At 53.8% G+C, this 57,671-nt stretch carries 50 protein-coding genes and 1 tRNA gene (1 of these 51 running past the window's edge); 33 read left to right on the top strand and 18 right to left on the bottom strand.

The annotated features are described in order from the left end of the window. Positions 1-85 precede the first annotated feature (85 nt). Positions 86-574: a flavodoxin domain-containing protein gene (locus L0M99_RS00005; RefSeq protein WP_038108666.1), complete on the bottom strand. Its 489-nt coding sequence runs from the start codon at positions 572-574 to the stop codon at positions 86-88. 76 nt (positions 575-650) lie between these two features. Between L0M99_RS00005 and L0M99_RS00010 the strand changes: the two genes are divergently transcribed. After that, complete coding sequence (locus L0M99_RS00010; protein ID WP_238127339.1) at positions 651-1,655, top strand: hypothetical protein; 1,005 nt, start codon at positions 651-653, stop codon at positions 1,653-1,655. Here the strand turns inward: L0M99_RS00010 and L0M99_RS00015 are convergent. Next, positions 1,648-2,445, bottom strand: a complete 798-nt coding sequence (locus L0M99_RS00015) for a CDP-alcohol phosphatidyltransferase family protein (RefSeq protein ID WP_238127340.1) — start codon at positions 2,443-2,445, stop codon at positions 1,648-1,650. The two genes, L0M99_RS00010 and L0M99_RS00015, sit on opposite strands and share 8 nt — an antisense overlap. A gap of 81 nt (positions 2,446-2,526) precedes the next feature. Beyond that, a complete protein-coding gene (locus tag L0M99_RS00020; RefSeq protein ID WP_238127341.1) occupies positions 2,527-4,005 on the bottom strand; it encodes an alanine/glycine:cation symporter family protein in 1,479 nt (492 codons plus the stop codon). 116 nt (positions 4,006-4,121) lie between these two features. On the opposite strand from L0M99_RS00020, the gene L0M99_RS00025 reads away from it, so the two are divergent. Then, positions 4,122-6,740, top strand: coding sequence for a DEAD/DEAH box helicase (locus tag L0M99_RS00025; RefSeq protein WP_238127342.1), 2,619 nt, complete (start codon positions 4,122-4,124; stop codon positions 6,738-6,740). Between the two features lie 57 nt (positions 6,741-6,797). Next, a complete protein-coding gene (locus tag L0M99_RS00030; RefSeq protein WP_024058167.1) occupies positions 6,798-7,520 on the top strand; it encodes a YggS family pyridoxal phosphate-dependent enzyme in 723 nt (240 codons plus the stop codon). 30 nt (positions 7,521-7,550) lie between these two features. Here L0M99_RS00030 and L0M99_RS00035 read toward each other — a convergent pair whose 3' ends face one another. The 3 genes from L0M99_RS00035 to glp all read right to left on the bottom strand — a co-directional run bounded on the left by L0M99_RS00035 (position 7,551) and on the right by glp (position 11,091). Next, on the bottom strand, positions 7,551-8,843 hold the full coding sequence (locus L0M99_RS00035) for a hypothetical protein (protein ID WP_038108660.1): 1,293 nt from the start codon (positions 8,841-8,843) through the stop codon (positions 7,551-7,553). A gap of 313 nt (positions 8,844-9,156) precedes the next feature. Then, the gene (locus L0M99_RS00040; protein ID WP_238127343.1) at positions 9,157-9,873 is read right to left on the bottom strand and encodes a GNAT family N-acetyltransferase; all 717 of its coding nucleotides are present in this window, start codon (positions 9,871-9,873) and stop codon (positions 9,157-9,159) included. A 6-nt stretch (positions 9,874-9,879) separates the two neighbouring features. Continuing rightward, positions 9,880-11,091: a gephyrin-like molybdotransferase Glp gene (gene glp / locus L0M99_RS00045; protein WP_238127344.1), complete on the bottom strand. Its 1,212-nt coding sequence runs from the start codon at positions 11,089-11,091 to the stop codon at positions 9,880-9,882. A gap of 101 nt (positions 11,092-11,192) precedes the next feature. On the opposite strand from glp, the gene L0M99_RS00050 reads away from it, so the two are divergent. From L0M99_RS00050 to mscL, 3 genes are all read left to right on the top strand, one after another. Then, positions 11,193-11,813, top strand: a complete 621-nt coding sequence (locus tag L0M99_RS00050) for a 5-formyltetrahydrofolate cyclo-ligase (protein ID WP_024058162.1) — start codon at positions 11,193-11,195, stop codon at positions 11,811-11,813. A gap of 248 nt (positions 11,814-12,061) precedes the next feature. Further along, positions 12,062-12,736, top strand: coding sequence for an SAF domain-containing protein (locus L0M99_RS00055; RefSeq protein ID WP_024058161.1), 675 nt, complete (start codon positions 12,062-12,064; stop codon positions 12,734-12,736). A 20-nt stretch (positions 12,737-12,756) separates the two neighbouring features. After that, the gene (gene mscL / locus L0M99_RS00060) at positions 12,757-13,194 is read left to right on the top strand and encodes a large conductance mechanosensitive channel protein MscL (protein WP_024058160.1); all 438 of its coding nucleotides are present in this window, start codon (positions 12,757-12,759) and stop codon (positions 13,192-13,194) included. Positions 13,195-13,648: 454 nt separating this feature from the next. Here mscL and L0M99_RS00065 read toward each other — a convergent pair whose 3' ends face one another. The 4 genes from L0M99_RS00065 to L0M99_RS00080 form a co-directional block, all read right to left on the bottom strand. Beyond that, entirely contained in the window at positions 13,649-15,940 is a 2,292-nt protein-coding gene (locus tag L0M99_RS00065; RefSeq protein WP_238127345.1) for a YhgE/Pip domain-containing protein, read from the bottom strand. Positions 15,941-16,008: 68 nt separating this feature from the next. Beyond that, positions 16,009-16,533, bottom strand: a complete 525-nt coding sequence (locus L0M99_RS00070) for a dihydrofolate reductase (RefSeq protein ID WP_238127346.1) — start codon at positions 16,531-16,533, stop codon at positions 16,009-16,011. An 8-nt stretch (positions 16,534-16,541) separates the two neighbouring features. Further along, on the bottom strand, positions 16,542-17,366 hold the full coding sequence (locus L0M99_RS00075; RefSeq protein ID WP_024058473.1) for a thymidylate synthase: 825 nt from the start codon (positions 17,364-17,366) through the stop codon (positions 16,542-16,544). Positions 17,367-17,453: 87 nt separating this feature from the next. Next, on the bottom strand, positions 17,454-18,284 hold the full coding sequence (locus tag L0M99_RS00080) for a hypothetical protein (protein ID WP_024058474.1): 831 nt from the start codon (positions 18,282-18,284) through the stop codon (positions 17,454-17,456). Positions 18,285-18,384: 100 nt separating this feature from the next. Here L0M99_RS00080 and L0M99_RS00085 point away from each other — a divergent pair, with 100 nt between their 5' ends. The 6 genes from L0M99_RS00085 (at position 18,385) to L0M99_RS00110 (ending at position 26,655) form a co-directional block, all read left to right on the top strand. Continuing rightward, positions 18,385-18,936 carry a DUF2505 domain-containing protein gene (locus tag L0M99_RS00085; protein ID WP_238127347.1) on the top strand — a complete coding sequence of 184 codons (552 nt, stop codon included), beginning with the start codon at positions 18,385-18,387 and terminating at the stop codon, positions 18,934-18,936. 87 nt (positions 18,937-19,023) lie between these two features. Then, positions 19,024-20,472, top strand: a complete 1,449-nt coding sequence (locus tag L0M99_RS00090) for a sensor histidine kinase (protein ID WP_024058476.1) — start codon at positions 19,024-19,026, stop codon at positions 20,470-20,472. Further along, positions 20,473-21,411, top strand: coding sequence for a TatD family hydrolase (locus L0M99_RS00095; protein ID WP_238127348.1), 939 nt, complete (start codon positions 20,473-20,475; stop codon positions 21,409-21,411). A gap of 172 nt (positions 21,412-21,583) precedes the next feature. Continuing rightward, positions 21,584-22,675 (top strand): ubiquitin-like domain-containing protein, encoded by a 1,092-nt coding sequence (locus tag L0M99_RS00100; protein ID WP_238127349.1) that lies wholly within the window; start codon positions 21,584-21,586, stop codon positions 22,673-22,675. Positions 22,676-22,687: 12 nt separating this feature from the next. Further along, on the top strand, positions 22,688-24,787 hold the full coding sequence (gene rsmA / locus L0M99_RS00105; RefSeq protein ID WP_238127350.1) for a 16S rRNA (adenine(1518)-N(6)/adenine(1519)-N(6))-dimethyltransferase RsmA: 2,100 nt from the start codon (positions 22,688-22,690) through the stop codon (positions 24,785-24,787). Continuing rightward, entirely contained in the window at positions 24,784-26,655 is a 1,872-nt protein-coding gene (locus tag L0M99_RS00110) for an ABC-F family ATP-binding cassette domain-containing protein (RefSeq protein ID WP_038108821.1), read from the top strand. Before rsmA ends, L0M99_RS00110 begins: the two co-directional genes overlap by 4 nt. Before the next feature lie 77 nt (positions 26,656-26,732). Here L0M99_RS00110 and L0M99_RS00115 read toward each other — a convergent pair whose 3' ends face one another. Further along, positions 26,733-27,269: a MarR family winged helix-turn-helix transcriptional regulator gene (locus L0M99_RS00115; RefSeq protein WP_024058481.1), complete on the bottom strand. Its 537-nt coding sequence runs from the start codon at positions 27,267-27,269 to the stop codon at positions 26,733-26,735. A gap of 297 nt (positions 27,270-27,566) precedes the next feature. On the opposite strand from L0M99_RS00115, the gene L0M99_RS00120 reads away from it, so the two are divergent. The 5 genes from L0M99_RS00120 to pth all read left to right on the top strand — a co-directional run bounded on the left by L0M99_RS00120 (position 27,567) and on the right by pth (position 31,258). Beyond that, positions 27,567-27,638: transfer RNA gene (locus tag L0M99_RS00120), tRNA-Gln, on the top strand. Positions 27,639-27,693: 55 nt separating this feature from the next. Further along, positions 27,694-28,713: a bifunctional UDP-N-acetylglucosamine diphosphorylase/glucosamine-1-phosphate N-acetyltransferase GlmU gene (locus L0M99_RS00125; RefSeq protein ID WP_024058482.1), complete on the top strand. Its 1,020-nt coding sequence runs from the start codon at positions 27,694-27,696 to the stop codon at positions 28,711-28,713. 71 nt (positions 28,714-28,784) lie between these two features. Beyond that, positions 28,785-29,762: a ribose-phosphate diphosphokinase gene (locus tag L0M99_RS00130; protein WP_101929165.1), complete on the top strand. Its 978-nt coding sequence runs from the start codon at positions 28,785-28,787 to the stop codon at positions 29,760-29,762. 193 nt (positions 29,763-29,955) lie between these two features. Then, entirely contained in the window at positions 29,956-30,579 is a 624-nt protein-coding gene (locus tag L0M99_RS00135; RefSeq protein WP_024058484.1) for a 50S ribosomal protein L25/general stress protein Ctc, read from the top strand. Positions 30,580-30,661: 82 nt separating this feature from the next. Then, on the top strand, positions 30,662-31,258 hold the full coding sequence (pth, locus tag L0M99_RS00140; protein ID WP_024058485.1) for an aminoacyl-tRNA hydrolase: 597 nt from the start codon (positions 30,662-30,664) through the stop codon (positions 31,256-31,258). Positions 31,259-31,280: 22 nt separating this feature from the next. Here pth and L0M99_RS00145 read toward each other — a convergent pair whose 3' ends face one another. After that, positions 31,281-32,408, bottom strand: a complete 1,128-nt coding sequence (locus L0M99_RS00145; protein ID WP_238127351.1) for a hypothetical protein — start codon at positions 32,406-32,408, stop codon at positions 31,281-31,283. A gap of 56 nt (positions 32,409-32,464) precedes the next feature. On the opposite strand from L0M99_RS00145, the gene rimP reads away from it, so the two are divergent. The 7 genes from rimP to L0M99_RS00180 all read left to right on the top strand — a co-directional run bounded on the left by rimP (position 32,465) and on the right by L0M99_RS00180 (position 39,916). Further along, positions 32,465-32,929: a ribosome maturation factor RimP gene (gene rimP, locus L0M99_RS00150; RefSeq protein ID WP_024058487.1), complete on the top strand. Its 465-nt coding sequence runs from the start codon at positions 32,465-32,467 to the stop codon at positions 32,927-32,929. A 17-nt stretch (positions 32,930-32,946) separates the two neighbouring features. After that, a complete protein-coding gene (nusA, locus tag L0M99_RS00155; RefSeq protein ID WP_024058488.1) occupies positions 32,947-33,939 on the top strand; it encodes a transcription termination factor NusA in 993 nt (330 codons plus the stop codon). A gap of 304 nt (positions 33,940-34,243) precedes the next feature. Continuing rightward, complete coding sequence (gene infB, locus L0M99_RS00160; protein WP_238127352.1) at positions 34,244-37,060, top strand: translation initiation factor IF-2; 2,817 nt, start codon at positions 34,244-34,246, stop codon at positions 37,058-37,060. Positions 37,061-37,129: 69 nt separating this feature from the next. After that, positions 37,130-37,705, top strand: a complete 576-nt coding sequence (gene rbfA, locus L0M99_RS00165; RefSeq protein WP_238127353.1) for a 30S ribosome-binding factor RbfA — start codon at positions 37,130-37,132, stop codon at positions 37,703-37,705. A gap of 9 nt (positions 37,706-37,714) precedes the next feature. Then, positions 37,715-38,761: a tRNA pseudouridine(55) synthase TruB gene (gene truB / locus L0M99_RS00170; RefSeq protein ID WP_238127354.1), complete on the top strand. Its 1,047-nt coding sequence runs from the start codon at positions 37,715-37,717 to the stop codon at positions 38,759-38,761. Positions 38,762-38,770: 9 nt separating this feature from the next. Next, a complete protein-coding gene (locus L0M99_RS00175) occupies positions 38,771-38,923 on the top strand; it encodes a hypothetical protein (RefSeq protein WP_022864983.1) in 153 nt (50 codons plus the stop codon). A gap of 3 nt (positions 38,924-38,926) precedes the next feature. After that, a complete protein-coding gene (locus L0M99_RS00180) occupies positions 38,927-39,916 on the top strand; it encodes a bifunctional riboflavin kinase/FAD synthetase (protein ID WP_238127355.1) in 990 nt (329 codons plus the stop codon). Between the two features lie 20 nt (positions 39,917-39,936). On the opposite strand, the gene L0M99_RS00185 is transcribed toward L0M99_RS00180, so the two are convergent. Both L0M99_RS00185 and L0M99_RS00190 read right to left on the bottom strand, forming a co-directional pair. Continuing rightward, positions 39,937-41,523: an aspartate:alanine exchanger family transporter gene (locus L0M99_RS00185; protein ID WP_238127464.1), complete on the bottom strand. Its 1,587-nt coding sequence runs from the start codon at positions 41,521-41,523 to the stop codon at positions 39,937-39,939. 123 nt (positions 41,524-41,646) lie between these two features. After that, a complete protein-coding gene (locus L0M99_RS00190) occupies positions 41,647-42,555 on the bottom strand; it encodes a TetR/AcrR family transcriptional regulator (RefSeq protein WP_238127356.1) in 909 nt (302 codons plus the stop codon). A gap of 82 nt (positions 42,556-42,637) precedes the next feature. Between L0M99_RS00190 and L0M99_RS00195 the strand changes: the two genes are divergently transcribed. Beyond that, on the top strand, positions 42,638-47,215 hold the full coding sequence (locus L0M99_RS00195; RefSeq protein ID WP_238127357.1) for an acyl-CoA dehydratase activase-related protein: 4,578 nt from the start codon (positions 42,638-42,640) through the stop codon (positions 47,213-47,215). Positions 47,216-47,324: 109 nt separating this feature from the next. Here the strand turns inward: L0M99_RS00195 and L0M99_RS00200 are convergent, their stop codons facing one another. The 3 genes from L0M99_RS00200 to L0M99_RS00215 all read right to left on the bottom strand — a co-directional run bounded on the left by L0M99_RS00200 (position 47,325) and on the right by L0M99_RS00215 (position 48,336). Next, positions 47,325-47,492, bottom strand: coding sequence for a hypothetical protein (locus L0M99_RS00200; RefSeq protein ID WP_238127358.1), 168 nt, complete (start codon positions 47,490-47,492; stop codon positions 47,325-47,327). A gap of 242 nt (positions 47,493-47,734) precedes the next feature. Beyond that, positions 47,735-48,040 (bottom strand): type II toxin-antitoxin system YafQ family toxin, encoded by a 306-nt coding sequence (locus L0M99_RS00210; RefSeq protein WP_238127359.1) that lies wholly within the window; start codon positions 48,038-48,040, stop codon positions 47,735-47,737. Continuing rightward, positions 48,037-48,336, bottom strand: coding sequence for a type II toxin-antitoxin system RelB/DinJ family antitoxin (locus L0M99_RS00215; RefSeq protein WP_024058504.1), 300 nt, complete (start codon positions 48,334-48,336; stop codon positions 48,037-48,039). Before L0M99_RS00215 ends, L0M99_RS00210 begins: the two co-directional genes overlap by 4 nt. Positions 48,337-48,466: 130 nt before the next feature. Between L0M99_RS00215 and L0M99_RS00220 the strand changes: the two genes are divergently transcribed. Both L0M99_RS00220 and L0M99_RS00225 read left to right on the top strand, forming a co-directional pair. After that, positions 48,467-48,709 (top strand): AbrB/MazE/SpoVT family DNA-binding domain-containing protein, encoded by a 243-nt coding sequence (locus L0M99_RS00220; protein ID WP_238127360.1) that lies wholly within the window; start codon positions 48,467-48,469, stop codon positions 48,707-48,709. Then, positions 48,709-49,071, top strand: coding sequence for a type II toxin-antitoxin system VapC family toxin (locus L0M99_RS00225; RefSeq protein ID WP_238127361.1), 363 nt, complete (start codon positions 48,709-48,711; stop codon positions 49,069-49,071). The genes L0M99_RS00220 and L0M99_RS00225 overlap by 1 nt, the downstream gene beginning before the upstream one ends. 7 nt (positions 49,072-49,078) lie before the next feature. Here the strand turns inward: L0M99_RS00225 and L0M99_RS00230 are convergent, their stop codons facing one another. Next, the gene (locus L0M99_RS00230) at positions 49,079-50,479 is read right to left on the bottom strand and encodes a Fic family protein (protein WP_238127362.1); all 1,401 of its coding nucleotides are present in this window, start codon (positions 50,477-50,479) and stop codon (positions 49,079-49,081) included. 289 nt (positions 50,480-50,768) lie between these two features. Here L0M99_RS00230 and L0M99_RS00235 point away from each other — a divergent pair, with 289 nt between their 5' ends. The 6 genes from L0M99_RS00235 to L0M99_RS00260 form a co-directional block, all read left to right on the top strand. Beyond that, positions 50,769-52,748 carry an acyltransferase family protein gene (locus L0M99_RS00235; protein ID WP_238127363.1) on the top strand — a complete coding sequence of 660 codons (1,980 nt, stop codon included), beginning with the start codon at positions 50,769-50,771 and terminating at the stop codon, positions 52,746-52,748. Positions 52,749-52,991: 243 nt separating this feature from the next. Continuing rightward, on the top strand, positions 52,992-54,044 hold the full coding sequence (locus tag L0M99_RS00240; protein WP_238127364.1) for an ATP-binding protein: 1,053 nt from the start codon (positions 52,992-52,994) through the stop codon (positions 54,042-54,044). A 103-nt stretch (positions 54,045-54,147) separates the two neighbouring features. Further along, on the top strand, positions 54,148-56,256 hold the full coding sequence (locus L0M99_RS00245) for a S8 family peptidase (RefSeq protein WP_238127365.1): 2,109 nt from the start codon (positions 54,148-54,150) through the stop codon (positions 56,254-56,256). 20 nt (positions 56,257-56,276) lie between these two features. Beyond that, positions 56,277-56,450 (top strand): hypothetical protein, encoded by a 174-nt coding sequence (locus tag L0M99_RS00250; RefSeq protein WP_238127366.1) that lies wholly within the window; start codon positions 56,277-56,279, stop codon positions 56,448-56,450. Next, positions 56,447-57,547 carry a virulence RhuM family protein gene (locus L0M99_RS00255; protein WP_238127367.1) on the top strand — a complete coding sequence of 367 codons (1,101 nt, stop codon included), beginning with the start codon at positions 56,447-56,449 and terminating at the stop codon, positions 57,545-57,547. Before L0M99_RS00250 ends, L0M99_RS00255 begins: the two co-directional genes overlap by 4 nt. Positions 57,548-57,642: 95 nt before the next feature. Next, on the top strand, positions 57,643-57,671 hold the start of the coding sequence (locus L0M99_RS00260; RefSeq protein WP_238127368.1) for a site-specific DNA-methyltransferase. 1,984 nt of this gene lie beyond the right edge of the window; only the first 29 of its 2,013 coding nucleotides appear in the window; its start codon is at positions 57,643-57,645; its stop codon lies beyond the right edge, outside the window.

The following is a 57,671-nucleotide window of genomic DNA, read 5'->3' on the forward strand; positions in this document are numbered from 1 at the left end:
CCCCCCCCCGCCCCGCGCCCCCCCCCCCCCCCCCCCCCCCCCCCCCCCCCCCCCCCCACCCGCCGGACAGTAATGAAAGAAGGGGTTATGCCTTGATTTCTTTAATGACTTTCTGTGCCCAGTCGCGAACTAACTGGTCATCGCGGAAGTCGCCCTCCACTGCACCCCCTAGGCGAGCCACCGTGCGCTCCCGCAAAGATAGCTCCTCTGGATCCAATCTGCCCGGGAAAGTCACATATTCTTGCGGATCAATATTCAAAAGCACCGGTCCTACCCGTGAAGGATCTTGCACCTTGTCTTCGGGAACCCCCGACAGCCCCACTGAGAATGCCCACAGCGGAGTGCGGCGCAGTTCCGAAGCAAAGCGGCGACAAAAATCATTGGCAGTATCCATCCATTTGGTTAGATAAACCGCTGAGCCAATAATGACTGCCCCGTATCCATCTAGACTGTAGACCTCTTCTGGTTTTTCCAGGTCCACTTCCAGACCGGCATTCTCCAGTTCCTCTACAATAACTTTTCCAACTTCTTCAGTCGCTCCATGCTTGGAGGCGATAGTCACTAAAACCTTCATGTCTCTAGTATGACCATTTTTTTCTTTCTTGTCGCGAAAAGACCGGAATTCCTAAAATTCTCATAGACTTAAAACCATGGCGATGGTCGATCCTTCCTTCAAAAATGGGCAAAAGCTCACCGATCTCGCTGTGGTATCCAAATATGCCCTGGATCCGGTAGTTATTTGTCGCAGTGCCGGCCTTCATCGCGTTTCTGAACTGGGGCGCGGGTGTACCCGCGATATTTCTTGGCTTTTTTCCCTTCCCGAACAATGCCTTGACCATTTCCTGGCCTCTAAAGAGGGCGAGCGATTCTTAGGGCAACTACGTGCGGATTTACAGCGGCCACTAAAGGTGTGGCTGGGAGGGGGCACCCGAGCAGAAGCCGAACGTTTCTCGCGGATGCTAGGTACCGGAAGAATCTTAGATACCGCGCAATATCCTGAGGGCAGGGATTATCCCCAGCGACTAGTGGGAGCGATTCTTGCCTGCGAGCAGGAAGAAGATACCAAAATTCCCTGGCTGCTCGATCCTGAAGACCTGGTGGAAGCCCTTATTGAGCGTTGGGAAGATTTGAGTGTCCACAGCCGGCAGCGAATACGTCGCGCATTCTTAGGAATTGACGCTACCCATCTTCCTCCTAAGATCGCCAGCGGCCTGAATGCCTGCGGGATTATCCAGACTCGGCGTTCACCGCTAGTAAAATGGTTAACTGACCCCAAAGTGTTGGCCTACCTGGTGGTAATTACCTATTCCAGCCTGCGAGTTTTACCGGTGAGTCTGGTAAAAGAGTTTCATGGATCTCTGCTGGTGCTATGGACCATGGATATTGTTACCGCTATCCCCTATACCTGGGGAGTACTGGCCATGTTTACCGCCAAGCGCCAATTGGTGCGCATCATAGGTACGTTTACTACCGCGATTACTTTCGCGGCTCCCTACGTATATTTCGCTATGACCGGCAAAGACTACCCCACCTACGTGATAGTAATCGTTATTTTGTTTATTATTTCGGGGTTCTTTGTAGAAGGCTCGAAATATCTACGCGAACGTTACCTGGTGAATTTTTTGCAAAAACCACAAGAAACCGGCACTAACTGACATTTTTATGCTTTAGTTGCGTCTGCTTGCGTGGGGCTTGCGGACCTACAAAAGTACGGATCACACCGTTGCCAATAAAGTAAACGCCGCTAATCCACCATGCCCACCACACCAAGGGGTTACGTTCGGGGAAATAAATAGTGAGCCAAATAATGCAGGCTAGCCAAATCACCACTGACAAAATATTTAGCCACCGCAGTTTTTCTACCCGGAAAGGATGGCAGAAAGTAAGCGGAGATAGCGTTAGCACAATAAAGAGCAGCACGATGGTCAGGTTGAACCACCAGGGCAGTGCCACCAGATAGAGATAGAGGATTACGATATTCCAGGCTGCCGGGAATCCCACGAAATAGTTATCGGAGCTTTTGGCTTTCTTATTGCAGTAACAGAACATAGAGGAGGCACAAACCGCTACCATCAGCAATTCGGTCACCACTAGATCCATTCCCTTACCGGGGATTCCCGGAGCGAACACTAAGGTTTGGGACATGAAAATCGCGGGGATAAACGTCCAGGTCAAATAGTCTACGATCAAATCGAGAGCGGAACCATCAAACCAGGGAATTACCTCCTTCACCCGGTAGCGCCGCGCCAGAGTGCCGTCCAAGCCATCAACAATCAAGCTAATCGCCAGCCATCCCCACATCTGCAGGTAGTCGTGGCGCATTAAGGCAAGTACCGCACAACCAGCCCAGACCACCCCAGAGGCGGTAAAGACATGAACTGCCCAAGCTTTTAGATAGTCACTGCGCGTGAACTGAGAATCAACTGTCGCGGGGATCTGTTCCATAGTCCCTATTTTGCCTTAGGCTTTCAAATACATAAAAACCTGAAACCTTGGCTCTTTGTTTCTTATAACGAGCGAGGGCGCCTAGCCCTCAGTAGACAGGGCTTTGCCCGGCTCGCCGCTCCACACATCGGTGGGTAACTTTGCCGGCAGATAGGAATTGTTATTAGCTACGAACACCGGTACCGCCTCTTTATCGCGCCGAAGCGATGCCGAATAATCCTTTAAGGCGCCCACTGCCCACTTCCACAGCAGGGTAATCGCTATCAGATTGGTGATGGTCATAACCGCCATGGCGATATCGACCGCGTTCCACACTAGCGGCAGGGATACCACTGCTCCTAGCACCACCGACGCCACAGAAACCATTCGCACCAGCCAAGATGCCCAGGGTTTAGTAGTCACAAACGACATATTCACATCGGAATAGACATAGGCGGCAATAATTGAAGAAAACGCCAGTACCGAAATAATCAGCAACATTAAATAGGTTGACCAATCCCCCAGCTGGGAGGCTACCGCCACCGTAGTCAACGATGCCGCCTGAGAAGGATCGGTACCGGTAAGCACCTCTTTAGGAGCACTCAAAATGATAATGGCGGTGGCAGAACACACGATAATCGTGTCTACGAAAACCCCTAACGATTGGATGAGCCCTTGGCGCACCGGGTGGGAAACCGTAGCGGTTGCGGCCGCGTTGGGGGCGGTTCCTTGCCCGGCCTCGTTAGAAAATAGACCGCGCTGTACCCCGTTAATCAAGGCAGCGAAGATTCCGCCCCCGACGCCTCCCCCAAGCGCCCCACCGGTGAAAGCGCTTTTTACGATTAAAGCTAGGATCGCGGGAATCTGCCCAATATTCATCACCAGGATAATCGCCGCAATAATCACGTAAACCACGGCCATAATGGGAGCCATCCATTCGGTTACCCGCGCTACCGAACGAATTCCTCCTAAAATAATCGGAGCCGCAAACACGAACAGAATCACCGCAATAATCGCCGAATGCGTGCCTTGCTGGGCTTCGGTAGTGCCGAGGGTGGCCATAATCGAGCCGGCAATGGCATTGGATTGCACGGAAGTGATCACGAAACCACAGGTAATGATAGCGATCACCGCAAAGATGGAACCAAACCAACGTTTGTGCAGCCCCAACCACATATAGTAGGCCGGACCTCCTCGGAAAGTACCGTCCTCGTTTTGGACTTTAAAAATCTGTGCCAGGGTGGATTCCATAAAGGAGGTAGCCATCCCCACTAGCGCTACTATCCACATCCAGAAGATCGCGCCCGGCCCGCCGATGATGAGGGCGGCCGCCACCCCGAAGACGTTGCCCACTCCCACGCGAGCCGCCAGGGAAATAGTGAAAGCCTGGAAGGAGGAGATTCCTCCGCGGGAATCTTTACGAGAGGACAACACTACCTGCCACATATGGCGGAAGAGCCGGAATTGCACTCCCCGGGTAATCACCGTGTAGAAAATCCCCAGGCCGATTAGGATCCAGATTTCGCCGTAGAGGGCGATGGCATCGGCTATCTGTTTAACGATTGCGGCGGCTTGATCCACGCTATTCTTTTCCTTTCATCCGCCCAAAAATCTTTTCGGCGTCCTTATTAGGACAATCCGGCAGGATGAGGTTACGCAAACGTGTCCACACTGCGGAAGCTGGTTACAATAGCCGCATGAGTATTGCGCCCCTAAATCAGCTACTGGACGATTTAGAGGACGCGGGTAAGCTGGATGACCCCTTAGAAGTCCTGGCGGGGTTCAGCAATTGGGCGACCTCCACCCACCGAGCCTTGTATCCCCATCAAGAGGAAGCCGCTACCGAAATTTTTGCCGGTCACCACGTGATTGCGGCGACTCCTACTGGTTCGGGAAAATCTATGATCGCCTTAGCGGGGCATTTGGCGGCGCTGGCGAAAGATCAGCGTTCTTACTACACCGCCCCTATTAAAGCGTTAGTGTCTGAGAAGTTTTTTGACCTAGTAGAACTGTTTGGAGCCCGGAATGTGGGGATGATTACCGGCGATATTTCTCTGAATGCGGAAGCCCCGATTATTTGCTGCACCGCGGAAATCTTGGCTAACCAGTCACTGCGTGATGGCGCTGAGCTAGATGCCGGGGTAGTCATCATGGATGAGTTCCACTTTTACGGCGACCCTGACCGCGGTTGGGCTTGGCAGGTCCCGCTGCTGGAACTGCCGAAAGTCCAGTTTGTGTTAATGTCGGCGACCTTGGGGAACGTCGATTTTTTCATTCGGGACTTGGAAGAGCGCAGCGGGAGGGAAGTGACGCTCGTTGACGGAGCCTCCCGTCCGGTTCCTCTGGAAATGGAATATAGCGAGGACGACTCCCAGTACCTGTTAGAAAGCCTGGTCAAGGCGGGACGCTGGCCGATCTACCTAGTGCATTTTGCCCAAAATGACGCGGTGAAAACCGCGGCGGGGTTGGCGTCTGCTAATCTGCTAGACCGCGAAAAGCGGGAAAAAATCGCTGCCCACTTAAAAGGAGTCCATTTCACCAAGGGATTCGGGCAGACTCTCTCGCGGCTATTACGCCTAGGGGTGGGGGTGCATCATGCGGGTATGTTGCCTCGTTACCGCCTGTTGGTGGAACAATTGGCGCAGCGGGGACTGCTAGCGGTGATTTGCGGGACGGACACTTTAGGGGTGGGGATAAATGTCCCTATCCGCACTGTGGTGTTTACTTCCCTAGTCAAGTTCGATGGGCGCCGCCAGCGGCACCTCACGGCCCGGGAGTTCCATCAGATTGCCGGCAGAGCCGGGCGCGCCGGGTTCGACACTATGGGGTTTGTGGTGGTGCAGGCGCCGCCCGAGGTGATTGAGGCCAAGAAATTGGCGGCGAAAGGCCAAAAACGCAAGGGCACGTCCTCTTCCAATAGCCAAAAGCCGAAGGTGTCCTGGGGACGTTCTACTTTTGAACGCCTGGTCGCTGCCCAGCCAGAAGCGCTGCGTTCTCATTTCCGGATTGACCATTCCTTAGCGCTTAACGTCCTTTCCGGTGGGCGGGACTCCGGGGAACATTTGCTGTGGCTGGCGCGCAATAACCATGACGCTCCGCAAGAGGCCAACCCTCATTTGCGCCGTTTAGGGCAGGTTTATTCCTCATTAAAACAGGCGGAAGTGGTTCAACATTTACCTGCTGAAAAGGCGGGCAGCCGCGGACGCCTAGTGCTCACCCATGACTTGCCGGAAGATTTTGCCCTTAACCAGCCGTTATCGCCTTTCGCTCTGGCAGCTTTAGATCTATTGGATCCCGATAGCCCCGATTACGCTCTAGATTTAGTTTCGATTGTGGAGTCGGTGTTGGAGGACCCCCGCCAGGTGCTGATTGCCCAGCAAAAGGCGCAGCGCGACCAGGTCTATCAAAAGTTGCGTTCCGAGGGCGTGGAATACCACCAGCGTCAGGAAATCCTAGAGGAAACCACCTGGCCGCAGCCTCTCAAAGAACTGATTGCCGGGGCATTTAAGACTTTCGCGCATTCTAATCCTTGGGTTTATGGCTCTGAGCCCTCCCCCAAATCGGTGGTGCGCTATCTGGTAGAAAATGCGCTGACCTTTACCCAGTTTATTTCTCGTTTCGAACTTGCCCGCAGTGAGGGCGTGGTACTGCGCTACCTGACCGACGCCTATCGCGCCCTGGGACAAATCGTGCCGCCGGAGAAGCGCAATGATGACTTCGACCAGTTATTGATCTGGCTGGGCAACACGGTTAAGGGCGTGGATTCCTCGCTGCTAGACGAATGGGAGGCGCTAGCCAGCGGGAAACGCCGGGAAAGCCCCGCGGAGGACGCCCAGGAGGAACCCGCCTTTGGCAGCGGAGAAAACCAGCTGCCTAGCGCTAATCCCTTCGCTTTGCGCCGCCAGTTCCGTAACGTCGTCTGGCAGCGCGTAGAAGCCATAGCCTTCGACAGTTTGCCGCGCCTTGCGGCTTGCCAAGATTTACATCCCGATGGGAGTGCCTGGTCGGATGAGGAGCGCGGGGCTCTCCTGGATGATTATTGGGAACGCTACGATGACTTGCCACTAGATCAGGGGGCGCGCGCCAGTAGCCACGCGGTGATTAGGGAGGGCGACCAGGCGCGAGAGCTGCTTTCTCGCTACCTTCCTGCCGATAGCAACTTGCTGGACGGCAGGAAGGTTTGGGCGTTACTGCAAGAAGTGGATGACGGCAGCGGGCTATGGGAATGGCGAATGTTATTTGCCCTGGATATCGCGGAAACTGATGAGAGTGGGCGGCTACAACCGTACTTGGTGGCCTACGGAGATATCACCTAGGGCGCTGCTGGCGCTAGCACCCTGTCAGTGATTTGCCACGCCCAGTAGAGTGGAGTTATGGATATCGCAACCGGGATTGAACAAGTAGACCAGCGGATCTCTAAAGCCTGTGAGCAGGCGGGACGGGAGCGCAGCGAAGTTACTTTAGAGCTGGCGGTGAAAACCCGCACCAGTGAGCAGATTATTGCGGCCGCTAAGGAGCTGAAAAAACGCGGACTGCCGGTAGTGCTGGGGCATAACCATGTCCAGGAAGCCCAAGCTACCAATGAGGCGGTGCGGGCAGCAGATCTGGGCGCGGAAGTTCATATGATCGGTCGCCTGCAGGGCAATAAAATTACTGCCGCCCTCAAGGTCTGTGACCTGGTCGAAACGGTGGATTCTCTGAAAACTGCCCAGCGTCTGGTGCGCCGCCTCGAGGCCAACTATCCCGGGCGGGTTCTCCCCTGCTTTATCGAAGTGAATTGCTCACGCGAAGCCTCCAAAGAGGGAATCAACCCCGAGGACGCCTGGGAGTTAACCCAGCAAGTGCTACAAATGGAGCAGCTGAGCTTGCGCGGATTTATGACCATTGGGGCGCTCAGCCCTGATGAAGAGCGGATTCGCGAGTCCTTTAGGATTTTGCGGGATTTGCGAGATCGCACGCTTGCTGCCGGAGGACCCGGGCAAGATGCGCGCGAACTATCGATGGGAATGTCCCAGGATTTAGAAATCGCGATTAGCGAGGACGCAACTATGGTGCGGATCGGCACCGATGTTTTCGGCGCGCGCGATTACCGTTAAGGTTTTGTCTGCCGCTCAATCCGCAGTCGGTTAGTTTGCAATCCGCCGGTTATCTAGGATTGCTTCCACATCTACTGGCTTGCTTTGTGCCACCAGCTGCGCGGTAGTCAAAGACTCTTCGCTATGCGGATGCGGACGCGAAGGACGATAAGGAGCCTTGTTTTGGGTCGCCAAATGCTCCGCGAGTAGCTCAGAGGCATCTACGTCACGGCGCGCTAGTCGCGGTTTGAGGGCGTAGATTGGTTTCGGCATCGGCGTTGGCGTCCAAGTATGGTCAGCTTCTGCCTGGTTTTCTGCTGCCTCCTCTGTATGACTTGTAACTGCCGCGGTCTCCGCTTTCTCGGTAGCATCCGCGCTGCTGTCCTCAGCCGAGATTTCGGTAATCTCCGCTAACGTAGTGGTTTCTTTCTCGGCTACAGCGGCGGCAACGGGCTCTTTATCCTCGCTGACTTTTTCTTCTACTAAGGTAACTGCGGCGCTTTCTTCGCCTGTTTCTAAGTGGCTCTGCGAATGGCTGGATGCCATTTCCCGAGGAGTTTCCTTAGCCGTTTCTTCTGCTTGCTCTGCGGTCTCGTCCTCGTGAATTACAAAGTATTCCCGCAAGGTGGCGGCGCGCCTGGCAGCAGCAGCCAGCTTTCCGAGTGCTGTCTGTCCCCGGTTTTCCCCGCCCGATTCTGCTTTCAGTTCGTTACCTGTAGCTGTAGTGCTCTTTTGATGTTTTTCGGTGCTGGCAGCAGCCTCGCTAGCTTCGGCCTCAGCGTGCATTTGTGCGAATTTCTTTTCGCTGGCACTTACGCGATGTCCTTTTGCGGGACGGGTCTCGAGGGCGTGAATAAGTTCTTGGGCTCGCTGATCATTTTCCCGGCCGGCTTTGGCAGCTCGTGCCCCCAGAAATAGCGTTCCCGCAATGGTAGCGAGCGGAATAAGTGTCCACCACCAGGAAAGCAGACTTACCGCGGCCGCCGTAACCAGCACCATACCTATCGCGAACTGTACCGTAACCAAGGTGAGACGGCGACGCGCAGCTTGTGATCGCCGCTCAATCTGCCGAGCCCGGGTAAGCCGAGCGGACATCAGTTCACTGTGGTCACGCTGGGTTGGTGCTACTGGTCGCTGCATGGTTCCTCCTAATACTGGGGGGTTTACGCTGTAGCGTTGCCGCTTTTGCGCCGGTTGCTGCGTGTTAAGTACCCGCAAATTTGCGCTAAAACGGTCATCGCCATGAGATTGGGTTTGCCGCCGCTTGGAGTCAATCAAGAGAGGTAGGTAGATACCCCCCAAAATTAAGACCAATATCGGCAAAGCCAATCCAATAAACTCCACATATCAAAAATAGGGGATTTAGGCGCCAGATTCTCTCTTCATAAAGGCGTGTTGAGCAGGGAAAGTTATTAAATCTTTAGCAAATCGCAACATCTATAACAATCACACCAATAGCCACATTTTTTCTTTATTTTGGCTCGCAGCTACCCGCGGAAGAAACCTATTGTTTAAGTAATCTCACGCGAGTTCTTAGGTTCTAGTGATGGTTGCAACACCAAGTTTGAAAGGATAGTTCAACGGTGTTGTACGAGTATGCGGGGGTCAGTTGACTGACCCCCGCATCAAAAGCCGAGCAAAACCCAGGACAGTTCAGCTACCTCCCGTCCTCGTCGGCTATAGCTACCGGCTCCCCTCGTTTAAGGCACGCCCTGTTTTCTAGTTGCGCCAGGTATCCACCCGGTGGGATTTCCTCAGCGGTAGCCGCATATCCAAGGTGATCAGCCCAGCTTCCCGCAATGCAATAGAAACTGTTTTTTCGCCCCTCAAACCGCAGCCCCAGTTTCTGTACTACCCGCAAAGACACTTTATTTTCGGGACGAATATTTATTTCTACGCGGTGCAGGCGGGGAGCCCCTAAACATAAATCCAACACCATCGCCACCGCCGTAGTAATCACCCCGCGACCACTATATTCCTCCGCTACCCAATAGCCCAGGTTTCCCGAGTGCGAGGCTCCCAGGGCAATATCCCCGATAGTAACCTGCCCCACTAGCTGCTCATCAGCATAAACGCCAAACGGATAGTAACGGCGCTGACGCACCAGGCGGGCACTACGGCGAATGAACGCTTCCAGCTCCATATCGTCTGGGGGATAGCCGGGAGCAATGCTGGCTTCCCAAGGCGCTAACCAACGCTCATTATCGGCTCTTACCTGCGCCGCCTGACGATGATCCCGCGCCACCATTTCTTTAATGGACAGGCGATTTACAGGCGGATCACCCGGTTTAATCAGGCCGCGAGCTACCGGATTATCCAAGTGCGCATAGTAACGCGGCCTGCGCCTAAAAGTTAAACGCTCGTAAAGCAACACGGTGCCCTAATCTAGCACCATGCAGTGGAAATAGTCGCCCTCCGAGACGGAAGTTACCGCCTCGGGGATAACCGCCAGTGCATTCGCCCTCGCCATGGTAGAGAGTAAAAGATCTTCTGGCTCGCCAGTTAGACGCGCGCGATAACCACTATCGGGTGCACCCACGATTTTCACGGGCACAAACTGGCGCCTACCAGCCGGGGAACGCCAACCGCGATCTACTCGCGCCCGCAAGGAAGGACGATACAGTTCATCCCAACCAGCCATATGCCGCAGGCAGGGGCGCACAAAAATCTCGTAGCTGATCTGGGCGGCTACCGGATTTCCGGGGAGGCAAAAAATCGGGGTACCCTCCCCGACAGTGCCATAACCGAGTTGTTTACCGGGGGTCATCGCCACATTGTCGAAGCGGGCAGTCCCTAAAGGAGCTAGCACCTCTTTCACCGTGTCGGCGCTACCGTAGGAAAGTCCCCCGGTGGTGATAATAATATCTGCCCGAACTAGCTGGTCTTCAATAGTTTCCGAGAGCGCCTTTTGTTCATCAGGTACTGCCGCCACTCGGAAAGTGTCAGCGCGCGCATCGGCTACCGCAGACGAAAGCGCGTGCCCATTAGCATCGAAGACTGCCCCGGCGCGGATCGGTTTGCCCGGTTCGATAAGTTCATCTCCGATAGACAAAATCACTACCCGAGGACGGGGACGCACCGTCACCCGTAGGCGTCCTACTCCCGCCAGTAACGCTACTTGCCGCGACCCAATACGCGATCCGGCACGTAAAATGGGGGTGCCCGCACTTACGTCTTGGCCGCGTCGCAAAATGTTTTTTCCCTTGGCGCAGGCAGATAAAATTTGTACCCGCGCCGGACCTTGGTCAGTTTCCTCCAAAGGCACCACCGTGTCGGCTCCCACCGGCAAGGGAGCGCCCGAAGCTATCCGGACTGCACTGTTTTCCACCAATGTGCACGGTTCTGCATCCCCGGCTTTCACCTCAGCGATCACATCCAGGAAGACCTGGCGCATTTTGCCGGCTCCCCCCACGTCTTGGGAACGCACCGCATAACCGTCCAAAGTCGCCTGGTCGGTAACCGGTAAATCGAAAGGTGCACTCACGTCCTCAGCTAGGACACACCCCACCGCGTCTGGCAACAACACGTCTAGGGGATCCAGCGGAGCCACTAGGGAAAGACAAGTATTCAAATGTTCCGCAACCGTGCGCATTACCCCTCCAAAGTCTAGTACTATTACCAGGTTACCTGCCGGAGTCTTTGCCGCGATGGCGAAAAGCCGACTGTGGTTAAACGAGCGACTATCATTGACTCATGGGTTCTGTGAACAGTAAGCCGGAACTGCGAAAAAAATTTCTTGACCGGCGTCGCTTAACGTTTTCCCCTACCCAACGTGTCCAGGCAGAATCGCAAGTGCTCCAGGCTGCCAGGCCACTATTAGCTTCCCTAAAACCCGGCGAGGTCGTAGCCAGTTATATTTCTTTCGACACCGAAGTTCCAACCTTCTTACTCAACGAAGCCATTTTGGATTCCGGGTTGAAACTAGTTGTCCCTTGCGATTTGGAGCAGCCCCGTTGGGGACAATTAGATCCGGTGCAACACACCCGCGCCCTATATCGCCGTTTCAACCCCCACCCACCACTGGTGTCTCGAGAAATGCAGTGCGATCACCTGGCAAAACTGGGGTTAAAGGTGATTTTCTTACCGGCTTTAGCAGTAGATAGGACGCAGGTACGTCTGGGACGAGGAGCCGGTTGGTACGACCAGGCTTTGGCGCACTGCGATTTGACTGGTTCCACTCGCCCCCAGTTGATCGCCTTAACCCATGACTGGGAAGTTTTACAGGCGGGGACGCTGCCTCATGAACCGCATGACCAGTTAGTTGATCAGGTACTTACTTCCTCGGGGCGTTTGCAAAAACTAGGCAGCGAGTAACTCTCTGGTTAGTGCGGTGACCAAGGTTCCGTTCTGAGCGTTTCCCCTACGAGGCGCAAAAATACGGCTTTCTTCTCGGTCTACCTTGTCCCAGGTTTCAGCGGTTCTTAAAAGCCGTCGATGACCCGGCGGTTAATGGTTTTCTGCAGCTATGGTTTTCCCTGTCCCCAAGGGGTAATAGCCGCAATGTTTTCCGGCGGATTATCTCGGCTTTCCCTAACGGTCAGGAAACCAACAAAAATCTGGTTATGCGCGAGTTCCTTTGGCGTTGGCGACGCACTATCGCCCTAGCAGCCGCAGTTGCAGTAGCCGTCAGCCTACTGCGTTTAGTGTTGCCCCAAGTGGTCACGAAACCACTATTAATTGCCGCCACCGATATTCCACCAGGAACCATTATTGACGCTGGCCAAGTAACTGTGAAAGAGATTCCCGTGGCCGCCCTGCCACCTCAGGCTTATAAGAAACCTTCCCAGGCAGTCGGTCAGCGGACAGCCGTTCCCATCGCTGCCGGCACTACCCTGTTTCCGGCCTTATTTTCTTCTTCTCCTTTTTCACGACAATCCTATAGAGGGAAAGTGATTTTGGCACTACCTTTGCGAGAAAGCGATCAAGGCCTGGCCGGCGCCGGTGATGAAGTGATTTTCTTCCTCGCAAATGATCAAGATAGTAGCTCTGCCCCCGATACCAGCCCGGACACTACTAATCCGCAAACTATTCCCGAGGGCGGGGCGAGAAAATCTGCGGAGAATACGGGACTCTCCGCGCAAATCACGGCGCAAGTATTATCAGTCAGCGCCGCTAGCGGATCTTTGACGGGCGGGCAAAAAACCGCCACCATTGAGGTTGCGGTTAAACCCAGTGAGGCTGGACGCCTGGTAGAAGCCAGCAAATCAGAACCGCTACAATTGGCCAGGACAGGTTAATTACAAAAAAATGAGGAATGATGAGTAAAGACAATACTGGTTTCATTGCTGGATTCAAAGAATTTATTTCCCGTGGAAACGCCATCGACCTAGCAGTTGGGGTTGTTATTGGTGCCGCTTTTGGCGCAGTAGTCACCGCCATCGTTGACAAATTCATTAACCCGCTAATTGCAGGGCTAGTGGGTAAACCTAACTTCGATAATGTTTTAGAGTTCCATCTCGGTAACGCTACCGTGCAACCGGGAGCGATTATTACCGCCCTGGTTAACTTCCTGCTAGTCGCCCTGGCGATTTATACCTGCATTATTGTGCCGATGAATAAGCTCATGCGGATGCGTGACGCTAAAGCTAAAGCCGATGAAGAAGCCGAAGAACCCAAAGCAGATCCCCAAGTGGAACTGCTAACCGAAATCCGCGACCTCCTACAATCCGAAAAATCCGCCTCCCAAAACAGCTAACCTAGTCCCGGTCTGGCTCGGGTTGCGCGGGGGAAAGTTTGTCCTCCCGTAGGCCTCCGCGCACAGGGGCGGATTTTGCCTCTCGCCCCGAAATCCGGAAAATGCTCTGGCATTTTCACGGATTTAGTGCCCGGAGCCTACCCTGCGGCATAAATCCGCCCCTGCACGCTAGTTGCGTACCTTACGAGAATCTCGCGCCAGCTATGCCCCTTGCGCGGAGGAGAAGTTTTATCCGAGCAGGCTAGGTGGGTATCTGGCGGTTCTTGTTCCCGTATAGCCCCTTACTTAGGTGGTACCAGCGAGCGGGGAGCCTGGGTTTTATCCGAGTGGGCGCGGCGGGCATAAGAATTCGGAAAACGCCGCTACGTTTTCCGAATTTCTTGGGCGGGAGGAAAAACCCAGGCTCCCCGCGCCCTGCTAGGCTCCCTACGTCCAGCCCCGCGCCGCCGCACAATCAGCTAGGCAGGTTTTCTTTGGCTTGGCGAGTGCGCTGGTCGTAATCCTCCACGCTGTTGACAGAATTTCCCCCCAACGGGGAGGAAACCAAGGGAACCTTCTTGAAAGTCAAGGCCGGATCGTAGGGCATGGGGCGCTGGCCTTTGCGGCGCGCGGTGGAAATGACGGTTGCCACCCAGGCCAGGAGCGTCCAGATCGCTAGCACCAGTAATGCTTTGCCGAAATGTAGCTCTCCGCCGGCAATCGCGGCGCGGATAGTGCGTGCCACATGGGTCATGGGCAACAGGGGGCTGAGGAACTGGAAGAACTTCGGAGCGGTTTCTACCGGGAAAGTTGCACCGGTGGAGGTGATTTGCAGGCACAGCAGGATTACTGAAAGGGCGCGTCCTCGATATCCGAGAGCGGCTACGCAGGCTTGGTTGATCGCTACGAATCCGATAGAGGCTAATACTGCTATTAACAATAATGCCCCGAAATTTTGGGCATCTAGCTTTAGGAATAGTTGCATGCCAGTTACTACCGTAACCGCTTGCAGAGTACCGAAGAGTGTCCCGATGGACATGGAGCGGAAACCGCAACTCCAGAAGCTTTCTTCGGGGTGGCGCCGTAAATCTAGGGCGGGGAAGATCAAGAAGATGGCGATCCCGCCGATCCACAGACATAGCGCCATAAAGAAGGGGGCGAATCCGGCACCGTTATGGCGTACCGGGTTTTGCCGTACCGATTCCACATCAGCTACCCCGCTTGCCGCTTCAGAGACTTTTTTAGCCTGTGTCTGGTCTACGGTGGGTACTTGCTCGGCACCATCGCGTAATCCCTCTTTTAGGTTAGAAGCACCGGTGGTTAACTGGTCGATTCCGCCCGCTAACTGTTTTCCGCCATCGGCGGCTTTTTCAGCTCCGGCGGTTAGGGAATCCAATCCGCCGCTGAGAGCGTTGACTCCCGTACGCAGCTGCGCGGAGTTTTTGTCTAGGGTAGCGGCTCCGGCAGAAAGCTTTTGTATCCCTTGTTGTGCCTGTTCTAATCCGTTGGCGAGGGCGAATGTACCATCTCGTAAGGTAGGCTTTTGGAGTCCGCTCTTCGTTTTTGTAGTCAGAGCCGTTTGCCTACTCAGTTCCTTTACTCCCTGGTCAGCGGCGTTCAATTTGTGCTTTAACTCTTGCGGATCAACCTGGGATAGTTTGTCCGCCATGGTCAGCAGGCCTTGACCTTTGCTGATATTTTCGGACAGTTCTTTAAGGGATATGCCTTGTTTCTTGGCCAGTTCACTGAGCAGCTGGCATTGGGGGAAGGTAGGAAGCGCCACCGGGGGAACCTGTGCGCATTTGTCCGCCGCCTGCTTAAACTCATTCAATAACTGGTTGATTTTGGCGGTGTCGATATTGGCTTGCGAAAGCGGGGTTAACAGGTCAACCAGGTCGTTTCCACTTTTAGCCAGTTTGCTAACTTCCGGTTGCATAGCGGCTATCTGCTGGTGAATCTGGGCCACTCCGCCGTCAACTTGTTTGGCTCCGGCCGCTAGCTTCGGCATATTGTGATTTAGCTGCCCCAAACCGGAATTGAGACTGGAAACTCCGCCAGTATAGGCGGTGATTCCATCCTTTAGTTTCAGGGAACCGTTACGAATTTTAACGCTGCCATCAGCTAGTTCTCCTAATCCCACCACCAGGGTATCGGCACCACTCCCTAACTGATCTCCGCCCTCGCTAAGTTGCCCGGCGCCAGAGGCCGCATCGAGGAACCCCTCTTTAAGCGAGCCGGTAGAAAGCAACAGCTGATCGATATATCCGGCAGCACCCTCATTAGATAGCGCCGCTTGGAGAGCTAATGCCGCCGAGGTGGCCATCGTGCCTTGCAAATAGTTCACCGAGTCATCGGTTCGCAACTCTAATTGAGCCTTTTTTGCGGGGACTTTATTTTCGGGGTCTGCAAGTTTTGAATAAGAACTAGAAAGATTATTGGGGATGAGCAGTAGCGCCTTATAGGTGCCATCCTTTAGCCCGGATTTAGCTTGCGGCAGAGAAGCTTTGGTCCAGTCGAAGCCGGGAGCATCATCTTTATAGAGTTCTTTTTCTAGGCTTTCACCCAGTTTCAGAGTTTTGTCCCCATTAGCGCCGATGGCGTCGGCTGGTTGATCCAGGTTTACCACTGCGGCTTTCAGCAGGTTGACCCGCTGCATTGGATCCTCGTATGCCCAGGTAAACAGGCCGGAATACATCAACGGGATCACCAGGATACCGAGAATCACCACTATGTTGGAAAGAGTGTTCCAACGGTATTTCTTCCCCATTGTGCCTCCGATTTTTCTGGACTCACCTTTTATCTGACCACTTACGATATGTTGGCGTGCTTGCGGCGTTAACTATCGGTATTTTCGGTTTTCTGATAGTAAATAACCTTCCAGCGACAGTCCCCGGAAATAGGACGGAACTGACTATCGGAACGATCTGGATCTACTGCCCATAGCTGCGGAGAAATAGTGGGGGCATGGGCGTAACTGGGGTCGTCTCCCACATCTAAATCCAGGTAGGTGACGACTAGCTCGTCAGCTATCTCCATTCCTTCCTCATAGAGGCGAGCGCCCCCGGTGATCCAACAATTTTGTGCGCCCGTTGCTTGGGAGAGGGCGAGTGCTTGCGGAATAGAGGTCGCAATTTTTGCTCCGCTGGCCTGGTAATTCTCGCGGCTAGTTAGCACAATGTTTAATCGCCCCGGCAGGGCTCGTTTCCCTAAAGCCTCAAAGGAGCGGCGCCCCATAATAATCGGGTTTCCGATAGTGGTGGCTTTGAAATGTTTAAAGTCAGCCGGAACGTGCCAGAGCATTCCCTGACCATTGCCGATTACGCGGTGCGCGGCCTGCGCCCAGATCATGCCGATCTTCATTTTGCCTCCTAAACCGCGATTGGAGCTTTAATAGTCGGGTGGTGGCGGTAGTTCTCAATCTCGACATCTTCCCACTTATAGGCATAAAGATTATCGGCCGGACGCAAATGTAAAGTGGGGAAGGGGTAGGGCTCACGGGATAGTTGCTCGCGCACCTGCTCCACATGATTGTTGTAAATATGGCAATCCCCGCCCGTCCAAATCAGATCCCCGACTTCCAGCCCGCTTTGTTGAGCGAGCATATGGGTGAGTAAAGAATAGGAAGCGATATTAAAGGGAACCCCCAGGAACATATCGCAGGACCGCTGATATACCTGCAAGGACAGGCGTCCGCCGGCTACGTAGGCTTGGAATAGCAGGTGGCAGGGGGCTAATGCCATTTTGTCCAGCTCAGAAACATTCCAAGCAGATACCAGCATCCGGCGCGAGGACGGGTCGTTCTTAATGGTAGAAAGCAGGTTTTCGATCTGATCGATATTGCCTTTCGGGCTGGGCCAAGAACGCCACTGCACTCCGTAAACTGGCCCTAGCTCGCCCTCGGCATCCGCCCAATCATCCCAGATGTGAACCTTTTTTTCCTGCAGAGGACGGACATTAGAAGTTCCGGATAAGAACCAGAACAGTTCCTCCGCAACTCCGCGCATAAATACCCTTTTAGTGGTAATCAGGGGGAAGGAATCCGCCAAGTTATAGCGCAGCTGGGCTCCGAAAAGTGAGCGGGTGCCAGTTCCGGTGCGATCTGCTTTCTCGTTGCCAGAATCTAGGATTTTGGCCAGTAAGTCCTCGTATTGTCTATCTGCCACGCCCTTACCTTTCGCTAGTTGTTTGTCCATATTCTAGCCGGTTACTAGGCAATCGCGCTCTAGGGCTATTGGAGGGCGGGAACGAGGCGAACAGGCAATCCCTAAGACAATATCGCTTTAATCAGCGAAGAAATCTATTTTTTCACTGGAGGAAGTAGCAGGATCTGAAGTTAGATCTATCACCGGTGCCAGCTCTACCATTAGATCCTGGGCGGATATATCGCGTACCGGTCCTAAGGCGGCCTTCAGACCTTCGGCAGTTCGCCGCGCTACCGCCTTGCCGGACAGATAACCTACCCCGGCACCAATCCCGAAAGGAATTAGGCGTCCGGCGATCCGGCCGGCAGTGCGCCGGTATAGTTTCTTAGATGCGTATTTCATCAGGGCTTTGTTTACCTGCCCCAAGGTGGGGGAGGAGAGGTTCTTCAGGGAGGTGCGTGCCCAAGCTAGAGTGCTGAGCCCCAACTGATCGGAAACAATCGCGGCGCCCTCTTCACCTAGCAGGCTAGATAGCACTAGGGCTCGGCGTTGTTCCCGATCGGCAGGACGCACTCCGTGCAGGCGGGAGACCCCCAAAATATAGATGGTGGTCTGCACGGCGTAGGCCGCTAGTTCCCCGGCAGTAAGCCCCAACGCCACCCCGGTGCCACCCCCCGGCAGAGCCGCTCCTGCTCCCACTGCAGAAGAAGCGTAGGCGGTGCGTTTAATGTATTGCTTCGTTAATATCTTTTCCAGATCACCGGCATCTGCCTGCGGATTAGCCTTGGCTAGTTGTAACAATTTGTGGTCAACATGTTCACCAGGAATGTCGAGGACTGCATCCACTACTTCCCCAAAACTAGAGGCGTGACGAACTTTGGTCACCGACTCGCGCAGCGCCGCCGCCAGCTGTTTTTGGGAGGCGCGATTCTCGGAGCGAAAAAACTGGGGAGTTTTAAAATCAAACATCTAGGGGTTCTCCTGGCTAACTTAGTAGTTGAAGCGGATACGATTGAAATAGCTTATGGTTATTTAGGGTAGTCGCCTGTGAGGGACGTGGCGAGCCTGAATGCAAATTAGGTACCGTAGAAAGGAAGAACGCTTGCGGGATTTCGAGCTAGAAGTTGAGTATCCGGCCTCGCCAGCACGGGTTTGTCAAATGCTCACTGATCCGCAGTTCTTGGAGTTTCGCTGGAGGCAAATCTCGCAGGTTAAATGTGAAGTCCAGGTGGAACAGGCCGGTAGTGAAACCTTTGTGTCCCGAGCAAAAGTTGACCTGGCGGAGCTAAAAACTCCAGCTACCTACGCGCGGTTACTTCCCGACCAGCTAGAGATCGAAGTGGTGGAGAACTGGCTTAGCAGTCCCTGCCCCGACCGTATTGCTCACGGCGACTTTGAAGTGCGTTTCGGCAAGGTTCCGGTGCAGGTAAAAGCCAAGAGTCTTCTGGAGGCTTCCCCGCAGGGGGCAGAGAAAACCTTGCGAAAGATTTCCGGAACGCTCCAGGTGAATATGCCGCTTATCGGGGGGAAAGTCGAACGGGAACTTCTGTCGCATCTACAAATTTTTTCTGGGGGAGAAGAAGCAGCTGCGCGACTTTGGCTGGCTAATAACGCTGGCTAAGAGGCTTTCAGTCAGCTTAAAGGCTTAACAAATAGCTCCCGGATTCCGTAAGCGGGCACCTAGCATAGACTGGTAGTCGTGAGTGGGATGCGAGAATTGATCCGCCAATACGGTAAGGATCTATCAGAAAGCGATATCGACCATCTACATATGTTGGTTGGGGACTGGCAGGTACTCTCTGACATTGGCAGTGCTGACCTGATTTTATGGATACCTGATGACCAGGGGCGTTTTGTAGCGATTGCACATGCTCGACCCGGATCGGGGTTTACTATCCATCTTGATGATGTGGTGGGGCTATCAGCTTCTCCGAAACGTTCAGCGATGCTAGCTGCAGCTTTTGCCCCTAACTCTGGGCCAACGGTGCCCGAAGTTCGGTGGGCGGGATCCTATTCGGTGATCGCCAGCGCCCTTCCAGTAAGGCATAACGGACGAGTGGTGGCGGCACTTACTCAAGAGGTAAACATTCAATCTTTGCGGGTTTTTGAACAGCAAGAACAGTGGTTTCACAGAACCGCGAATCTCTTGTGTGAAATGATTTCTGATGGAGTTTTCCCTAACACTGCTATTCCGCCGGCTACGACTCACGGGATGCCACGCTTAATCGATGGTGCCATTAATTTGGATGCTGAAGGGCGGGTGCTGGATCTTACCCCGAATGCCCGATCCTGTCTGCGCCGCCTGGGGGTACGTGAAGAGGTTAATGGGGCGGTTCTGGCGGAACTAATCACCGAAGTGATTCAAGAGCAGACTGAGGTAGATGAGGCTCTACCCGTGGTGGTTATGGGGAAAGCGTCTTGGGTATCAGAAGTAGAATCTTTTTCCGGGATTATCTCTTTTCGGGCGTTGCCGCTAGAACAGGATGGTAAACGGATCGGCGCACTATTGCTGTGTCGGGACGTAACGGAGATGCGTCGCCGCGAACGTGAGTTGATGACTAAGGATGCCACTATTCGCGAGATTCATCATCGCGTCAAGAATAATCTCCAGACGGTTTCTGCGCTTTTGCGTATGCAGATTAGACGGTCGGAATCCTCAGAGGTGCAAGCTGCACTGGGGGAGGCTGAACGGCGGGTGGCGGCGATTGCCCGCGTACATGAAGAACTATCGCAAACCGTGGATGAAACCGTCGAGTTTGACAATATGATCTCTCGGCTGTTGCGGATGGCGGCCGCCATGGCGACTACCGACCAAGCAGTGGAAACTGCTTTTACCGGCAGTTTTGGGATGGTGGATGCCGATGCGGCCTCGGCGTTAGCGGTGGTGATTTCCGAGTTGGTGGCCAACGCGGTAGAACACGGCTTAGGCCAGCGCGGTGGCAAAGTAACCTTGGAGGCTAAACGAGATGGAAACCAACTGGATGCGTGGGTGCGAGATGATGGATGCGGTCTGGGGGATGAGCCTCTAAACGGACTTGGGACGTCGATTGTACGCACTTTGGTGCGCGGTAATTTGAAAGGCACTATTGAGTGGAGTTGTCCCGAACAAGGTACCCAGGTTCATATCCACGCCCTAGTTCAGGAGGCGGTTAATTAGATGGGAAAATCACGTAAACGACGGGGCTGGCCCCAGCTGCCCGCGCCTTTGGCGGGCAAAGTTGTAGATAACCATACCCATTTGCCCCTGTGGGAAGAGCAGATTCCCCTGGTAGAGGGGGTGCGGCTGAGTCTGGAAGAACAACTGGAGCGGGCGCAAAAAGTGGGGGTAAGCGCCCTGATCACCTCGGGCTGTCAGGTAGATGAGCTAGCTCCTACCATTCGGGTGAGTCAGGATCATCCCCAGGTGTTTTGCTCCTTGGCAATTCACCCTAATGAGGCGGCTTTACATGCGAAGGTGGTAGCTACCGCCCCCGATGGGCAAACTTATCAGCTGCAGCCTTGGCACGAGCAATATTCCCTTGAAGAAGCGGTTGAGCAGGTATATAAGGCCGCAACTTCTTCAACTAAAACGGTAGCTATTGGGGAGAGCGGGCTAGATTATTTCCGTACTTCCCCGCAGGGCAGGCAGGCGCAACAACAGGGTTTTCGAATGCATATTTCTTTAGCGAAAGAACTGGGATTGCCCTTGCAGATTCATGACCGGGAGGCGCACGCGGATACTATTCGGATTCTGCTCGAGGAAGGCGCCCCGGAACGGACGGTGTTTCACTGCTTTAGCGGAGATAGTGAGATGGCGCAGGTGCTAGCCGACAATGGTTGGTATGCCTCGATTGCCGGACCGGTTACCTATAACGCCAATGAGTGGCTGCGCGAGGCGGCGCGGGCGATGCCTTCTTCGCTTTTGCTGGTAGAAACCGATGCTCCCTATTTAACGCCCCATCCGCATCGCGGGCAGCCGAATGCCTCCTATATGACGGTGTGGACGGTGCGCAAATTGGCAGAAATCACTGGTTCTACGGAAATCGATATGGCACAGCAGCTGCTAAATAATACCCGCGAGGTTTATGGAGGGGCGGTCACGGATTTCGCTGATTAGGGGACGATTAAAGCATCTTCACAAACCTGGGTTTAGGTATTAAAATAAGTGCTGGTATTCCGATAGCTGTAGGTCACAAACAGGTAGTAATTTTATAACGATCAGGTTACAGTTAGAGGGAAGTTAGAGATATTACCGAGTTATCGGTACCAGCGACACAGTGAGGAACCACGTGAGCAGGAAACATCGACGCACCAGCGCGAAAATGACGGCGATCTTTGCTGGTATCGCCGCCGTCATCGTCTTGGGTGGGGGTGTCGCCGTGGCCAGCGAATACAAGACGGTCACGGTTACGGTTGATGGGGCTAGCCGCCAAGTACAAACCATGAATCGGACTGTGGAACAGGTGGTTTCGGATATGGGAATCAAAGTTGGTCAATACGACCAGGTGGTTCCCGCCCTCGATACTCAGATGTCTCGTAACCAAAAGATCAAAATTGTCCATGCTCGTCCGGTGGTGTTACAAGGAACCAAGGACGCGAAGATTGATTGGGGAGTAGACGACCACGATTCTCCCAAGCTAAAGGCAACTTTCCGGGTTGACGGCAAGGAAGTTAACGGTACCTACCAAGAGGGCGCAGATCCGCGGGTAGCGGCGCAGGCCGCCGGGATTGAATTAGCCGCTCTGGATCGGGTAGTCGTGGAGGAAACCAGCTCCGATGCAGCCACCATCAAGGTTTCTCGCGTGGAGCGCGGGATCACTAAGCAGGAACAGGTTTCAGCTCCTCCCGTTAAAGAAGTAGCAGATCAAACCTTAGCGCCCGGAACCAAAGTCGTAGAGGATGAAGGCAAAGAAGAAGTCACTGCGAAAAGTACTTTCGTCGAAAAAGTTGATGGTGCGGTGGCCTTCCAATCGCCAGAGCAAGTAACTACCTTAGTTAAAGCCGAACCGAAGATCGTGCGGGTGGGGCCGGCAGATACTTCTTCCTCAGAAGAAACTGACTATGGACCCGTAGTGCCGGCGGGACAAGCACAAGAGATCGCCCATGAAAAGGTAATTGCTCGCGGATGGTCTGAAGGGCAGTTTACCTGCCTAGTTAAGCTATGGAACCGGGAATCGGGATGGAATGCTGCCGCGCGAAATCCCAGTTCCGGTGCCTATGGGATTCCCCAGGCTCTGCCAGCGGGCAAAATGGCTTCTGCCGGTGCCGATTGGCGTACGAACGCCGCCACCCAGATCGAGTGGGGACTAGGTTATATCGCGGGACGCTACGGTGACCCCTGCGGTGCCTGGCAGCATTCAGAACGGGTCAACTGGTACTAGTAAGCTAGAGGAGTGGAAAAAAATCTCCCCGTTAATTTGCTGACCGCCAGCGTGATCCATCAGCTGTGCCACAAGCTTGATATCCGTCCAACCAAACAGTTGGGACAAAACTTTGTTACTGAGCCTAGCGCTATCCGTAAGATCGTGCGGGAAGCGGGCATCCAGCCTGGCGACCAAGTGCTGGAAGTTGGCCCGGGATTAGGATCGCTAACTTTAGGTCTGCTAGAAGCCGAAGCCCAGGTAGTGGCCTGCGAGATCGATTCGCGGCTCGCCAGTTTTTTACCGGCAACTATTCGCGCTCACGCCCCGAGCGCTGCCAATAACCTGTACTTGATTCAAAAAGATGCGTTAAAACTGCTCCCGGCGGATTTAACAGGATTATCAAGTATCGCGGAGGGGGCTAAGGAAGCTGGCAATGAGCGCGAGGGGAATGTCTCGGATGCGTCCTCGGGATTGAGCAGAGATTTTTCCCCCACGGTTTTGGTATCTAATCTGCCCTATAACGTAGCAGTTCCCGTATTGCTGCATTTATTTGCGACTTTCCCCAGCATTGAACGCGCCTTAGTGATGGTGCAAAAAGAAGTAGCCCAGCGTCTTTGCGCCCGCCCCGGCACAAAGATCTACGGGGTGCCGAGCGTGAAAATCGCCTGGTACGGTAGGGCGCGGATGGGATCCGATATTTCTCGGCGCGTTTTTTATCCGCAACCGAACGTGGATTCGGCGCTGGTAGAAATTACTCGAAGAACCCAACCCGGCTTGCCCTCCCCAGGAGTGAATAAGACCGAGGACGTGTCAAGTGAGGCAGCATTAGGGACACAGGCGGGGTTAACAGCGCCACAAGCAACTGAGCGGGAAGCAGTTTTCAATCTGATTGACCAGGCATTTGCCTCCCGGCGCAAGATGCTGCGGGCAGGACTCAAAACTTGGGCTCAGCCCTTAGCGGCGGTTCCCCTGCTAAAAGCCGGGGGAATCGATCCTACCCAGCGCGCAGAAAACCTGGAGATCAAGGATTTTGCGGTACTTGCCCGGCTGCGGAAGGCGCTAATTGCAGGTTTTGAAAATCTAGCGGAGAGCGTGGCAACTCCCGGCGAGCAAATCCCTACAGAAGCAGTAACCGCGCCTGATGACACGCCTAATTGCGACGCTAACGCCAAAGGGAAAACCAGCATTGCCAGCGCGAACGGTAAAATCAATCTGGCTTTGGCTTGCGGTAAGTCTCTAGATGGCTACCACGACCTCACAACGGTATTCCAAGCGGTGAACGTGCGAGAAACCGTGAAGATTACTTTGCGGCCCCGTGATATTGAGCTGCAGACGTTTTTTAGCGCGCCCCCCGGGGCGGTGGGGTATGACAGTGCTCGTGATCAAGAGGCGCTTGCGGACTTAGATCCGCTTAACAATCTCGCAACCCGGGCGTTTTTGCTGGTAGCCTCCCGTTGTGGTTACCAAGGGGGAGCTCGAATCCAGGTGACAAAACAGGTACCGGTAGCAGCCGGTATGGCGGGCGGATCTGCTGATGGGGCAGCGGCATTGCTGGCCGCTAACCAGGTACTGCAAGCCGGACTTAACCGAAAGGAATTAGCCGAACTAGGAGCAAGCCTGGGAGCGGACGTGCCCTTTGGTCTTTATGGGGGAACTTGTTTTGGGGATCGTCATGGGGATCGGATTACCCCCTTGCCGCCCGCAAAACCCTTACACCTAGTGGTCGCGGTTTCCCCACAAACTCTGCCTACCCCACAAGTTTTTAAACAATTTGACCAGCAGGAAGCGGCGCGCGCTTCGCTTCCAAAACTAGCGGATTTAGCTGCGCTGCTAACGGCAGTTTATACCGGGGACTTTGCGGCTTTAAGTGAGTTAGTTTTCAACGATCTGCAACTGCCGGCGTTGAAACTGCTTCCCGAGTTAACCGCAACTTTAGAGGCGGCGAAAGAGCAAGGGGCGTTGCCCTTTATCTCTGGATCTGGCCCCAGCGTGGCCTGTCTGGTAGAAACCGCAGATCAGGCAACTAAATTGGCGACCTCACTGGCGCAGCTAGAGCAGGTTGCCTATGCCTTGCCGCTGGCTTTTAGCGCTGGTGACCCCGATATAGCTGGAAAGCAGTGGTTAGCGTGAGCGTTTTTCTAGCCGGAACCCATGAAGCCGGCGCCCTCGCCGGACCCCGCCGTCTCCTGGAGGGAATAACTGTCAGCTTGTCTCCCGGGGATCGCATCGGGATTCTAGGCCCTAATGGAGCGGGAAAATCGACGCTATTGCGTCTGCTTAGCGGAACTCAAGAACCCGATAGTGGCAGTGTTACCTATGCCCCTGAGGTAAGTTTTGCGAGCCTTTCTCAACAGCAGAGGCTCGATCCCGCTCTTACAGTGAAACAAGCAGTTCACGGCAATATACCCGACTACCAGTGGGCATCTAAACCGCATTTGCGGCAAATCGATGAGGGAATCCTGCCGGATATAGATCTGGAGACCAAATGTGGGGAATTGTCTGGGGGACAGGAACGCCGGGTAGCCTTGGCACGTACCCTGGGCAAAGATGCCCCCATTTTGGCTTTAGATGAACCCACTAACCATTTAGATGTAGAGGGGGTAGCTTGGCTAGCTGACTACCTCAATAACCGTGTCGGATCCGCAAACGGAGCACTAGTGGTGGTTACCCACGACCGTTGGTTTTTGGATGCAGTTTGTAACCGGATTTGGGAGGTAGTTCCCGGAGTTGATCCCGGATATGGCCGGGAGCAGATTCCCGGCCACGTGGAGGAATATGAAGGCTCCTATGCTGCCTATGTGCTTGCCCGAATGGAGCGGGCCAGACAAGCCCAAGTGGCGGAAGAAAAACGCCAAAACCAGTTGCGCAAAGAGTTAGCCTGGCTGCGGCGGGGAGCCCCGGCGCGTACCTCGAAACCGAAGTTTCGCATTGACGCTGCTGAAGCCTTGATTAGCGATGTTCCCCCTTTGCGTGACAGCGTAGAGTTAGTGCGCTTGGCCTCCGCACGCTTGGGTAAGCGAGTGATCGAGCTAGAGGACGTATCTTTTTCCTATCCCGGATCAAAGCGAAAAATCTTGAATCAGGTTACTTGGCGACTAAATCCCGGAGGGCGAGTAGGCGTAATCGGGGTTAACGGAGCGGGTAAATCCACTTTGCTGGGGATAATGAGCGGAGAACTTACCCCTAGCGCCGGCAAGGTTAAACGCGGAAAAACCGTACAGCTGGCCACCTTAGAGCAAACTCCCGAAATCCCTGGTATGAATCCCGATTTACGAGTCGTGGAAGCAATTTCCCAGATTAAAGAGCGAATCCAGTGGGGGGAACAAGAAATAACTGCCGCCAAACTGGTAGAAAAACTAGGGTTTAGTAAAGAGCGCGCCTGGACGCGGGTAAGTGATCTCTCCGGTGGGGAAATGCGGCGGTTGCAGATTGCTTCCCAGCTGCTGGCAGAACCTAATGTGCTGATCCTGGATGAGCCCACTAATGACCTGGATACCGACACTTTGGCACAGTTAGAGGATCTGCTCGATTCTTTCCCCGGTACCCTGGTGGTGGTCAGTCACGACCGCTACCTGCTGCAAAGGGTGACCGATTCCCAAGTGGCGCTGCTGGCAGACGGTACTTTAGCGGCGCTGCCCGGCGGGGTGGAACAGTATTTGCAGCTGCGAGCCACCGCCCAGAAAACCGCAGACGCAGGTAAGGGGACTAACGCCAATAAGACCAGCGGTGAGGATAGCGAGGCAACTAACAAGCAGGCGCAAAAAAGCGGGGCTGAGATTTATCGGGCACGCAAAGAGCTTTCGGCGACTGAAAAGAAACTGGATAAGCTGCAACAACAGCTCAAGCGATTAGATCATGAGTTAAGCGAAGGGGCAGCCGATACTTCCCCGGAGGGATTAGCGCACCTGCAAAAACTTAATCAGCGCCGCGGCCAATTGGTCAGCGAAGCCGAAGAGCTGGAAGAGGCCTGGTTGCGCCTGTCAGAAACTTTGGAATAAGCCGGGGTTGTCCCGGGTGCCCCAGCTGATAGCTAGAAACAGCCCGTAGGGGGAGAGGTAGTTGAAAAGTCGCCGGCTTAGCGCAGAGGGCGCACCGGGGTGCCCTCGAAAGGTAGCAATAATCGCCGCAACAGGCCAGATAATTCTTTTCTTTCGTCCTCGTCCAAAGGAGCTACTAACTCGGACTCGCGCTGGAGGAGTTCCTTGAGAGCCGAATCGACCCGCGTAACCCCCTCTTCAGTAAGAGTTACCAGCACTGCCCGGCGATCATGCGGGGAAGGGGTGCGTTTGACTAGCCCCTTTTTTTCTAAGCGGTCAATCCGGTTAGTCATCGTGCCGGAAGAAACCAAGAGTTCCTGCAACAAGGTGCCCGGGGTTAAAGAATAGGGCGCGGCGGCGCGGCGCAGTACCGACAAAACGTCGAACTCCCACGGTTCCATACCTTGAGTGTTGAAGGCTTCTTTACGCGCCAAATCCAAGTGGCGAGCTAAACGTGCAACTCGCGAATAAACCTCCATAGGAGATACATCCAGATCGGGACGTTCAATCTGCCAAGCAAGGACGATACGGTCGACTTCGTCAGTGGCATCGGAGGAATTATTCTGTGAAATCACAAGCTAAGTTTACTTGAAGTCGAGACAATGGTCTATGTCTGATTGCCATGAATATGGTCACGAAGTTAGGTTTACCTAAAATATGGATCTGGACACAGAAAATGGGTGCTTTTGCCGCGTTTTTTATTTTTACTCCCTGGGGTTCTAACGCCGGTTAGCTCTCGCTTTTCCTGCTGGCGTGGAGTTACTTCCCAGAGCTGGGGTGGTAGAAAGATCGGCAAAATAATTCGGAACAGCTACAGGGGAAGGGGCGCGGTTTTAGGAAACTTTTTCGAATGTGTAAGATAGAGGAAGTATTCCGCCCTGGTGTATAGGTAACACGCGGGCTTTTGGTGCCTTGAGAGCCGGGTTCGAATCCTGGGGGCGGAACTGGCATTTCGAGTGCCTACTATTTCCAATCCGGCTACCTGTAAGGGGTCAAATCGTGGAAAATACGCCGTCTGCAGCGATTGTTTTAGCAGCTGGTAAAGGTACTCGGATGAAATCTACTCGTCCAAAAGTTTTGCACCCCTTGGCAGGTAAAGCACTATTGGGGCATGCTTTGGATGCAGTTGCTGCCTTGGATCCCACCTCATTATGTGTTGTAATCCGCCATGAACGGCAGGCGGTTGCCCAGTATGTTAACCAGTATTATCCACAGGCAGTCTTAGCTGATCAAGATGAAATTCCGGGAACCGGGCGGGCGGTGCAATGCGCTCTGGATAAACTGGCGCAGCAGGGTGAACTGGCAGGTACTGTCGTTATCACTTCGGGTGATGTGCCCCTGCTAGAAAGTTCTACCCTGGAAAAATTGCTGGAAAGCCACCAGCTATCCGGTAATCAGGTGACGGTGCTAACCACCCAGGTACCAGACCCCAGCGGATACGGGAGGGTAATCCGTTCCGATTCGGGCGCAGTAACCGCCATTATCGAGGATCGTGACTGCAATGAAGACCAACGCAGTATCCGAGAAATTAATGCCGGGATCTATGCCTTTGACGCCCAGTTCTTAAACCAGGCACTTTCTGGCCTCGGTACCGATAATGATCAGGGCGAGGTGTACCTGACTGACACTATCGCTCTGGCGGCTAGTAACGGGCGGGCAGGAGCCTATCTGATCACTGACTATATGCAGGCCGAGGGTTGTAATGACCGGGCTCAGCTAGCAGGATTGCACCGCGAATATAACCGGCGGATCCTTAACCAGCTGATGAAAGCGGGAGTGAGCATCGTTGACCCCGAAACCACTTGGATTGAAAAAAGCGTCAAGATTGCTGCCGATGCCCTGGTTTTGCCCGGATGCGATTTGCATGGAAACACGGTGATTGCTCCCGGAGCGGAGATTGGCCCGTTTACTTCCCTCACCGATGTAAAAGTTGGGGAGGGCGCGCGGGTGCGTAGGTGTGATTTACGGGCGGTAAATCTTGCCAGCGGTTCCAACCACACATGCGAAACCAATCTCTAAGACGCATGAGGACTTGTACAATCAAATTAACGGTATGGCGAATTTTAACCGAAAGTGAAAGGTAACACTCAATGACGGGGATTAAATCTGCAGGTCAGAAACACCTTCTGATTGTACCGGGACGGGCATACCCCGAACTTGCCCAAGGAATTGCTGAAGAGCTCCATACTGAAGTGCTACCGACCGTTGCCTATGACTTTGCCAATGGCGAGATTTACGTACGCTTCTCGGAGTCAGTCCGGGGGGCGGACTGCTACGTGGTGCAATCCCATACTGCACCTTTGAACAAGTGGGTAATGGAACAGATGATTATGGTGGATGCCCTCAAACGGGCATCGGCAGCGCGCATCACTGTAGTAGCACCCTTCTTCCCCTACGCGCGACAAGATAAGAAGCATCAGGGACGCGAACCAATCTCTGCCCGCCTAATCGCCGACCTATTCAAAACTGCTGGTGCTGACCGGTTGATGAGTGTCGACCTGCACGCCGCCCAGGAGCAGGGATTCTTTGATGGTCCGTGGGATCACCTTTATGCGCAGCCGGTGCTGATTGATTATGTTAAACGGCGGGTAGACCAAACCAATCTGACGATTGTTTCTCCCGATGCCGGGCGGATTCGGGTGGCAGAAAAATGGGCTAATAAGCTAGGAGGATGCGAACTAGCTTTCGTTCATAAGACTCGGGATACCACCCGTCCCAATGTGGCGGTAGCTCACCGGGTAGTAGGTACGGTTGAGGGACGCACCTGCGTTCTGGTTGATGATCTGATTGATACTGGCGGCACTATCGCGGAAGCGGTGAAAGTGCTACTCCATTCGGGGGCGAAAGATGTGATTGTGGCAGCCACACACGGGGTACTTTCTCCGCCTGCCGCCGAGAGGCTTTCTACCTGTGGGGCTCGCGAAATTATTGTTACCGACACTCTGCCGATTTCAGCAGATAAGCGTTTCCCGCAGCTAACGATCCTGCCAATCGCGCCCCTACTGGCCAGCGCGATTCGCACCGTGTTCGATGACGGCTCCGTAACCGCCCTCTTCGATCAGGAATAGAAATCCTCTGGCAATAAATGTGAGTTGCCAAACCTTTTAGTCCTTCCGAGTTTACCTGACCGGTTGGGGACTATATCCTAAAGCTAGGTTGCCTCGGCGAGGGCGCATCTGCGCCGTTATCGACGTGGCCGTGGGGAAACCCACGTCCTCCGGGGTTCCGCAAATATCTGTAATCCTAAGGAGGAGCGTAAATATGGCTTCAGAGCTATCTGCACAACTACGTAATGAAACCGGTAAAGGCGCAGCGCGTCGTGCTCGTCGCGCCGGCCAGATTCCGGCGGTACTCTATGGGCACACCGTAGAAGAAAACCTGCACCTTAACCTGCCGGGACACGACACTTTCCTGATCGTAAAAGATAACCCGAACGCGATTATTAACCTAGACATTGACGGGGAAAAGCACCTGGTACTGTTAAAGGAAATCCAGCGTCACCCGGTACGCCGCGATATTCTGCACATTGACCTGCTAGCGGTAAGCCGCGACGAAAAAGTGGAAGTGGAAGTTCCGGTTACGGTTACGGGCGAGCCTGCCCCGGGCACCGTGGTCAACCTGGAAATCTTCGACCTGCCGGTACAGGTATCTCCGCTGGAGATTCCCGAAGAAATCGTTATCAACGTCGAAGGCTGGGAAGAAGGCCACGTACTACGCGCTGGCGAGCTAGAGCTGCCTGCAGACGTAGTCACCACGTTGGATGACGATCACGACGTACTCTCGATTACTCTGCCCGAAGAAATGCCGGAGGAGCCGGCTGCTGAAGAGGGCGAAGAAGGCGAAGAGGCTGCTGAGGAAGAAGCTAAGGAAGAATCCGAAGAGTAACCACTGCTTTTATGGTTCGGGGAGGGCGGTAGCCCTCCCCGAAACCAATTTAGTGGGGTAGGACGTTAATTTGGGGGTTGAAATGGAGTCATCTTGGCTGGTGATTGGCCTGGGTAATCCAGGAGAAAAATACGTGGGAACCCGCCATAATGCCGGTCATCTGACGATTGACCACTTGGCGCAATCCCAAGGAGAACAGCTACGACGCCATAAAACTGGCTGCCAGGTAGCAAGCTTACATCTGGGCATACCAGGCAGTCCTGGACCTACGGTGCATCTGGCGAAGCTGGATTCCTATATGAATACCTCAGGAATTCCCACCGCTAAACTGGTGAATTTTTTTGGAATCGATCCTACCCAAAATCTGCTGGTAGTCCACGATGAACTCGATTTAGTGGCTTACGATTTACGGCTTAAACGCGGAGGAGGTGAAGGCGGACACAACGGTCTGCGCTCCATCAGTCAGAACCTGGGAACTAAAGACTATGCACGCCTGCGGATCGGGATCGGTCGTCCTCATCCGAGGCAAGATCCCGCTGACTATGTGCTTTCCCGTTTTCCCCGCGGGGAACAAGGATCCCTTAACGAGGCTTTAGAGCGCGCTGGACAAGCGATAACCGAAGTGGTGACCCAGGGTTTTGTCCGGGCGCAGCAGCGTGTGAACTCTCACGCTATTTAGTACCGTTAAATTGGCAGCTAACCTAGTTATCGGCTGAGGCCGGGCTGATCTTTACCTTCGCTTCTTTCGCGTCCAAGCCCGGCAGCGGCCCCGCATCATGCCCTAATTGGGCTTGCAAATCAACCAAACTAGCCAGGGTGGGAGATAGTAGAGCTTCTTGCACATCCGGAACCAGGGGCAGTAAATCCATCTGCACCTGGCAGGCAAGCCCTAACCCTTTCGCAATTGCGGACTTATCGGCACCGCTAAAACCGGAGTAGGGCTGATAAGTTGCTTCGCGAGGATCAGAATCTAACTGGGCAACAAGTTGTTGTATCTGGCGCAGCAGCAGGGGAGTGACCACGTTAGAAACCAGGTTTTTTAACTGCACATCCTGGCTTTGCGCAACGTTTTTCTCGATATTAAATCGCAGGGAATCTAGTTGTTTAATACTGCGGGAAATCTGGTTTTTTTCCTGCTGACTTAAGGGTGTTTTGGCCCGCTTCTGTGGGTTTTTGGCGGCTGGGGTGGCGCGATGCCACTTACCTTCTCGGTAGCTTTTCGCCTCCAGCGGGGTGGTTTTGGCAGGCGGTAGCGTAAGAGAAGAAGCTGCCGCGATCTGCTTATTTTCTCGCTCCATCGCCACCCCGGTAGCGAATAGTATTTTTGCTAAGTCCTCGGTTTCCTTAGCACGCGCGGTATCCTCCTTGTCGCCCTCACTAGCTGCTAGCTGCTGGCGCGACAGTAAAGTAAGTGCCCCGGCGTCATTTAAGATATCAGCCTGGCAATTAGCCAGTTTATGGACTAAAGCTTGCCCATTTCCGGGGACGCGATAGTCGGCAGGCTCTGGCAGGGCCTCTGGTTTTTCTCTGCCCGAAAGTTTCACTTCCTGGGTGGGCCAGCGTTGCCCCAGGACTTTACTGCGGGTTGTGAAGTGATTTTTAAAAGCCGCTAACTTTGGGTCAGAGCTAAAAACAGTTTCGATGCCACTAGCAATCGCTTCTTGACAGTAACTGGCACGATAGCGTGCCATCTGGGTTAGGCTTGCGTTCACTGCGTCGCCGGAACCATCATCAATCCGCACCCCGCAGCCAGAAAGGCTCAGCGAAGCAACTAATATCCCAGTAAGGGGAACAATCCAGGTTTTCTTCATCAAAGTTAAGTTTGCCACGGGTAACATGTTTTTTGAAATGATAAAACGGTAAGGCGAACAAGAGACGAGGAAAAATGACTAAACCTAGAACCAAGTTGGAAAATGAACTTGTTGATCTGCTGCGCCCAGATTGCGAAGCGGCCGGCCTCTACCTAGAGGAAGTATCGCTAAAGCGAGCCGGAAAATACACCCGCCTGGTGGTAACGGTAGATTTACCGCGCGGACCGGGCGCGGTAAATGAAGAACAGCTATCACAAGTAACTTTGGAGATTTCCCGGCATTTAGATGAAGCTGACCCGATTAAAGGAACCTATAACCTGGAGGTCTCTACCCCCGGAATTGAGCGGCCTTTAGAGGAGGAACGCCAATTTTCTAGGGCAATTGGACATCGGGTAAAAGTGAAAAAATGTGATGGTACCCGCGAAGAGGGTAAGCTGGTGGATACAACAACTGAAGACATCGAATTGGAAACTGCCACTGGCCGGCGCACTATCGCTCTAACAGATATTGCGCACGCCCAAATGGTGGTGCAGTTCTAAAGCTCGTAAGGAGCATCATGGATATTGATATGGCCGCTTTACGGATGGTAGAGGCGGAGAAGGGCGTCAGTCTCGATACCCTTATGGCTGCTATCGAAGACGCTTTACTAAAGGCGTACCACAATGCCCCGGGAGCACTTGAGGACGCGCGAGTAGAAGTCGATCGCAAAAATGGCCATGTAATGGTGATGGCAGCGGAAATCGATGAAGATGGCAATAAGATCGGCGAATTCGATGACACTCCTTCGGGGTTCGGACGGATCGCTACTACCACTGCCCGCTCCATTATTATGCAGCGGCTGCGGGAAGCCGAGGATGAGCAGGTACTGGGCTCTTTTAGGGATAAAAAGGGCGAAGTGGTTTCCGGGATTATCCAGCAGAGCCGAGATAAAGATGTCGTGGTGGTAAAAGTTGGCGAATTCGAGGCGGTTTTGCCGAAAGCCGAGCAGGTTCCAGGCGAGCAATATCGCCACGGGCAGTGGATCCGGGCAGTAGTAGTAAAAACTATGATGGGTGAAAAAGGGGCACGGATCGAGGTTTCGCGTCGCCACCCGGATCTGGTGCGGGGGCTATTTTCTCGGGAAGTCCCCGAGATTACCTCGGGTGATGTGGTGATCGAGTCGGTGGCGCGAGAAGCTGGCTACCGTACCAAGATTGCGGTGCGTTCTACTCGTCCTAATATCAATGCTAAAGGGGCTTGTATCGGGCCGATGGGACGGCGGGTACGAGCCGTGATGAATGAGCTTAACCACGAAAAAATCGACATTGTCGACTATTCCGAGGACGTGGCTACTTTCGTCGCTAATGCGCTCTCACCTGCGCATGTTACGTCTGTCACGGTAGAACCCGCCGAGCATGTATTGGCACATGTGGTGGTTCCAGATTTCCAGCTATCTTTAGCTATCGGCAAAGAAGGACAAAACGCGCGTCTAGCTGCTCGTTTAACGGGAGCGAAGATTGATATTAGGTCTGATATGGATCTTGAAACCGCCAGTGAGGAAGTGCAATAGCCGATTTCTATGTGCTCGCCCTACTGTAGGTGGCTTCGGCTTATTGCAGTCAAGGCGCTAGTATAGATATCGGAACCTAACTTTGGTTGCAATGGACGCACCGGTTCTAGGCCTTGCCTGACCGGTGCTTTCTTGTGGCTAGGCTAGGGTCGTTTAAGTAAGGTTACCGGCATCTACCCCCCAGTGGATGCCCGATACAGGAAAGCAGGGTTGGAAGCTGATGGTCACCCGATGAGCAACCAGCGATGATCTGCCAATTTAAGCAATAGCCTGCTCCATGCTGGGCAGGCCAGCAAGGAGAATTGTGGCAAAACTTAGAGTTCATGAGTTAGCGAAAGAGCTCGGAACCACTTCGAAAATTGTGCTGCAGGCACTAAAAGAGTCGGGGGAGTTCGTTAAAAGCGCGTCCTCGACTATTGAGGCTCCGGTGGCGCGGAAAATGCGAGAGCATTTTGCCAAGCTAGCGGAAGAGGTCGAAACGGCAGCACCCAAGGTGAAAGCGGCAAAGAAGAAAGTCGCTAGTTCCGTCGCTAAAACCAAAGTCGCGAAGGCGCGGGCGGCAAAGGATGCGAAACCAGCTGCCCCCAAACCGGCGGATCGGGTCGAGCCGGAAAGTGAGGCGGATAAGGCACAGCCGGAGAATAAGACGGAAGCGCCTGCACCTGCTAAAAAACCTGCCACTAGCGCGGCGCCTAAACCAGGGCCGAAGCCGGCTGTTAAGCCGGCTGCGAAACCAGCCAAGGCGAAGGCATCAGAGAAGTCGACGCGTCCCGGTCCTAAACCCGGTAAGACAGGCGCTAAACCTGGTCCTAAACCAGCTCCGCGTCCGGGCGGTCCGCGCCCGGGTAATAATCCTTTTGCTTCAGCGCAGGGAATGCCACGACCGGGCGGTCCGCGCCCAGGCAATAATCCTTTCGCCTCTTCACAGGGAATGCCGCGTCCCGGCGGCAGCTCTGGGCAACGTAAGAACTCCGGTCGGGGTCGTCCCGGGCGGGGAAATCGGCGTGGCTCCAGTGCCACTCCGAATGTGATGCCGGCGCATTCCGCGACGGATCCGATGATGGATCAACCGGCTCCCTCCCGTGGTCAGCGCCGCGGCGGAGGCGGGCAAGGCGGTCCTGGTGGTTCGGGCGGTCCGGGTCGTCCCGGCGGTCACAAGATGAATAACCGTGGTCGCGGCGGTTTCGGTGCCACTCAAGGGGCATTCGGTCGCGGCGGATCCTCGAAAGCTAAACGCCGTAAGTCCAAACGCGCTAAACGCGCCGAGTACGAGCAACAAACCGCTCCCAAGATTGGCGGCGTGCAGGTTCCTCACGGGGATGGCTCTACGCCTTTGCGTCTGCGTTCGGGGGCTTCACTAGCGGATATGGCCGATCGGATCGATTGTGATCCCGCATCCTTGGTTACCGTGCTGATGACCTTGGGGGAGATGGCTACCTCTAACCAGTCTTTGGACGAGGATACTTTGATGACCCTCGGCTCGGAACTGGGCTATCAAGTACAGGTAGTTTCCCCCGAGGACGAAGACCGCGAACTGCTGGAATCCTTTGATATTGACCTGAAAGAGGAAGAGCAAAGCGATGAAGAGGACGCCTTGCCGCGTCCTCCGGTGGTTACGGTTATGGGTCACGTTGACCACGGTAAAACCAAGCTTTTGGACGCGATTCGCGATACCGACGTGGTGGGCGGAGAGCACGGCGGGATCACTCAGCATATTGGTGCTTACCAGGTAAACATTGATATGGATGATACTCGCCGCGCGATTACCTTCATCGACACCCCCGGTCACGAGGCGTTCACCGCTATGCGTGCGCGCGGGGCGGAGGTTACCGATATTGCGATTTTGGTGGTAGCTGCTGATGACGGGGTAATGCCTCAGACAGTGGAGGCAATCAACCACGCTCAGGCCGCTAATGTGCCGATTGTGGTCGCGGTCAACAAGGTTGATAAGCCGGAAGCCAACCCGGATAAGGTTCGGGGGCAACTGACCGAATACGGTTTGGTGTCTGAGGAATACGGCGGCGACGTAATGTTCGTGGATGTTTCAGCTAAACAGCGTAAAGGAATCCACGAATTGTTAGAAGCGGTGCTGCTGACCGCGGATGCTGCTTTAGAGCTGAAAGCTAATCCGGATGCGGCAGCCCGCGGGGTAGCGATCGAAACTCGCCTGGATAAGGGACGCGGCGCGGTGGCCACCATTTTGGTGCAGCGCGGTACCCTGCGCGTGGGCGATTCGATCGTGGTGGGCTCGTCTCATGGACGCGTGCGCGCTATGCTCGACGAATACGGTAACCAGGTTGAGGAAGCCGGCCCCTCATTCCCCACGGCAGTGCTGGGACTTACCAGTGTCCCGGGAGCAGGTGACTCTCTGCTGGTAGCCGAAGATGAACGTACTGCCCGCCAGATTGCCGATAAACGTCAGGCACAGCAACGTGCTGCTCAACTGGGCAAACGCCGCAAGCGGATTTCGCTGGAAGATTTCAATGCTGCTTTGGAGCAGGGCAAGGTAGATACTTTGAACCTGATTTTGAAGGGCGACGTCTCTGGTGCGGTCGAAGCTTTGGAAGACTCACTGCTAAAGATCGATGTGGGTGAGGAAGTGCAGTTGCGGATTATTCACCGTGGCGTGGGCGCTATCACCCAAAACGATATCAACCTGGCCAGCGTGGACAACGCGGTAGTTATCGGCTTCAACGTTCGCCCGGCACAGCGCGTAGCCGAATACGCTGATTCTGAAGGCGTTGATATGCGGTTCTACAACGTTATTTACCAGGCGATTGAAGATGTCGAGAGCGCTATGAAAGGTATGCTCAAACCCATCTACGAAGAAAAGCAAATGGGGATGGCAGAAATCTTGCAAGTGTTCCGCTCTTCCAAGTTCGGTAATATCGCCGGTTCGGTGGTGCGTGAGGGTCTGATCAAGCGCGGCGCGAAAGCTCGCTTGGTGCGTGACGGCGTGGTAGTGGAACCGGAACTGCAGATTTCTTCTTTGCGGCGCGAAAAAGACGATGTCACCGAAGTTCGCGAAGGCTTCGAATGCGGTATTTCGCTCGGATTCAAAGAAATCAAGGTCGGAGACCAAATCGAAACCTGGGAAATGGTGGAGAAACCGCGCGATTAGCATTACTGGTCGGTTTTCCGGACGCCCTGATTGGGTGTCCGGAAAACCGCATTAGGTAAAGGAGTTTTCATGGCTGATCAGGCTCGCAGACGCAAAGTAGAAGAGCGGATTCAAAATACGGTGGCGCGGCTTTTAGAACGGCGCATCAAAGATCCACGCATCGGTTTCATTACCATCACGGATTGTAAAGTCACCGGGGATCTGCAACATGCCACCGTTTTTTATACGGTTTTCGGAGACGAGGACGACCGTAAGAATACCGCGCGTGCGTTAAATAGCGCGAAAGGCTTGATCCGTTCGGAGGTAGGTAAGGCGCTGGGAATTCGTCTTACCCCCACTATCGAGTTCGCGCTAGATGCTCTGCCCGAACAGGCCGCCAGTTTCGAGGAGAAATTGGCTAGTGCCCTGCAGTCTGACCAACAGCTGCGGGGAACTTCGCAGGCGGCCTCCTATGCCGGGGAAGCTGACCCTTATCGCAAGCCGCGGCAGAAGAAGGTTTACGAACCAGAATCACTCGTGCCTACTTTCACCGAGTTTACGCTTGGCGATGAGGACGCAGCTGCGGGAGAGACAACCGCTGAGGCTGCGGAATATCCGGATAACGGGACTAAAGATTTCCCAGAAGATTCCGACTTAGAAAGTTAAGTAACCCAGGTGCTAGACGCGCTTAATCAGGCTCCAGATTTTGCTCCCGCGGGCGCAGATCTGCAAGTTCCTCGTGCCGATAATACTGCCCCTGCTGGGGTAATTGCGGTTGATAAACCCCTGGGGGTTACCAGTCATGATGTAGTGGCGCGCCTGCGCCGCTTGGCGGGAACTCGCAAGGTGGGACATGCCGGAACCCTAGATCCGGCGGCCTCGGGAGTATTAGTTGCCGGTATTGGGCGGGGAACCAAACTCTTGCAATACCTGCAAGGGCAAAAGAAAACTTATGTTACCCGGGTGTGCTTCGGGGTAGAAACCGATAGCGAGGACGCCGAAGGCACCATTACTGAGACCCGCGGAGCTACGCTAGCGGATCTGGACAGGCTGGAAAGCGCGCTTTCCTCTTGGCGCGGACAGGTAATGCAGGTGCCGAGCGCTTTTTCTGCTCTGAAGATCCGCGGTAAACGGGCAGCGGATCGAGTCCGCGCCGGGGAAGAAGTCCGGATGGAGCCCCGCCCGATTACTATCTATGAACTACTTAGCCTGGGCGAGCCGAAAGCGGGTGAACTGGCAGGTACACCGGTGGTTTACCAGGACTTGGAAGTTACCTGTTCGGCAGGTACCTATGTTCGCGCCCTCGGAAGGGATCTGGGAAACCAATTGGGGGTAGGGGCGCATCTGGTGGCGCTGCGCCGCCTTCAGGTCGGCTCCTTTAGCGTTAGCGGCGCTGCCAGATCCGATGCGCCTTTTAACGCCTATAGCCTGGCTGAGTTATCTGGGTTGGTAACGGCAGGCGGGGAACTGCCGGTAGTGAGCCTGGATCAGATCTGCCAGCATCTGTTCCCCAGCTGCCAGGTAACCCCCGAAGTTATCACCGCTTTAGGTTATGGCCAGCGCCCGCAAATCTCCGCTGAAGTTTCCCGCGAACTGGAAAAAGAGGATTCAAATGCGGCCGAAAAAATCTATGGTTTGTATTTGCCCGGGCAACAGATATCGCTATTGGCGTCGCCAGTGGAGGGCAAGTGGCGTTCTGTACTAAGTTTACAAAGTAACTAAAGGAGGATCATGAGCGAAGAAAACAAAGGTACTTGCGGATGCGGTTGCGGTTGCGGCGGTAAAGGCAAAGGTCGCAAGACTGCGGAAGAAAAACGCACCGGGGAACTGGGCGTGCCGGCGAATGGGCGGCCAGAACTGAGCGTGCGGCAAAGCGAAAAGTAGATCGTGGAAATCTGGACCGACTCCCCGAGGCTGGAACCAGGCCAGCGCACCGTGGCTGCCATCGGGATTTTCGATGGGGTACATAAGGGACACACCCGGATTTTGAAAACCGTAGTAGAGCGGGCACGGCGCGCGGGAATAAAAGCGGTGGCGATTACTTTTGATCCCCATCCCTCCCACCTGCATCATCCGGACAACCCCACGCTTTTGATTCAGCCACTTCCTGATCGCCTCGACGCGATGGCAGCACTAGGACTGGATGCCACCTGGGTGGTGCCCTACACCTGGGATTTAGCTAATCAAAGTCCCCAGTGGTTCATTGACCACTATTTTGTGCAGGGGCTGCAGGTTAAAGAGCTCGTGGTCGGCGAAGATATGCAATTCGGTAGAGGTAACCAAGGCAATATCGAGACTTTGCGTGAGGCTGGCCGAACCCAGGATTTTCAAGTTATTGAAGTTGCCGATATTACCGACCAGGCCTTGCGCCGTTATTCCTCTACCCGGGTGCGTGCATGTCTAGCTGAAGGTGATGTGGAAGGGGCAGCCCAGATTTTAGGGCGTAGCTACCGGCTGCGCGGAATCGTGGAACGGGGTTTCCGCCGCGGCCGTCAGCTGGGGTTTCCTACCGCCAATCTGGGGAACACCCAGGGGTTAGCGATTCCCGCCGATGGAGTATACGCGGGTCGGTTAATCCGTTCAGTACCGGGAACTAACGCGGTGGAGCATCTGCCGGCCGCTATTTCGGTAGGCACTAATCCGCAGTTTTCTGGGGACAAGGTTACGGTAGAAGCGCATGTGCTGGGGCGAGCTGACCTTGATCTTTATGACGAGCCGGTCGCGATAGATTTTATTGCTCATCTGCGAGACATGCTCAAGCTAGAGAGCGTAGAAAAGCTGCAGGCACAAATGGATGAAGATCTGCGGGCTTGCAGTGAAATTTTGGGGGTTCCTCCAGCAGGCAGGGTTGATCCCAAAGAAGTAACTGCGCTCTAAGTCTGCTGGTCGGCAACTGTTTACAACACCATCACGATCTGTACCAATACGATTTTTGCGATGATTCCGAGGGCGAAGGTGGCGGAATATCCGGATTCGCAACGCTCATCGGGGATGGTGGTCTGTACGTGACTGAGGATTGCCGGCTGCCCCACGAAACCGGCAATCGCACCCGCCATTCGGGCAGTCGATAGCCCCAAGAATTTTCCGAGCAACCAGAATGCCACTAGCACTGGCACCATCCCGGCAGCCGCCAGTAACCCGATTTTTATTCCGGTAAGGGAAAAAGCTTTGGCCGCGAAGGCTTGCCCAGAAGATAAACCTACTGCCGCCAGGAATAGCACCAGCCCCATTTGCCGCAACATATTATTTGCCGAGGGCGCGAGAGAGAATACCAACGGCCCCAACCGGTCAATACGCCCAAGTATTAATCCCACCACCAGCGGTCCGGCAGCGGCGCCTAACGCGAGTGAGCCCAAAGAGCCCAGAGGAATCGAGATTAACCCTAGCGCCACCCCGGCGGCGATCCCCAGCCCAAATGGCAGATAATCGATAGCCGAGATTTTGTGTTCCGAATCCCCAAAAGTTTTAGCGATATCTGCTTCGCGTTCTACCGGATAAACCACCAGTACCCGATCTCCCAGCTGCAGGCGGGTTCCGGCGGTAGCAAGTATATCGGTATCGCCGCGGCGCACCCGGGTAAGTAATGATTGGAAACGAGCCGGCAAAAACAGATTAGCGACTGGGGTGCCTACTAGGCGGGTATTTGATACCGTGAAGCGGCTAAAGTTCACCGCCGTGCGGTCATTGGAGATATCTTCTTCTATCGGTTTTCCTAGCGCCTGCCCGGCAGTTTTAACCGCATCCGGAATTCCCACCAGGAACGCTAAGTCACCTTCTTTTAGTTCCCCATCGGGGTGAGCCACCCGCATTTTGCCGTCCCGTAGCAGATAGGAAATCCGCAGCCCGCCTTCCGAAGACCCCACGACCTCGGCAATCCCCGGGATTTCCTGGATGCGCCTGGGGTTTTCTACTCGAATAGTTTGGGTAGCTAGCCCCGCAGCGGAAGCGGGATCGGGATCGTTTTTCGCTGGAAGTTTTACCCGCATGAGTGCCGTTACTACCACCATGGTGACGATTACCCCCACCGGGTAGGCGATCGCGTATCCTACTGCCGGCTGGGCGCTTCCTCCCGCCGCATCGGTCGCGGCAGCTAAAGCGGGGGTGGTGGTTAGCGAACCGGCAAACATGCCTCCCAGTAGCGGGGAATTCAGTCCCAAGGCTTTGCCTCCGAAGGCCACAATCAAGGCATAAAGGGCAAGCAAAGCAACTGCCCCAATCAAAAGGGGTGCTTGTTTGCGCAGGTCGCGGAAGAACGAAGCGCCTGCAGCCAGGCCGATAGTGTAGACAAATAGTGCCAGGCCGATGGCAGATACCAGGGAAAGATTCTCCCCAAGCGCTGGGTCGAGGGCGCCAGCGGCAAGACCTACGAATAAGGCTCCGGCTGCTCCAAACTTTAACGGTCCGAACGGGATCGAACCGAAAAGGGTGCCGAGGGCGATCACTAAAAATAGGGTCAATAGGGGAGAAGAAGCGAGTATTTCCATCACCTCTTTAGGATAGCCAGGTTAATCTGCAAAATGCATTTTGCCATGTCAGCTAGCTGGCTCTGGCCAATATGATCCTTTAGCTTGGCGGGAGGCAAAGAGTAACTGCCGCCAGCCTGCGGGCTATTTCTCGCCGGTTGAGCTTGCGTTTTCGCTTTGATCCAGAGCCGCTACTAACGAGGGGAGGACTTCGTGCGCCAGGTTCTCGATTTGGGTTTGCAGTATTGGAGCCAGCCGGTTTTGTAATTCGCTGCGCTCCATGGAGGCTACCGGCTCTAACTGGACGATATAGCGCATCGTTGCCACCCCGTAAATCATGGACATTAGAATTTCGATAAGCGCTTGAAAATTGGTTTCCAATTCCTCGTTCACCTCTTGTCCGGAAGCTATTTGCAAAGTATTCAAGACTTCCGCGCCCCCTTTTAACAGATTTTCACTCATATAGGCGCGAAAACGTTGGGTGGTTTCGGAATCGGTAATTAGGGCGCGCATTAGGGCTTTCATTCGATCTTTCGTCAGGCGCTCTTCGTAGAGGGTAAAAGCAAAATCAAGTAGACGATCGGCTATTCCCTCAAGTCCGGGTTCCCATAGCTGCAGGATTTGCTGCAAGGGATCTAGGGGTAAATCAAAACAATCTCGAAAGAGCCGCTGCTTAGAGCCGAAGTAATAGCTAACCATCGCCGGGTCACAACCCGCTCCCTTAGCAATCGAACGCATCGTGGTGCCGTCGTAGCCGCGGGCAATGAACTGGGATTCGGCAACCCGCTTAATCTGTTCGCGCATTTTCCCGCGCGCTCCCCGCGGCCCCCTCTCGCGTCCAGGGGAACTCTTGGCTGTTTTTTGGGCAGGAGATGAGGCTTTCGCCTTCTTAGCTCCCGGCTCTAAATCCCGAGTGCGCGAATTAGCTAACATTTCCTTTTCGTAATCATCGGTAGCTAATTCATCGTCCCCGGAACTATCTCGGCGGACTCTTTTTTGCCTGCTCGTGCGTTCTTGCTGGTCGTCGCGGTTTTCTCTGGGTTTCGCATTCATAGTTTTATTCTAATTTCAACACCTAGTGAATTTAGCGTTTTCAGCTTACCTTGAGGTGGTGATAACGACTCCGGGAGATGCTATGAGTAAGACAACTGCCCCCTTTGAACTCGCGGGCGGAGATGACCTGTCCTCAAGTAAGGACTCTCATACGCTCAAACTGGGCATCGATATCGGTTCCACCACGGTAAAAGCGGTGCTACTTGCGGGGCGGCAAGTAATCTTTTCCGACTATCGCCGCCACCACGCGGATGTGCGCGGGGAACTGGCCGGCTTGCTGCGCGATATTAACGCCGCTCACCCGGGAATCAGCGTAAAAGCCGCGGTTACCGGTTCCGGGGGGCTATCGGTTGCCGGAGCCATGAAAGTACCTTTCGTGCAAGAAGTTATTGCCGGTACCAAAGCGGTGGGCGATACTCACCCGCAAACCGATGTGATTATCGAACTGGGTGGGGAAGACGCCAAGATTACCTATCTGCATCCCACTCCGGAGCAGCGCATGAACGGTACCTGTGCGGGAGGCACCGGGGCTTTTATCGACCAGATGGCCACCTTGCTACACACCGACGCCTCCGGTCTAGACAAACTGGCCGCGCGCGCCAATCAGCTTTACCCGATTGCCTCGCGTTGCGGGGTGTTCGCGAAAACCGACCTGCAGCCCCTGCTTAACGAGGGTGCGGCGCATGAAGATCTCGCGGCCTCGATCTTTACCGCGGTCGCCACCCAAACCATTGCGGGACTGGCCTGTGGACGCCCGATTCGCGGAAACGTCATGTTCCTGGGCGGGCCGCTGCACTTCCTCCCTAATCTGCGCAAAGCTTATGAGGAGCTGCTCCCCAAAGCCGATAGTTTCTTCACCCCCGAACATGCCGAACTTTACGTGGCCTTAGGGGCAGCCTTAAGCGCTGATAAAGGGGATTCGCGAAGTCTAGAGCAGTTAATAAGCGACCTGACCACCGGGAAAATTGACACTGATTCCAAGCGGATGCGCCCGCTATTTGCGAATGAAGAAGAACTCGCGGAATTCCGTGACCGCCACGACAAGGAAGTAATCCCGCAACTACCATTATCCCAGGCGCGGGGACGCTGCTTCCTGGGGGTAGATTCCGGATCTACCACGATTAAAGCAGTCGTGATTGACCAGGATAAACGGATCGTGTTCACTCACTATGCTTCTAACGAGGGTGACCCGGTTTCCGCGGCAGTCGAGATTGTGCGGCGTATCCGCACTGAACTTCCCGAGGGCGCCTATATTGGGCGCGCCTGCTCTACCGGCTACGGGGAGGGGCTGGTGAAAACCGCCCTCAACTTAGAGCAAGGGGAAGTAGAAACTATGGCGCATTTCCGCGCCGCTGAAGACCTGCTGCCCGGGGTGTCTTCGGTGATTGATATCGGCGGGCAAGATATGAAATATCTGAAGATTCGCGCTGGAGCCGTGGATTCTATCTCGGTGAACGAGGCTTGTTCGTCTGGTTGTGGATCTTTCTTGCAGACCTTTGCGGCCACTATGGGAACCAGTGTGCAAAGCTTTGCTGCGGACGCGGTAGCTGCCAAAGCGCCGGTGGATTTGGGGACGCGCTGCACCGTGTTTATGAACTCTTCGGTCAAGCAGGCACAAAAAGAGGGCGCGAGCCCGAAAGATATTGCGGCTGGGCTGTCTTATTCGGTGGTGCGTAACGCCCTCTATAAAGTTATTAAACTCAAAACCCCGGAAGAACTGGGGGAAAAGGTAGTTGTTCAGGGGGGAACTTTCCTTAACGATGCAGTCCTGCGGGCTTTCGAGCTGCTCACTAAGCGGGAAGTGGTGCGCCCTAATATTGCCGGTTTGATGGGCGCCTATGGGGCGGCATTGATTGCGAAACAAGGTGATGACGGCCAGGGTGAATCCACTTTGGCCACCCTAGAGGATTTGGAGAAATTCCAGGTAGAGACTACCCGCAAGACCTGTAGGCTGTGTCAAAACCACTGCCAGATGACTATTTCTACTTTCTCTAATGGGGAGCGGCACGTGTCGGGGAACCGCTGTGAACGCGGTGCCTCTTTAGAAAAAGTTCCGAAGAAGTCCGCGCTGCCGAACCTGTTTGATTGGAAATATAAGCGGATTTTCGGGTATCGCCGCCTGACCGAAAAGAAAGCATTCCGCGGGGATATCGGGATTCCCCGGGTACTGAATATGTACGAAAACTATCCGCTGTGGTTCACCATGCTCACCAAGCTGGGCTTTAGGGTGATGGTGTCGGGACGCTCCAATCATGACCTGTTCGAGACGGGGATGGAGTCGATTCCCTCCGAAAATATTTGTTACCCCGCGAAACTGGTGCATGGGCATATCGAGTCCCTAATTAAGAAAGGGATAAAAACTATTTTTTATCCCTCGGTGATTTATGAACAACAGCTGGTGGAAGGGACCGATAACTGTTACAACTGCCCGGTGGTGGGTACCTATCCCGAGGTTATTCGCAACAATATGGAGTCGGTGCAAGATAGCGACGTCCGCCTGATCAGCCCCTTCTTGAACCTGGGGAATCGAGAGTTCCTTCCCAAGCGAATCGCGGAAGTATTCGCTGATTGGAACGTGACGGAAGCGGAAGCGAAAGCCGCCCTGGATGCGGCCTGGGAAGAAGATGCCGCCGTCAAGGCAGAGATTCGGGAGAAAGGCCGCGAAGCTTTAGCGTGGATTCGCGAAAACGGGGTGCGCGGGATTGTGCTGGCCGGACGTCCCTATCACCTGGATCCGGAGGTTAACCACGGGATTCCGGAGTTGATTATCGGATTAGGAATGGCGGTATTTACCGAAGATTCGGTGCTCGATGGCCGCCTGGAGCGACCCTTGCGGGTGCGTGACCAGTGGGCTTACCACTCGCGCCTCTACGAGGCCGCCGCCCGGGTGGGCGACGAACCCGATCTGGAACTGGTGCAGCTAAACTCTTTTGGTTGCGGAGTAGATGCAATCACCGCTGACCAGGTACAAGAGATTTTGGAAGGACGCGGCGACGTCCACACTGTCCTCAAGATTGACGAGGTCTCGAACCTGGGAGCCGCCCGGATTCGTCTGCGCTCCCTAGATGCGGCCACCAGGGAGCGGGAAAGCTCCACGGTGCTTACCTATCCCAGTGCCGATCGAATCGGTGACCCCGATGCGGCGCCCAGAGAGTCAGAGGAAGCGGCAGTTCCTACTCGCATAGATCCGGCAGCCGAAGCTGCGGAGGAAGAAGCCCGCCTGGCGAAAGCCGGTCACTTGCAGGTGCGCTCGCAGTTCACCGAGCAGATGCGCAAAGATGGTTGGGAGATTCTGGTTCCCCAAATGGCGCCGATCCAGTTCCGTCTGGCGCAGCCGGTGGTGCGGCGTGCCGGTTTGAATGTACGTTTGCTGGAACATACTTCCCGCGAATCAATGGAAACTGGCCTCAAGTTCGTAAACAACGATTCTTGTTATCCCGCGATTGTGGTGATCGGGCAGCTGATAGAGGAGTTTACTTCCGGGCGCGCTCACCCAGATAAAACTGCGGTCGCGATTTCGCAGACCGGAGGAATGTGCCGGGCAACTAACTATGCATCCTTGCTGCGTAAAGGGTTGCGGGATGCCGGGTATCCGCAGGTGCCGGTGATTGCGGCCTCGGTACAAGGGATCGAGGAAAATCCGGGATTCCAGCTGTCTTGGGCGGAAATCCACCGGATTTTGCAAGCTATCTGTTTAGGTGACATGCTGCAGACCATGCTTTTGCGCATTCGCCCCTACGAGCTGGTGAAAGGCTCCGCTATGGAGCTTTATCGGCGCTGGGATCAGATTATCCAGGAATGGTTTGCGGCTGGAAAATACTCGGCGACTTGGGGCGGGCGTCTCAGCTATTCCCGCTTGATTAAGGAATGTGTCAAAGAGTTTGACGCATTGGCGTTGAACGATGAACCGCGCCGTCCCCGGGTTGGTTTGGTGGGAGAAATCCTGGTGAAGTTCCACCCGGACGCAAATAATCACGCGGTGAGGGTGATTGAGGAAGAAGGCTGCGAAGCGGAGCTGCCTACCTTGATTCAGTTCTTCCATTATTCTTTGGCCAGCGGAAACTTTGAGCGGAATGAAATGGGGCATTCCCGTAAACAGAAGTTAGCGATGGATGCGGGGCTGTGGGCCTTAGAGCGCTACGAGGACGCGATTCGCCGGGCTTTTGAAAAGACTAACGGCAAGTTCGAGATGCACCGGAGAATCAAAGACATGGCGGCGCGTTCTGTCGATATTGCAGGCATGGGTAATCAGGCTGGTGAAGGCTGGTATTTGACCGCAGAAATGGTGGACATGATTGAGCATGGCTGCCCCAACATTATTTGCGCCCAGCCTTTTGGCTGCCTGCCGAACCATGTGATTGGCAAGGGTATGTTCCGGGCGTTGCGTAACCGTTATCCGCAGGCCAATGTGGTGGCGGTCGATTATGATCCGGGTGCTTCGGAAGTTAATCAGCTGAACCGGATCAAGTTGATGATTGCGACCGCTCTGCGCGGCGAGGAAGTTGCTGATGATTTTGAGGATCTGCCCGAGGGTGCGAGCGGAGGCGGCTGCGGATGCGCGTCCTCGTGTGGAAGCGGAGTGCAGTGGAATTCTGAGGTTCAAGTCAGCCCTGCCGGTAGGCGTTCCCTGCCGATTACCCCGGTGAGCGCCGCACGCTAAGACTGGTGAATTACTAGCCGAGGACACCCCGTTGTGACCCCGGTAATACCGATATTAACCCTTATGTCAGCAGCGCGCAGGGGAGTGTCCAGCTTTTTCTGCGCGCATTTTATTCCTGGGAGGTAGGGGAAGTCTCGACTTCAAAAAGTTCCAGGAGGGCGCGGAAAGTATCTTGCCCGTCTAAGCAGGTATCAAGTAGGAATCCTGGTTGCGCTTCGTATTCTTTTAAGCCGCGGTAGTAATAGTACTTTTTACAATCTTCAATAATAAAAGGCACTAGATTGTGTTTTAGGCATTCCTTAAAGGCAATCAACCGTCCTACGCGCCCATTTCCATCCTGAAAAGGGTGGAATTCCAGGCGCGCTCTGTAAATTTATTATTGAAACTTCCGCAGGCGCGTATGCCTAAGACCCGAAAATCTTTACTTCTCACGGCAAGAAAACAGCAAAAAGTAAAGATTTTAAGGGAGTAAGGTAAAGATACGAGTGAGTTTCTGGATGTTTCAAATCAGAATCAGCGCTATAGTTCCTTTCCCTGGAACAGCTGCCTATGAGAACCTATGCGAATGAACCTGATGGTCTGGTTTTTTCGTAGCTGGTGATAGACCACTACCACGTCGAACACGCCTTCCTGTAAATGTAAACCCCAATAGCCGGTGTAAGTTCCCCTTGGGTTGGTTAGCTGATGAGGATTGTAGGTAGGCGGTATCTCCCCGATTTCCTCAACAGTGTAGATTAGCTCGCGTATTTCGTCTTTGATGTGGGGCTGATGGCGAACTATCTGCTTAAAGTCAGTTTGGAACTGGCGGTCAAAAATGATTTTCATGCTAGGGAGTCCAGAAAATCTGCCGCCTGGTTTGCGTCCTCAAAAACTGCTCCATCTTCCGGATCTTTACCTTCGATAACTCTTTGCGTGTGTGCCAGGGCGTGAGCTGTCTGTGCATTGGGAGTGTAGGTGAGGGCGGGACGGATCGGTAACGCCTGCTCTCGCACCGCTTGCTTTAAGAACATATTGAGTGCGGTTGTCATATCAAGCCCAAGGTCATCGAAAAGCTTCTCGGCAGACCGCTTGGTTTTTAGGTCTGTTCGGAAGTTAATTCTGGTGGCTGTGGAAGTATTCATGCCAATCATCCTATAGTCCGATAGAAGTACCTTGTACTTATATTGTACTCCGAATGCTGCGGTTAGTTAATACCTAGGCGTACTTGAGTTCGTGATTCCCCTCAGATGGCTTAGGTGGTACAGTCATAGCATGAGTACCACGTATGCCGCTGCTGTGGGAGATCGCGGGCGTTTAGTGATCCCTTCGGCGCTACGCCACAGCCAAAAGTGGGAACAGGGCACCCAGCTATTGATGTTAGATACCCCAAACGGGGTTATCACCATGACCCAAAAGCAAGCTAAGCAGCTAATAAAGAAACAAATTGGGGCAGGCAGCCTGGTGGAGGAACTGCTGACGGAGCGTCGCAACGCCGCTCAGAAAGAATCTCTCTAATGTTTGTTTTAGATGCTTCCGCTCTCTTGGCTTTCTTGCAAGAGGAACCCGGCTGGCAGCGGGTAGAGCAGGCTCTGGGGCAAGGCGTGGTCGGCGCGGCTAACTGGTCTGAGGTTACCCAAAAACTACTCGCTCGTGGGGTTGATAATTCCCTGGCTACTAATTTGTTGTTTTCCTATGGTTTGAAAGTGGAAAGCGTAAGCGAATCTGACGCAGTCGCGGCAGCGAAACTATGGTACCCCGGGACGAACCTCTCCTTAGGTGATCGGCTCTGCCTCGCCCTCGGAAAACGTTTAAATGCCACCGTCTTGACCGCCGACAAAGCCTGGGGTGAGGGCGCAGGGATCGAGCAAATCCGCTAGCTGCCCCTCAGCTAGCTGCCCCATCTTCGGGATCTTTACCTGCGATAACTCTTTGCGCATGAGTCAGGGCGCGAGCTGTCAAAGCGTTAGGTACCGCGCGGCGCGGGGCAGAGGCCAGGGTATCCCACTGGGTAGAGGCAAGGCGGCGTTCGCTGCCGCTGATCAGGTCAAACAAATCTGGTTGCCACCAGCCGCGTTGCCCACGCCCGATACTAAGCGGCGCCACTATTCCCGCCGCAACTAAATCTTTAGCAGCGTTCTCGATAGCGGGGCGAGAAACCTTTAAGGCTTGAGCGGCAGAAGCGATAGTGAACATCGGCAGGTTGGGCAGTTGCTCCCGCAAACGGTTAGCGGCCGCATCAATGCGCAGGGCCCGGTGGTGCTCACGGAGGTACCAGGCATCCAGGCGCGCCTTCCAATCGGCTTGCAACTGTTCAACTTGGTTCTTAAGACTTTCGGAAATGGTGAGCGCAATCTGGCAAGCATCCAAGAATACTTTGATCCACCGATTCACCGCTGATATTGCCTGGTCGCTGCGGGGGGAGGCGAGGTGGCGGTAGGAGGAAAGCGCGTCCTCATAAAGGTCAGTTCTGGTAGCGAGCGCCAAAGATAGCGGCAGGGTAGCCCCCTGGGTGAGGCCGCGGCGAGTTAAAACAATATGGATCAGCGCCCGCCCGATACGGCCGTTGCCATCGGGGAAGGGATGGATGGATTCGAACTGCGCGTGCACCAGCGCCGCCTGTAGCAGCGGGCCGTGCTCCGCCCCATTTAAATACTTGACCAGGTCATTTAATAAGACATCGAGGTGTTCGGGCGAGGGCGGGATATAGCTGGCAGCTAGGGGATGGTAGGAGCTGCCCCCTAGCCAGTTTTGGCCGCTGCGGATCCCTTGCCAAGTTTCCTCGTGGATTAGCTTCTCCTGCAAATCCACAATGTCCGCAAGTGAAACCGTCTCGGCGTTAGCTAATTTGCTGGTTGCGTCCTCTAATATCTGGATATTGCGGATGACGTCCCCGGCGGTGCTGCGCGGATCGGTGCCGCTTTTTTCTTTCAGCTCGGCACGAGCCAGTTCGCGCGGAGCAACCTGTAATCCCTCGATATTGCTGGAGGCGATAGCTTCACCGCGCAGGATTAGTCGTGCCAAAGACTCCATCCCTAGTTGTGAGATTAGTGGGGAAAACGCCAGGATTTTCCGCTCCAAAAGGGCAGCGGCAGCCGAGTTTTCTTCGGTAATCACAATATTTTCCGCCAGCAGGTCAGGGACGTAGGAGCGGTAATCGCCGCTGCGCCGGCCTTCCCGAGAAAACGCAGACGAATTCGCTTCCCAATGCCGTTTTTCGTAATGCCCCATGTGTTCGCCTCCCCGGGATTTAGTCTTCCGCCACCATTGCAGCGGCGCTGCCGTCATTGCCGTTGTTTCCGATATCTCCGGTATCGGCGGTATCGGGGTAAGTCTTACTCTATTTTCGCACTTAAAACGAGGTAATTGCAAGGATAAGACTTATCCTTGCAAAAGTGAGGGGCGGGTGAAAGGATAAATGCTATCCTTACAAAACTTGGGGGCGGTTGTAAGCGTAAGCCGTAGCTTTTCACCGCGAGGGCGGATTTGGGGGTAACCGAACTAGGGGTAACCGAGGATGCCAACCGATTTCGGAACCTTCGGTAAAGCCTCTGTGAGCTCGCGCTAGACTTTAGCCATGACAAAAGATGAATGTTCCCCGCAATCTTTGTCCGAAACACCGCAGGCGCCAGGAAAAACTGTTACTGAGCGAGGCCCGAGCTCACGGATCAAAGCATTGGACGGGATGCGCGCGTTAGCAATAGTCGCAGTAGTTCTCTACCACCTGCGCCCCAGCGTGTTACCTGGTGGGTTTATCGGGGTGACCGTATTCTTCGTGCTCTCCGGGTTCTTGATTACTCGCTCCGTTGCCGGCGCCCTCGATAAGGGAACTTTTTCTTACTGGCGCTATTTGTTGCGGCGTTTTTGGCGGCTGTTTTTCCCGATAGATATCACTATTGCGCTTAGTGCGACGCTTACCTATCTATTCGCGCCCAGCCTGCTGCTGAAAGTGCAAAGTGACTGTCTACCAGCGACCTTGTTTGTCAGTAACTGGTTTTATATTTTCCGCAACGTCCCCTTTTTCGCGGCGGCAGGGCTGCCTTCCCCGCTCACCCACCTGTGGTTCCTGGGGGTGCTGGCGCAGTTCTATGTGGTCTGGCCACTGATTGTTTACCTATTGCTGAAAGTGAGGCGGGCAGCCCCAGCGATTACCGCGGTCTTGATTTTGGCATCTGCGGCGGCAATGGCGATCTTTTGGATGGCGGGAGAGGACGTAACCCACGCCTACTACGGGCTGGATACTCGTGCCGCAGAGCTACTGATGGGTGCGTTCTTGGCATTTATCATTCCCCAGGTTTCCTCGCCGAGTTCCGGGTTCGCTGCTAAAACTACGGGCAGGGGAGGAATGCCACTGCAGGTGCTGGCAGTCGGTTGCCTCGTTTCGTTACTAGTTTTCGCCTTCTGGGGCAGCGGGGAGATGCCGGCGATGTACCTCGGCGGGTTCCTGCTGGCGGCAATCCTCAGTGCGCTAATAATCAGGGTGACTGTTTTAGAGGACGCGGTCATTTCAAAACTGCTAAGTAACCCGGTTTTTAACTACCTGGGTTCGCGCTCCTTCGCCCTCTACCTGGTGCATTTCCCAATCCTGCTGATGCTGAATCCGGCTACCCGCACAGTTACGCCCTCCTGGTGGCAGCAACTTTTGCAGCTACTGCTAGTGGCAGTTGCGGCAGAAGTTTTCTATCACCTGGCAGAAGCGCCCGCCACTTTGCTAAGTGCCCTTTGGAAAAAACCGGGGGAGAAGAAAGTCGCGAAACTAAAGGCGCAGAGCTGGCTGCGCAAACTCCAGCTCACGGTGTTTGCAGTGCTTTCGGTGCTGTCGCTGGTAGTGACAGCAGTACTGGCGTTTTACCCCGCTAATTGGGAACAGATAGCTAAAAACCGGGCGGTGCAATTGCGTCCCGAACTTGCCGCTACTGCCGCTCCCTCCCCGCAGGTAGAGAAGCATACAGTTAAAGACGAGGACGAGAAAGACAAGGCGCAAGAAAAGCCGGAAGAAGAGCCCAAAGGGATAAAACCGGTGGCCAAGAAGGTTCCCAATAACTTGGACACCACCGGGTGGCAGATCGATCCCACCACCGGTACCTGCAACGCCGACGTCCTTATTATTGGGGATTCGGTAACTGACGAGGCTACCCCGGCGATTAAGAAAGTGTTGCCAAACGCGGTAGTCGACGGAAAAACTAGTCGCCAAATCCAGCGCGGCCCGGAGGTACTTGCTAGATACCAGAATCAGGGGATTCGACCCCGGGTCTTGGTGTATGCCTTAGGCAGTAATGGGGTGTTATACGGCGACCGGCTGGTGCAAAATCTGATCGACACCGCCCAAGGCCGGCCAATGTTCCTGGTAACTATCCGCGATCCTAATCCTTTGCAAGACATCAATAACGAAATATTGAACCGCCTGGCAAACAATAATCCGAATGTAGGGATTATCGACTGGTGGGCGGCCAGCGAAGGACATCGAGAATACCTGGTAGATGATGGCACCCACCCCACCAATGCGGGAGCCGCCGTGATAGCCAACCTCTACAAGCAAGCCCTGTGTGGGCAGTAGGGAGTTAGGCGCAGCTAGGAAACTACTCGAAATTCTCGAGTAGTTCGACTAGCAAGTCTTCGAGCAAGGGAATCTGGGTGTGTTGGACACCGGCTGGATTTTTATCCGAAAATATTAATTGTTGCTAACCGCTTCTAACAGCAGAAAAGCTCTTGTTTTCTATAAATAATTGAAAACGTGTCCCAAAGTACTTGCATCTGTCCCATGGTGTGCCTATGCTTGTGTGTAACGAAAGGGGACACCTTGAAGAAACGCAATGTAATCAATCTGATCAGGTATCACGAAGACAGAAATGAATCTGCATTCCGCGCTGAGGCGTCAGAAATTGCCCGTGACTTTGAGGCTGCCGGTGACGTGGAGCTAGCTGCATATATTATGGCTCTCATTTCGGATGCTAACGCGTTTGTTCCACAAGCTTTGAGGGAGGACGGGGGAGATTTTCTCCGTCGCTTTGAGTCTGCTTCAGCACCGTTGCCTCTCCCGGAGGCTATAGCCATGGATGTGACCGGTGTATGCAATGCGATCTCCCACAATGTCGGGGTGAATAAGTTTTTGTTCCAAGGCCCTCCGGGTACCGGGAAAACTCAGACATCTCGCCAAATCGCCAGAATAACCAATCGTGAGCTTTATCTGGTGGATTTTAACGCGGTTATTGACAGCAAACTTGGACAAACAGGTAAGAATATAGGTCGCCTTTTCGCGGAAATAAACGATATGCGACACCCCGATAAGGCAGTGGTTTTGTTCGATGAAATAGATGCCCTGGCGCTTGATCGGGTAAATAACCATGATGTTCGGGAAATGGGTAGAGCCACTTCGGCATTATTAAAGGAACTCGACTCTCTAAATGAACAGGTGGTATTGATAGCTACTACAAATCTTTATGAAGAGCTAGATAAAGCCCTCGTCAGAAGATTTGATTCCATCATTGATTTTGGTCGCTACGGCAGGGACGACCTGTTAGAAATTTCTGAAGTGATGTTGAGCGGATTGTTGGACAAGTTCAAAAATGTGGCTCGCAATGTACGCTTGTTCCGAAAAATCATGAATCAAATGCCGGAGATTCCTTATCCGGGAGACCTTGAGAATATGCTGCGAACCTCGCTTGCCTTCAGTAAACCTGGTGATCTATACGATTATCTGCGCCGTCTCTACTCCCAGGTCTGTCCGGGTAAATCTATCAAGGATTATGCGCAGCTGAGTCGGCAAGGTTTCACCTTGCGAGAGATTGAAGTCCTCTCCGAGGTGCCGAAGACAACTATTTCCCGGGAACTACGGGAGGTGCGTGGTGAATAACCTGCTTCAGCTTAAAGGTCAGTTCCATACCAAGGGCGCTGGGCGGCCGGGTTCGCCCCAACTACCAAAGAATGGGGAAGTTAGTGCGAAACACCTGCTAGATTTGCGTCAACAGCTGGTGGAAATAAAGGATTATTGGCGTAAAAAGCAGATTCCCTTCAATCCCTTGATTAGCGTTTACTATAAAAAAATAACGGCTAAAAGTAACCGAATTCGTCGCTTGCTCGGCGGAGGCAGCTCTAGGGCTAGTAATTCCATTGTGGGAGCCCGCTTCGAGGGTTACTTGGACAACACCCACCATGTAATTACCTATTGCGTCAGTGAAACCATAGTTGATGATTCCATTGATGTTTTGGAAAGCTGCGCAGCAATAGTTGATAAATACGGTGGCAGTATCGATTATGAAATATTGGAGCAAATAAAAAAGACTTTCAAAAAAAAGAAGTGGCCTTATGAGCCGTCTAAGAGCATCTTTTTACAGGTAATCAGGGATGCTTATTTTGCTGAGCGTTTCGGCATACGCACTCAGCAGGAGGTAGTTGACGGCTGGGTAGTTGTAAATCTTTACGATACCGGCTACAGCGATGTTCGCGATTTTCTAAATGGTTTGGGTTTAAGGGTCACGCCTGACCAAGTGCTGGGAAACGCTCTCCGGCTGAGCCCGGATCAATACAGTGTATTGATAGGGAAATATCCCTTCTTGGTATCGATGGCGATTTCCGATATCTCCAAGTTGACTCCCGAAGAGTTCGATGAGGTGGGTATCAATCCTTTGGATATACCTAAAGCGGGTAATGAACCCATCATCGGAGTAATTGATACCCCGTTTGATGAAAATGTGTATTTTTCCGATTGGGTTGAGCCAATAAATCTGATTCCCCCTGAAATTGAAATACATCCAGAGGATTGTGCCCACGGCACAAAAGTTACATCGCTTATTGTTGATGGTCCGAGCCTAGTACCGGACTTGGATGACGGTTGTGGTCGTTTCCGGGTGCGGCACTTCGGGGTTGCTACGGGGTCGCGATCGGATTCGTTTGCATTCATGAGGCGAGTGAAAAGTATCGTGGAACAGAACCGTGACATTAAAGTATGGAACATTTCCCAGGGTTCTGTGCGAGAGGTAGCGCGTAACTTCGTGTCTCCCGAGGGCGCTATTCTGGACGAATTGCAATCTCGTTTTGATGACGTTGTTTTTGTGGTGGCAGGTACCAATCAAACCCATGAAAAGCAACAGAAGATTGGGGCTCCCGCTGATTCGATTAACTCCTTGGTCGTAAATGCAACCTCATTTTCGGGTGAAACTGCCAGTTATTCCCGAAGTGGTCCTGTCTTGGAATTCTTCAAAAAACCTGACGTCTGCGCAGTTGGTGGCGATCAGGATGTCCCCATGTATACCTATGCAGGAAACGGGGGTTCTTGGGTACAGGGGACTTCTTTTGCGGCACCGTGGATAGCGCGGAAAATGGCCTATTTGATGCAGATAATGGGATTTAACCGCGAAGTTGCCAAAGCGCTGATAATTGATGCGGCTGCGAGATGGAAATATCGCGAAGATTCTAAACGGGGATATGGTCAGGTTCCCATTCGCATAGAGGACGTGGTTCAGTGTAAAGATGATGAAATTAAATTTGTCTTGACGGGGATTGCTGATTCCTATGAGACTTATAATGTCGATATTCCAGTACCAGTTGTTAATAGCAAGCACCCGTATATTGCGCGTGCCACGTTGTGCTATTTTCCCCCGTGTGACCGCCGTCAAGGCGTGGACTATACCAGTACTGAATTGGATTTACACTTTGGGCGTATTGATGACAAGGGTAGTTTGATAGCACTTAACAATAATCGCCAAGGTGAAAATGATGATTACACTACTGAGGCTACGGCGCGCAATAGCTACCGCAAGTGGGATAACGTCAAACATATCGGTGAGGTTTTTCGCAGGGGTCAGCGCGGTAGGAAGGCATACGGAACACAGATGTGGGGTTTGAAAATCCGCAAGACCAGCCGGTGGGATAATCCTGCGAGTGCCCCATTTGGAAATCTGCGGTTTGGGATAGTGGTTACTTTGCGGGAAATGGATGGTGTGAACCGTATAGATGAGTTCATTCAAAAGTGTTCGCTGCGTGGTTGGATTGTGAACAAGGTGGATATACAGAACCGCTTGGATATCTACAACGCCGCCGAGGTCGAAATAGATTTTAAAGAATAGCTTTTATCTTTACAGGAAAAATGCGCATCGGAACCCATCTTGCTATCGGAAGCAATTCTTTGGCTTTAGCGGGGGAAGGGGAGAACCGCGCGGCGCAAACAGTCGGTTCGGACTTAGAAGTTACAGTTTGCAAGATAGTGATGATTTGCGAATGGAAAACCTCAATCGAAGGATGGTTAAGAAAAACGGTATGACGAAGAATAGTAAAGCTAAAAAGAGCCTCGGGAAAAGCACTTCTCGGACAATGGTTAAGCATGATTCCGGGCAGTTCCTGGTATTCACCGCTCAGCCCGGCGCGGGTGTTGAAGTGCGCTATGAGGACGGCACGATTTGGCTGACACAAAAGCTGATGGCACAGCTGTTTGACGTGGATGTGCGGACAGTCAACGAGCATCTGAAGACCATTTTCTCTTCCGGTGAGTTAAGCCCTGAGGCAACTATCCGGAATTTCCGGATAGTTCGACAAGAAGGCTCTCGCCAGGTAACTCGCCAAATCCAACATTACAACTTAGACGCGATTATTTCCGTTGGTTACCGCGTAAATTCTATTCGCGCTACCCAGTTCCGGCAGTGGGCAACCGCTGTTCTTCGTGACTTCACTTTGCGTGGCTATATTATCGACCGCGACCGTATGGAGTCGGGCAACATACTGGGGCATGACTATTTCGAGCAACTGCTCCAAGAAGTACGCGAGATTCGTCTCTCGGAGCGCCGCTTTTACCAAAAGATAACTGATATCTATGCCACCGCTGTTGACTACAGCCCCAATGCCCCCACCACTAAAACTTTTTTCGCCGCCGTGCAAAACAAACTGCATTATGCGGTGCATGGTCATACCGCTGCGGAGTTGATTGCCCAGCGAGCTGACGCCGCAAAACCACATATGGGTTTAACGACTTGGAAAAACTCCCCAGACGGGAAAGTCCTAGCCAGCGATGTTACCGTAGCCAAGAACTACCTCACGAAAGACGAATTGGCAGATTTAGGACGAATCGTTGAAGCCTATCTAAACCTGGCGGAATCACGTGCCAAGCGGCATATTCCCACCACCATGGAAGAATGGGAAGAATTTCTGAACCGAGTACTCACTCTTGATAGTCGCGAACTTTTAGAGAGCGCCGGGAAAATCTCCAAGAAAATAGCCGACCATAAAGCCAAAGAAGAACTGGAAAAATATCGGGTGATCCAAGACAGGGAATATCAGTCAGATTTCGACAAGTTCGCTGCCAGAGTCCTGGAGGCCACCAGCCACCACGAGGAAGCTAGAGGATACACGGTAGAGGGTGTGTAAACCGGCAGGCTGCTTAGGGTAGAGCATTCTTCTCGCGGTAATATCAGGGTATCTGGGAAGTGTTTTCATCGGCGCGCAAGGGAGAGGGCTACTAGATGTCGCAACAACGCCTGCAACTTACTTG

Origin of the sequence: Varibaculum cambriense, from assembly GCF_022133705.1 — a bacterium.
GTDB classification, from domain to species: Bacteria; Actinomycetota; Actinomycetes; order Actinomycetales; family Actinomycetaceae; genus Varibaculum; species Varibaculum cambriense_A.

Excerpts from the sequence above, each read along its gene's own strand:
- L0M99_RS00005 (WP_038108666.1), bottom strand. The coding sequence starts at position 574 with ATGAAGGTTTTAGTGACTATCGCCTCCAAGCATGGAGCGACTGAAGAA.
- L0M99_RS00010 (WP_238127339.1), top strand. The coding sequence starts at position 651 with ATGGCGATGGTCGATCCTTCCTTCAAAAATGGGCAAAAGCTCACCGAT.
- L0M99_RS00015 (WP_238127340.1), bottom strand. The coding sequence starts at position 2,445 with ATGGAACAGATCCCCGCGACAGTTGATTCTCAGTTCACGCGCAGTGAC.
- L0M99_RS00025 (WP_238127342.1), top strand. The coding sequence starts at position 4,122 with ATGAGTATTGCGCCCCTAAATCAGCTACTGGACGATTTAGAGGACGCG.
- L0M99_RS00030 (WP_024058167.1), top strand. The coding sequence starts at position 6,798 with ATGGATATCGCAACCGGGATTGAACAAGTAGACCAGCGGATCTCTAAA.
- glp (WP_238127344.1), bottom strand. The coding sequence starts at position 11,091 with ATGCGCACGGTTGCGGAACATTTGAATACTTGTCTTTCCCTAGTGGCT.
- L0M99_RS00050 (WP_024058162.1), top strand. The coding sequence starts at position 11,193 with ATGGGTTCTGTGAACAGTAAGCCGGAACTGCGAAAAAAATTTCTTGAC.
- L0M99_RS00055 (WP_024058161.1), top strand. The coding sequence starts at position 12,062 with ATGCGCGAGTTCCTTTGGCGTTGGCGACGCACTATCGCCCTAGCAGCC.
- mscL (WP_024058160.1), top strand. The coding sequence starts at position 12,757 with ATGAGTAAAGACAATACTGGTTTCATTGCTGGATTCAAAGAATTTATT.
- L0M99_RS00065 (WP_238127345.1), bottom strand. The coding sequence starts at position 15,940 with ATGGGGAAGAAATACCGTTGGAACACTCTTTCCAACATAGTGGTGATT.
- L0M99_RS00070 (WP_238127346.1), bottom strand. The coding sequence starts at position 16,533 with ATGAAGATCGGCATGATCTGGGCGCAGGCCGCGCACCGCGTAATCGGC.
- L0M99_RS00075 (WP_024058473.1), bottom strand. The coding sequence starts at position 17,366 with ATGGACAAACAACTAGCGAAAGGTAAGGGCGTGGCAGATAGACAATAC.
- L0M99_RS00080 (WP_024058474.1), bottom strand. The coding sequence starts at position 18,284 with ATGTTTGATTTTAAAACTCCCCAGTTTTTTCGCTCCGAGAATCGCGCC.
- L0M99_RS00085 (WP_238127347.1), top strand. The coding sequence starts at position 18,385 with ATGCAAATTAGGTACCGTAGAAAGGAAGAACGCTTGCGGGATTTCGAG.
- L0M99_RS00090 (WP_024058476.1), top strand. The coding sequence starts at position 19,024 with ATGCGAGAATTGATCCGCCAATACGGTAAGGATCTATCAGAAAGCGAT.
- L0M99_RS00095 (WP_238127348.1), top strand. The coding sequence starts at position 20,473 with ATGGGAAAATCACGTAAACGACGGGGCTGGCCCCAGCTGCCCGCGCCT.
- L0M99_RS00130 (WP_101929165.1), top strand. The coding sequence starts at position 28,785 with ATGACGGGGATTAAATCTGCAGGTCAGAAACACCTTCTGATTGTACCG.
- L0M99_RS00135 (WP_024058484.1), top strand. The coding sequence starts at position 29,956 with ATGGCTTCAGAGCTATCTGCACAACTACGTAATGAAACCGGTAAAGGC.
- pth (WP_024058485.1), top strand. The coding sequence starts at position 30,662 with ATGGAGTCATCTTGGCTGGTGATTGGCCTGGGTAATCCAGGAGAAAAA.
- rimP (WP_024058487.1), top strand. The coding sequence starts at position 32,465 with ATGACTAAACCTAGAACCAAGTTGGAAAATGAACTTGTTGATCTGCTG.
- nusA (WP_024058488.1), top strand. The coding sequence starts at position 32,947 with ATGGATATTGATATGGCCGCTTTACGGATGGTAGAGGCGGAGAAGGGC.
- rbfA (WP_238127353.1), top strand. The coding sequence starts at position 37,130 with ATGGCTGATCAGGCTCGCAGACGCAAAGTAGAAGAGCGGATTCAAAAT.
- L0M99_RS00175 (WP_022864983.1), top strand. The coding sequence starts at position 38,771 with ATGAGCGAAGAAAACAAAGGTACTTGCGGATGCGGTTGCGGTTGCGGC.
- L0M99_RS00185 (WP_238127464.1), bottom strand. The coding sequence starts at position 41,523 with ATGGAAATACTCGCTTCTTCTCCCCTATTGACCCTATTTTTAGTGATC.
- L0M99_RS00190 (WP_238127356.1), bottom strand. The coding sequence starts at position 42,555 with ATGAATGCGAAACCCAGAGAAAACCGCGACGACCAGCAAGAACGCACG.
- L0M99_RS00195 (WP_238127357.1), top strand. The coding sequence starts at position 42,638 with ATGAGTAAGACAACTGCCCCCTTTGAACTCGCGGGCGGAGATGACCTG.
- L0M99_RS00210 (WP_238127359.1), bottom strand. The coding sequence starts at position 48,040 with ATGAAAATCATTTTTGACCGCCAGTTCCAAACTGACTTTAAGCAGATA.
- L0M99_RS00215 (WP_024058504.1), bottom strand. The coding sequence starts at position 48,336 with ATGAATACTTCCACAGCCACCAGAATTAACTTCCGAACAGACCTAAAA.
- L0M99_RS00220 (WP_238127360.1), top strand. The coding sequence starts at position 48,467 with ATGAGTACCACGTATGCCGCTGCTGTGGGAGATCGCGGGCGTTTAGTG.
- L0M99_RS00225 (WP_238127361.1), top strand. The coding sequence starts at position 48,709 with ATGTTTGTTTTAGATGCTTCCGCTCTCTTGGCTTTCTTGCAAGAGGAA.
- L0M99_RS00230 (WP_238127362.1), bottom strand. The coding sequence starts at position 50,479 with ATGACGGCAGCGCCGCTGCAATGGTGGCGGAAGACTAAATCCCGGGGA.
- L0M99_RS00235 (WP_238127363.1), top strand. The coding sequence starts at position 50,769 with ATGACAAAAGATGAATGTTCCCCGCAATCTTTGTCCGAAACACCGCAG.
- L0M99_RS00250 (WP_238127366.1), top strand. The coding sequence starts at position 56,277 with ATGCGCATCGGAACCCATCTTGCTATCGGAAGCAATTCTTTGGCTTTA.
- L0M99_RS00255 (WP_238127367.1), top strand. The coding sequence starts at position 56,447 with ATGACGAAGAATAGTAAAGCTAAAAAGAGCCTCGGGAAAAGCACTTCT.